This window comes from Mycobacterium sp. P4_H6 (assembly GCF_056400845.1).
This window is the reverse complement of the sequence record NZ_JBFUKN010000011.1, coordinates 57,672-103,509: the sequence shown is the minus strand read 5'-3', so window position 1 is coordinate 103,509 and position 45,838 is coordinate 57,672. Positions and strand designations below refer to the sequence as shown.

Genomic DNA, 45,838 nt, shown 5'->3' with positions numbered 1-45,838 from the left:
GGTGATCATGCACAACTCCGGGCACAAGGCCTTCTTCAACTCGGCGGCGGCCCGGGCGGTGGGAATCAGCCGCGACACCCCGGACCCCAAGGGCGCCCGGTACGGTCGTGATGACAACGGCGACCTGGACGGCTCCGCGGAGGAATCGGCGGCGGTGTTCCCGCTGATCGGTGGCGCCATCTCGGTGGGGGACTACCCGGCGATGCTGATGGCCGAATGCGACCGCCTCAACCGGGCCGGCCTGACCACCTGTTCGGAGATGGCGTTCGACCCGATGTTCCGGCCGATGCTGGAGGCTCTGCACGATCGGCTGACGGTGCGGCTGCGCACCTATGAGATGTCCACCGCCGAACTGCACACCGATGCCAGCCCGTTCGACGGTGACGATGTGGTGCGCCAGGTCGGTATCAAGATCTGGGTGGACGGTTCGCCGTGGATCGGCAACATCGACCTGAGTTTCCCGTACCTGGACACCGACGCCACCCGCAGCATCGGCGTGATCCCCGGTTCGTGCGGGCACGCCAACTACACCCGCGAGCAGCTGGCGGAGATCGTCGGGACCTTCTACCCGAAGGGCTGGCAGATGGCCTGCCACGTGCAGGGCGACGCCGGCGTCGACACCATCCTGGATGTCTACGAGGAGGCCTTGCGCGCCCACCCGCGCGATGACCACCGGCTGCGACTGGAGCACGTCGGCGCCATCACCGGCGCGCAGCTGGCCCGGGCCCATGCGCTCGGGGTGACCTGCAGCCTGTTCGTCGACCAGTTGCACTACTGGGGTGATGTCATCGTCGACGGGCTCTTCGGGCCGGAACACGGCGAGCGGTGGATGCCGTGCGGTTCGGCGGTGGCGACCGGGATGCGCATCTCGCTGCACAACGATCCGCCGGTGACACCCGAAGAGCCGCTGCGCAATATCAGCGTGGCCGCGACGCGGCGGGCGCCCAGCGGCCGGGTGCTCGCACCGCAGGAGCGGCTCACGGTGGAGCAGGCCATCCGGGCGCAGACCCTCGACGCCGCCTACCAGTTGTTCGCCGACGACCGCATCGGCTCGATCGAGGTCGGCAAATATGCCGATCTTGTTGTGCTGTCGGCAGATCCGCGCGCAGTGGACCCCGAGGAGATCGCCGATCTGGAGGTCCGGGCCACCTATATGGCGGGTCGGCAGGTTCATCCGAAACCCGCGTGAGGGCGTTGCCGGCGTGGCAGGCTGTCGGACATGTCTGACCTGGCAGTCCCACGGTTCCTCGACGAGCGCGTCGCCCACTGGGCGGCCACCAAACCCGATGACGAGGCAGTCACTTATCTGAGCCGGAGTTGGACCTGGGCGCAGTGGGATGACCGCGTCCGCCGGGCCGCCGGCGCGCTGGCCGACCGCGGTGTCGGGCGGGGTGATGTGGTCGCCTTCCTGGACAAGAATCACCCGGCGTGTGTGGAGGTGACCCTCGGTGCGGCCTCGCTGGGGGCGGCGACCGCGATCGTGAACTTCCGGCTGGCCGCCGACGAGATCGACTATGTGCTCAACGATTCCGGGGCCAAGGTGCTCTTCGTGGGGGAGGAACTGCTGGCGGCGGTGACCGCGATCAGGGACCGGTTGCCCGGGGTCGCCGATGTCATCGAGGTCAAGCCCGAGGGTGACGACGAGTACGAGGCGGTGCTGGCCGCGGCCACCCCGGTGCCACGGTGCGCCGATGTGGAGTCCGACGACACCGCCATCGTGATGTATTCGTCGGGCACCACCGGAAAGCCCAAGGGTGTCGCGCTCACCCACGCCAATGTCATCGCCCACACCGTCAACGCGTTCGACGAGTGGCCGTTCGCCGAGGGGGACAAGAACCTGGTTGCGATGCCGCTGTTCCATGTCGGCGGCACGTCCTACATGCAGATCGGGCTGTACAACGGCGTGCCGAGCTACATGACACGCGATGTCGACGGCGCCGCGCTGGCCACCGGGATCCTGGCCGGCGCGAACCGGACGTTCCTGGTGCCCGCGGTGCTGGCCAAGGTGCTGGAGGCCGGCCCGGATGCGGTCAAGCTGTTCGGGGCGCTGAAGACCTACGCCTACGGGGCGTCACCGATGCCACTGCCGTTGCTACGGGAGGCGCTCAAGGCCTGGCCGGACACCGATTTCATCCAGGTGTACGGGCTGACCGAGGTGTGCGGTGTGGTCACGCGGCTGGGCCCCGAGGACCACCGTTCCGGTGATGAAGAGCGGATCATCAGCGCAGGAAAACCGATTCCCGGTGTCGAGGTGCGCTTCGTCGATCCGGATACCCTGCAGGATGTCGAGGCCGGCAAGCAGGGCGAATTATGGTTCCGCACAACACAGTTGATGAAGGGATACCTGAACAGGCCGGAGGCCACCGCGGAGGCGGTCACCGAGGACGGCTGGTTCCGCACCGGTGACATCGGTCGGATGGATCCCGACGGCTATGTCTTCGTGGAGGACCGGATCAAGGACATGATCATCACCGGCGGTGAGAACGTGTACTCGATCGAGGTCGAGCGGATCCTGGCCGAGCATCCGGCGGTCATCGAGGTCGCGGTGTTCGGTGTGCCCGACGAGAAGTGGGGTGAGGCGGTCAAGGCCGTGGTGGCCCTGGAGGGTGACGGTGTCGCCGAAGCCGAGCTGATCGCCTGGGCACGTGAGCATCTGGCCGCCTACAAGTGCCCCAAGACCGTCGATATCATTGACGCGCTGCCGCGTAATCCCACCGGCAAGATCCTGAAGAAGGATCTGAGGCAACCGCACTGGGAGGGTCGCGATCGCGCCACCGTTTGAGTGCCCGCCGCTCGACGATCTGCTGGATCGTCTGCACGTCGTCGCGCTGCCCATGCGGGTGCGTTTCCGCGGTATCACCGTTCGCGAGGTGGCGCTGTTCGACGGCCCGGCCGGTTGGGGCGAGTTCGGCGCCTTCGGTGAGTACGGGCCGCCCGAGGCGGCGCACTGGCTGCTGTCGGCCATCGAGGCCGCCTACCGGAAGCCACCGGTGCCGCTGCGTGACCGCATCCCGGTCAACGCGACCGTTCCCGCCGTCGAACCGGAGCGGGTGCCCGAGGTGCTGGCCCGGTTCCCGGGGGCGCAGACCGCGAAGGTGAAGGTCGCCGAGCCCGGGCAGACGCTGGCCGATGACATCGCGCGGGTCGAGGCGGTGCGTGCGGCGGTGCCGAAGGTGCGCGTCGACGCCAACGGCGGCTGGAGCGTGGCCGAGGCGGTGGCCGCGGCCGGCGCGCTCGGTCCGCTGGAGTACCTCGAACAGCCGTGTGCCACGGTCGAAGAGCTCGCCACGCTGCGGCGGCAGATCGACGTCCCGATCGCGGCGGACGAATCGATTCGCAAGGCCGCCGACCCTTTTCGGGTGGTCGCGCTGGGGGCAGCCGATATCGCGGTGGTGAAGGTCGCGCCGCTGGGCGGGGTGGATCCGCTGCTGGTGATCGCGGCCCGGATCGGTATTCCGGTGGTGGTGTCGAGTGCGCTGGACAGTGCGGTCGGTATGTCGCGGGGGTTGCTGGCCGCGGCCTGCCTGCACGAGCTGCCCTACGCCTGCGGTCTGGGCACGGGTGGGCTGTTCGTTGAGGATGTCGTCGACCCGGTCGCCCCCGTCGACGGCCAGCTGTCCGTCGGGCCGGTCATCCCGGACCCGGCCCGGTTGGCTGGGCTGGCGGCGCCCGCGGACCGGCGGCAGTGGTGGATCGACCGGATCCGCGCCTGCTACCCGCTCTCATATAAGTAGGCGCCTACTCTGCTCGGCCCCGACCAACGGTTTCAGACTCGAGGTCATGAYCGATTTCAAAGTGGGTCTGATGGACCCGATCATTGCGTCCAGGCCCACCGTCGATACCTTCACCCGAGCCACCTACCTGTCGGCGGTGGCCAACAGGGTGGACTCGTTCTGGGTGCCCGACCACCTGAATGCGCTGTTCCCACGTGCTTTGTGGCAGCCGAAGTTCAGCGGCGCCGCCAGGATTCTGCCCTCCGCGGATGCCTATCTCGAGCCATGGACCATGCTCGGGCACATCGCGGCGCGAAACAGGGTGGGCCGACTGCGTCTCGGGGTCGGCGTCACGGACACCGGCCGGCGCAACCCGGCAGTCACCGCGCAGGCCGCCGCCACCCTGCATCTGCTCAGCAAGGGCCGCGCCATCCTCGGGATCGGAACAGGGGAGCGGGAGGGCAATGAACCCTATGGTGTCCCCTGGGACAAGCCGGTGGCGCGATTCGAGGAAGCCATGGCCACCATTCGCGCGCTGTGGAATTCCGGCGGTGAGTTGGTGAATCGGGATTCCCCGTATTTCCCGCTGCACAACGCAAGTTTCGATCTCCCGCCGTACCGCGGGAAGTGGCCGGAGATCTGGATTGCCGCACACGGGCCCCGCATGCTGCGTGCCGCCGGCCGCTACGCCGACGGGTATTTTCCGGCCTTTCCACACATGCCGCAGGAGTACGCCCAGCGGTTGGCGGCGGTGCGCACGGCCGCCTCCGATGCCGGACGCGATCCTTCCGCGATCGTTCCGGCGATGTGGTTCATGGTCGTGACCGGCCGCACCCACGACGATGTCGAGGAGGCGCTCGATTCAGAGGTGTTTCGCRCCGGGGCCTTGAACGCGCCAGATGCGTTCTACGCGAAACACGGTGCACAGCACCCGCTCGGTGAAGGTTTCGCCGGCGCGCAGGACATCCTGCCTCAGAGCTGGGATGAGCAGACCGCACTGTCACACATCAAGAAAGTTCCCAAAGAGGTGGTGCGCAGCATGCTGTTGTGCGGTACACCCGATGAGATCCTGGAGCGGGCGGCAGAGTGGCGTGCTCACGGGGTGCGCTATCTCGTCCTGTCCGATGTCACTGCCTTGCAGCGCAACACGCGAAAGGGCTTGGCCGCGATGCCGTCCTTCTTCAAGGTCGTGCGTGCCCTGAAGAAGTTCTGATCCCTTGGCCGGCAGCCGGACCGACATGACCTCGGGTAAATCGGTACTGCCGGTAGTACTACGTGTACCGCAGTACTACCGCTGGTACTACATTTCGCAAGGTCTTGTCGTCACCGGCGGCGGTTCGTCAGTTTCTGCAGTACCCACTGGTTGAGAGAAACTCCCTGTTCTGCCGATTCGACCGCCAGGTGCGCGTGCAACTCCGGCGACATGCGCACCACGAACTTTCCGCTGTACTCGCGGTCGGTGAGCGATTCCGGCGGCGTCCAGCCGGTGCCCTCGGCCAGCGCTACGTCGTCGTTCACCAATTTCTCGACCGCGGCGATGGACTCGCCCGCCGTCTGCCCGCGTCCCCGGAGCCCGGGAAATTCGAGGCAGGTACCGACGTAACACCGATCGCCGGGCGACCACATGGCGCGGTAGGTGTATTCAGTCATATCGCAGGATCGCGCGTACCTCCGACATGTCCTGATCTGTGGGGTGCCCGGCGTAGACGCCATCGGAAATCACGATCACCATGAGAGACGTGAAGCGATCAGTGGTGCTGCTCGGCTACCCGGGCGTGCAGGCACTCGATCTGGTCGGGCCGTTCGAGGTGTTCAGTACCGCCACGCTCATCCTGGCAAGCCAGGGCCGCTACGAGGATGGCTACGAGATCATCATCGCCTCGCCGGACGGCAGCCCGGCCAGTACCTGGAACGGCCTGCAGATCGTCGCGCAACCGCTGCCGCACCACCGGGTCGACACGGTGCTGGTCCCCGGCGGCGCCGGGATCGAGGATCTGCGCCGCAACCCCGATGTCCTCGACTGGCTCCGGCGCGCGGCCAAGACCGCCCGCCGGGTGGTCAGCGTGTGCACCGGGGCCTTCCTGGTGGCCGAGGCCGGCCTGCTCGACGGGTGCCGGGCCACCACCCACTGGGCCTTCGCCGACCGGTTGGCCGCCGAATTCCCCGATGTGTCGGTCGATCCCGATCCCATCTTCGTGCGCAGCTCGGACACGGTGTGGACGGCGGCCGGTGTCACCGCCGGCATCGACCTGGCGCTGTCCCTGGTCGAAGACGACCACGGCACCGAACTCGCGCAGACCGTGGCCCGCTGGCTGGTGCTCTATCTGCGCCGGCCCGGCGGCCAGACCCAGTTCGCGGCGCCGGTGTGGGCGCCGCGCGCCAAGCGTGCACCCATCCGCGACGTCCAGGAACACATCGAGACCGAACCCGGTGGCGTACACAGCATCAGCGAGCTGGCCCGCCGCGCGGCCATGAGCCCGCGGCACTTCACCCGGGTGTTCACCGACGAGGTCGGCGAGGCCCCCGGCAGCTACGTCGAGCGGGTCCGCACCGAAGCCGCCCGCCGGCAACTGGAGCAAACCGACGACACCGTCACCGTGATCGCCGCCCGGTGCGGCTTCGGCACCGCAGAAACCATGCGGCGCAACTTCGTTCGACGGGTCGGCATCTCGCCCGACCACTACCGCAAGACGTTTGCCTGAAGGAGAGATCATGCAGATCGCGATCGTGCTGTACCCCGGATTCACCGCACTGGATTTCATCGGCCCCTATGAGGTGCTGCACTACCTGCCCGATGCCGAGGTGCGCTTCCTCTGGCATGAGCCCGGACCGGTCACGGCCGACTCCGGTGTGCTGACCGTCGGTGCCACCCATACGTTCGACGAGACCCCGTCACCGGACATCATCCTGGTCCCCGGCGGCCCGACCACCTTCGAGCACGCCCGCGACGAGAAGGTGCTCGCCTGGCTGCGCACGGCGGATGCCACCTCCACCTGGACCACCTCGGTGTGCTCGGGATCGGTGTTACTGGCCGCGGCCGGGCTGCTCGAGGGCCGCAAGGCCACCTCGCACTGGATCGTCGTGCCGTTGCTCAAGACCTTCGGCGGGGTGACCGCGGTCGGTGACGAGCGGATCGTGCACCAGGGCAAGTATGTGACCGCGGCGGGGGTGTCCGCCGGGATCGACCTGGGATTGTGGCTGGCCGGGCAGATTTCCGGCGAGTCGCGGGCCAAAGCCATCCAGCTGGGTATCGAATACGACCCGCAGCCGCCGTTCGACTCCGGGCACCTCTCGAAGGCCTCGGTGGCCACCAAGGCCGCCGCCACCGCGTTGCTGTCCCGCGACGTGCTGAAGCCGGCCACCCTGAAGGCCAGCACACAGCTGCTGTGGGACCAGGCGATCCGCAAGGTCCGCGCCCGCAAGTAGGCTCGAGCGGGTGAATCTCGCTTACGTCGACAAGGGCGGCACCGGCGAACCGGTGCTCTTCATCGCGGGCCGCGGAGGCGCGGGCCGCACCTGGCACCTGCATCAGGTCCCGGTTTTCCAGCGGGCCGGCTACCGCGTGATCACGTTCGACAACCGTGGCGTCGGTGCCACCGAGAATGCCAGCGGTTTCACCACCGAGCAGGTGGTCGCCGATACCGCGTCCCTGATCGAGAAGGTGGTCGGCGGGCCGGTCCGGGTGGTCGGGGTGTCCATGGGCTCGTTCATCGCCCAGGAGCTGATGGTGTCCCGCCCCGAGCTGGTCAGCCAGGCGGTGCTGATGGCGACCCGGGGCCGGCACGACGGCGCGCGTGACTTCTTCAACAGGGCCGAACGCGAGTTCCACGACGCGAGCATCACGCTGCCGCCCAGCTATGACGCGAAAATTCGGCTGCTGGAGAACTTCTCGCCCAAGACGCTGAACGACGACCGCGCGGTGCGTGACTGGGCCGAGATGTTCACCATGTGGCCCACGAAATACACCCCGGGCCTGCGCAGCCAGCTCGCGGTCGCCCCGGAGGGCAACCGGTTGCCGGCCTACGCGCACATCAAGGCTCCGGTGCTGGTCATCGGGTTCGGCGACGACGTGCTGATGGCGCCGCACCTGAGCCGGGAGGTGGCCGAGTCCATACCGGCAGGCCGCTACCTGGAGATCCCGGACGCCGGTCACCTGGGCTTCATCGAGCACCCCGATGCGGTCAACGAGGCGATCCTGGAATTCTTTGCTGAAGCCAAGCAATAGGCTGTTCGTGTGAACCCCTCGACGACTCAGGCCCGCGTCGTCGTCGACGAACTGATCCGCGGCGGCGTCCGCGACGTGGTGCTGTGTCCCGGGTCGCGCAACGCCCCGCTGGCCTTCGCGCTGCACGACGCGGACCGGGCCGGGCGCATCCGTCTGCACGTGCGCATCGACGAACGCACCGCCGGCTTCCTGGCCATCGGGCTGGCGGTCTCGGGACAGGCACCGGTGCCCATCGCGATGACCTCGGGCACCGCGGTCGCCAATATCGGTCCGGCCGTGGTCGAGGCCAACTACGCACGGGTGCCGCTGATCGTGCTGAGCGCCAACCGGCCCTACGAGTTGCTGGGCACCGGCGCCAACCAGACCATGGAACAGCTCGGCTATTTCGGCAGCCAGGTGCGGGCGAGTATCAGCCTCGGACTCGCCGAAGACGGCGACATGGCCGCGGCCAATGCGCAGTGGCGCTCGGCGACCTGCCGGGTGTTGGTGGCGGCCAAGGGATCTCGTACCGCCAATGCGGGGCCGGTGCAGTTCGACATCCCGCTGCGCGAGCCGCTGGTCCCGGACGCCGACAGTGACCGCGCGACCCCGGACGGCCGGCCCGACGGGCGCTCCTGGACCTACACGCCGCCGGTCACCTTCGATCAGCCGCTGGACATCGACCTCACCCCCGACACCGTCGTCATCGCCGGTCACGGAGCGGGCCCGCACCCCAACCTGGCCGGGCTGCCCACCGTCTCCGAGCCGACCGCGCCGCCGGCGGCCAACCCCCTGCATCCGCTGGCGCTGCCGCTGCTGCGCCCGCAACAGGTCATCATGGCCGGCCGCCCCACCCTGCACCGCACGGTGTCCACGCTGCTGGCCGACTCCTCGGTGCCGGTCTTCGCGCTGACCACCGGACCGCGCTGGCCCGACGTATCGGGCAACTCGCAGGCCACCGGCACCCGCGCGGTGACCTCCGGCACGCCCGATCCGGCCTGGCTGAAGCGYTGCGCCGAGCTCAACGAGCGCACCTGCGCGGCCGTACACAGTCAGCTCGACGAGCATCCGCACACCACCGGCCTGCACGTGGCGGCCGCAGTGGTCGCCGGTCTGCGCGACGGGGACCAGTTGGTGCTCGGCGCCTCCAACCCGGTGCGCGACATCGCCCTGGTCGGATTGAGTGCGCCCGGGGTCAAGGTGCGGTCCAACCGCGGGGTCGCCGGTATCGACGGCACCGTGTCGACCGCGATCGGCGCCGCACTGGCCCACGAGCGGTCCGACGGTGGGGGCACCGTCGCACTGATCGGTGACCTGACCTTCGTGCACGACAGCTCGGGCCTGCTGATCGGGCCCACCGAGCCGAGACCGCGCAACCTGACCATCGTGGTGTCCAACGACAACGGCGGTGGCATCTTCGAACTGCTGGAGCAGGGCGACCCGCGGTTCTCCGATGTGTCCGCGCGCGTCTTCGGCACCCCGCACGACGTGGACATCGCGGCGCTGTGCCGGGCCTATCACGTGGACAGCAGGCAGGTCGAGGTGGACGGYCTTGCCGACGCACTGCGCGAACCGTTCGACGGGATGCGGGTGCTGGAGGTGAAGGCCGACCGGTCCTCGCTCCGTGCGCTGCACGCGTCCATCCGGGCGGCGCTCYAGTGCACCTGCTCACCACGCTGAAAGACCGGTGGTGGCACCGGGTTCCGCGGATGTTCGGGGACGGCACCGAGACCAGGCCCCAGCGGGTCATCCGGCGGGTGYGGGTCGGGATCATCCTGGCCGCGTGTCTGGTCACGTTGCAGTCGGTGCTGCTGGTGCTGGGCGCCTGGGAGAACGACCGCCGCATCGAGGCCGATATGGGTGTCGCGGCCGCCGAGGTGCTCGACGCCGGCCCGCGACGGTCGACCATCGAATTCGTCACCCCCGACCGGGTGACCTACCGGCCTGAACTCGGCGTGCTCTATCCCTCCGAACTGGACACCGGGATGCGGATCTACGTGGAGTACGACCGCTCGGACCCCGATCTGGTGCGGGTGCAGCACCGTAACGCGGCGCTGGCCATCATCCCGGCCGGGTCGATCGCGGTGCTGGGCTGGCTGATCGCCGGGACGGCGCTACTGGTGGTGGCGGTCATCGCCCGGCGGGTCGAGGAACAGGCCATCAACGATCAGGCCGCCCAGGATCAGGACGACGCCATCAACTTGTCGAGCCAGTCCTCCTCGTAGATGTCGACCTTCTCGTCGTTCACCAGGTCGTACACCGTCGGTGTCCCGGTGTTCTCCGAGTCGACCATGTACAGGAAGTCGTAGTTGGTCTCATCCATCTCGACGGCGTCCACCGCGGCCTCGCCGTCGGCGATCCGCTGTGCCAGTTCGCCGGGTATCCCGGCGGTGCGGGCCTTGTCGGCCAGCTCGTCATCGGTCGGTCCCTTGCCGGACGGATCCTGGTCGGCCCACAGTTCCTCGACGAACTTCTGGAACGCCACCGCGGGTGTGCTGCCGTCCTGGGCCGCGACGAACAGCGCATTGCTGACCCGCTCGGAGTAGTGCGAGCCCGACATCTCCAGGAAGGTCATGGGGCGGTAGGTGACGGCGAGTTGGCCGGCGGCGATATGGCGCTGGATCGATTCGCCGACTTCGCGCTGCAGGTCCGCGCAGTGCGTGCACTGCGGTTCGGCGAAGATCTCGATCTGCACCGGCGCCTCGTCGAATCCGGCGTGGATACCGAAACCGTCCTCACTCACCTGCGTCAACGGCTTGATCGGGTCGGAAAGGGCGCTACCTTCGATCTGGCGTGTGCAGCCCACGGCGGTCAGCAGCGTCAAACCGGTGAGCAAGGCCAACATTCGATGCACGTGGCCACCGTACCGCTGTCGTGGTGTTCGCACGCCATATGCCCGCTGGCAACCGTGCTGTCAACCTGCGGTGCGACAGTCGGCGATGTGCGCGTTGCAATCGTTGCCGAATCCTTCCTCCCGAACGTCAACGGCGTGACCAACTCGGTGCTTCGGGTGATTGAGCATCTCCGGCGCTCGGGACACGAAGTTCTGGTCATCGCACCGGACTCCCCGCGCGGCCTGCCGCCCGCCGATCGTGTGCACGACGGGGTCCGGGTTCACCGGGTGCCCTCGCACATGTTCCCGAAGGTGACCTCGCTGCCACTCGGGGTCCCGCTGCCCCGGATCGTCGGTGTACTACGCGGTTTCGATCCCGATGTGGTGCATCTGGCGTCACCTGCGCTGCTCGGCTGGGGCGGCGTGCACGCCGCCCGGTACCTCGATGTCCCCGCGGTGGCCGTCTTCCAGACCGATGTCGCCGGCTTCGCCGAGAGCTACGGCGTCGGCGTGCTGTCCCGGGTGTCCTGGGCGTGGACCCGCCGGTTGCACAGCAAGGCCGACCGCACCCTGGCACCGTCCACCTCGGCGATGGAAAATCTTGCTGCCCATGGTGTTCCGCGCCTGCACAAGTGGGGACGCGGGGTCGACATCACCGGCTTCGTGCCGTCGGCGCGCGATGAATCGTTGCGGGCCAAGTGGTCTCCGGCCGGAAAGCCGGTCATCGGTTTCGTCGGCAGGCTCGCCCCGGAGAAACATGTCGAGCGGCTGGCCACCCTTGCCGCCCGTGATGACCTGCAGGTCGTGGTCGTCGGCGACGGTGTCGACAAGGGAAAGCTCGAATCACTGATGCCCACAGCGGTTTTCACCGGCGAGCTGCGTGGCACGGATCTCGCCGCCGCCTACGCCAGCATGGATGTCTTCGTGCACCCCGGCGAACACGAGACGTTCTGCCAGGCCGTCCAGGAGGCGATGGCCTCCGGTCTTCCGGTGATCGCTCCCGATGCCGGAGGCCCGCGCGATCTGGTCGTTCCGATGCACACCGGCCTGCTGCTGGGCGTCGGCGAGTTCGAGACCCGCCTCTCGGGCGCCGTCGACCACCTGTTCGCCGAGCGGGCCCGCTACTCGGCGGCCGCGAGGCGCAGCGTGCTCGCCCGCACCTGGCCGGCCGTCTGCGACGAACTCCTGGAGCATTACGAGTCGGTCATCGGCCAGCGACGTCGTAAGGCCGCCTAGCGAATCTGCACGACGCAATGTGTTGACACTTCTTGGCAGCGGCCACCATGGTTAGCTGCGAAGGGGGTGCGTGCGTGTGAACCGAATTCTCAGGGGCGTGGACCCCGCCGTGCTGTGGGGCTCGGCGGTGGTCATCACCGGTTTCGTGGGCTGGGGTCTGATCGCCCCGGAAAGCCTCGGCTCGGTGATGACGTCCACGCTCAACTGGATCATCGGCAACTTCAGCTGGGCTTTCGTGCTGATCGCCACCGCCGTCCTGGTGGTGTGCATCGTGCTGGTGTTCAGCAGGTGGGGCAAGATCCGGCTGGGCCCTGACGATTCCCGCCCGCAGTTCAACACGTTCTCCTGGGTGTCGATGATGTTCGCGGCCGGCCTGGGTGCGGGTTTGCTGTTCTTCGGTGTGGCCGAACCCGTTACGCACTGGACCGCCCCGCCGCACGGGCTGGCCACTCCGGAGAGCGAAGAGGCCGCCCTGCTGGCCCTGCGCTACACCTACTTCCACTGGGGTTTCAACGGGTGGGCGATGTACGCCGTGATGGGCGGCGCGATGGCCTATTTCGCGTACCGCAAGAACATGCCGATCCTGGTCAGCTCCACCCTGTCGCCGTTCCTGGGCCGTGACGCGCCGTCGCGGCCGCTGGGCCGCCTCGTCGACGGACTGGCGATCGTGGCCACCCTGTTCGGCACGGCGACGGCGCTGGGGCTCAACGGCCTGCAGCTCAACAGCGGTCTGGAATACCTGTTCGGGGTGCAGAAGTCGAACGTGATCGCCGTGCTGATCATCGTGGTGGTGACCGCGCTGTTCATCCTCTCGGCCACCTCCGGGGTGGAGAAGGGCATCAACTACCTGGCCAACCTGGGTGCGGTGGCCACCATCGTGCTGTTCCTGTTCTTCCTGGTTCTGGGCGGCAGCACCGTTCTCGTGGTGTCCAACGGCATCGAGTCGATCGGCAACTACATCCTGCAGGTGCTGCCGATGTCGCTGCAGATGGGCGTGGGTGACGAGGCCTGGATGGCGAGCTGGACCATCTTCTATTGGGCGTGGTGGATCTCGTGGGGTCCCTTCGTGGGAATGTTCGTGGCCCGCATCTCGCGCGGCCGCACCATCCGCGAGTTCGTCCTGGGCGTGGCGGTCGCGCCGACCGGATTCGGGTTCGTCTGGTTCGCGATCGTCGGTGGCACCGGTATCGAGCTGCAACGCAGCGGTGCCGCCGACATCGTCGGCTCGCTGTCCACGCCGGAGCTGGTGCTGTTCACCGCGCTGGACGCGCTGCCGCTGGCCGGCATCGTGTCCTTCCTGTGCATCCTGCTGATCGCCCTGTTCTTCATCAGCGGCGCGGATGCCGCCGCGGTGGTGATGGCGACGATGGCGAGCAAGGGCTCCATCGCGCCGTCCAAGATCGTCACGGTGATCTTCGGCGTGCTGATGGGTGGCATCGCCTGCGCGATGCTGCTTGTCGGTGGCCTCAATGCGTTGCAACAGGCCGCCATCCTGGGTGCCGTCCCGTTCACCTTCGTCCTGATCGCGGTGACCTTCGCGTGGTTCAAGGCGCTACGGGAGGAGGACGGCACCGCGGTGCTGGAGGTCGATCTGGCCGAAAGGCCCGAGGCCACGCCGGTCGTCGTCAGCACAGACGGTTCGCCGAAGTGACCGCGGGAAGGGAAGATTCACAGGTGGCCCGCGACTTCCTGCGCAGCGTCGATCTCGCAACACCACTGCGGCACTGAATCCACCAGGAGAGGCATATGTCCGGTTCGCGACCCAATATCTTCGAAGGCGTCACCGACTACTTCACCGAGCTCACCCGGATGCGCAGCCTGGGCATCCACGGTGCGCCGGAGGCCGAGCGCACGCACGCCTCCGCATGGGTGCCGGTCACCGACATCTTCGCCCGCGGCGACGACCTGGTGGTCCGCGTCGAACTCTCCGGCGTGGACCCCGAAGACGTGGCGCTGAGCTTCAGCCGCGGCGTGCTCACCATCTCGGGCACCCGCGGCCGCGAGCTGCCCGACGACGTCGAATTCCTGGTGCACGAACGCTATTACGGTGAGTTCCGCAGGCTGATCACGTTGCCCAAGGACACCCGCACCGAGCAGATTTCCTCGGTGCTGGACCGCGGACTGCTGGTCATCACCGTGCAGGGCGCACTCGGCTCGTCGGTCGCTGCCGAACGCATCGAGGTCGTCGACCGCTCCCAGGAGGCGAGCACGCCCACCGTGCGGTCCGACGAGTAGGGCCGATCACTGCGGGGTGGTGCCGTGACCGTCGAGTTTGCGCAGGAGGTTGTCGGCCACCGTCGGGTCCACTCCCTGCTCGGTGCGCGCGGACAGAATGGCGTTGCGGGCGGCGGTCAGCACTTCGGCCTCCAGCTCGTCCGCTCGTTCCCGGCGGGCAGCGCTGCAGTCGTCGGCCCGCTCCTCGAAACCCAGTCGCAGCCAGACCCTCTCGATGTCGTCGCGGGCGGCCTGCGCGGTCGCCTGATCGATGTCACCGTCTCGGGTGAGCTCGTCCAGGCGTGCGGCGCCGGCCCGGCGAGCCCGCGTGGTGAGCTCACGCTGCAAATCAGCCGTCTGCTCCGGGGGCACCCGGACGTCGAGGCGGCGCACCACCCACGGCAAGGTGGTGCCCTGCAATGTCAACGTCACCACGATGACGACGAAGGCGATGAAGATCAGCCGGTCGCGTTCCGGGAAGTCGACCGGAAGCGCCAGCACGGCGGCCAGCGTGACCACACCCCGCATCCCGGCCCATGACGCGATGAGGCGTTCGCGCCATCCGGTGGGCTCGGCTTCCGGTTTCGACCGGGCGGCCAACCGTTGATCGATGGTGCCGACCACGAAGATCCATCCGAACCGGATCACGATCACGGCGGCCGTGACCACCAGCGCCTGGGTGATCAGCTCGCCGAGGTCGCCAGGAACGGCCTGGGCCACCACCCGCAGCTCGAGCCCCACGAAGGCGAAAGCGGCGCCCGTGACGAGCAGTTCGATGATGTCCCAGGCGGTTTCGGAGACCAGCCGGGTTTGTGCGGATTCGCTGTCGGGATGCCTGCTCAAGGCCAGCGCCAGGGTCACCACGGCGAGCACGCCACTGCCGTGGGCGACATCGGCGATCCCGTACGCCGCGAACGGCATCAGCAGGACGAAGGCGCTACCCACGGGGTGGGCGGGCAGCTTGCCGATCAGCCAGCGCGCCCCCACGGCAAGCACCAGGCCGATACCGACCCCGACGACGACCGACAGGGCCAGACTCGACGCGGCGCCCCACACGGAGAGCGTCCCGGCGACGACGCCGGCGACGGCAACCTCGTAGAGCACCAGTGCGGTCGCGTCGTTGGACAGTCCCTCGCCTTCCAGGGTGGTCCGCAACCGGCGTCGCAGACCCAGCTCACGCACCGCTGCGGTGGCCGCCACCGGGTCCGGCGGTGCCACCGCCGCCCCCAGCGCCAGCGCCGCGAGCAAGGGTGCGCCGGGCACCAGGGCGTGCACCAGCACACCGACGGCGAACGCCGTCACCAGCACCAGTGCGATGGCGAGAAGACCTATGGCCCTGCGGTTGTCGAGAAACTCGCGCCACGATGTGCGGCGGGCCGCAGCGAAGAGCAGTGGCGGTAACACCAGCGGAAGGATCAGCTCCGGGTTGATCGACGGTGTCGGCAAACCCGGGATGAACGCGACCGCCAGACCCGCGACGAGCAGCAGCACCGGGTACGGCAATTTGAGACGCGTCGCCACCGGCGCCAGAAAGACGGTAGCGACGAACAACGCCAGTAGCAGCGTCAGCTGTTCCATTCGCACCGATTCATCCAGCGGATATACCCGCTGCCGCATGCCACAAACGCGGCCCGCAGCCTCTAGCGTGGACGGATGACCTCGGTAGGCACATCGGCACCGTCCACGTCGACGTGGGCACCGCTGCGATCGCCGGTCTACCGCGCGCTGTGGATCGCGCAGCTGGTGTCCAATCTCGGTACCTGGATGCAGACCGTCGGGGCGCAGTGGATGCTCGTCGGCGACCCGCGCGCGGCGGTGCTGGTGCCACTGGTGCAGACCGCGACGACGCTGCCGGTGATGCTGCTCGCGTTGCCGTCGGGCGTGCTGGCCGACCTCATCGACCGGCGGCGTCTGCTCATCGCCACCCAGGGCGCGATGGCCGCCGGGGTGGGTCTGCTCGCCTCGTTGACCGGCGCCGGGCTGACGACTCCGGCGGTGCTGCTGATGTTGCTGTTCGTGATCGGCTGCGGGCAGGCGCTCGTCGCGCCGGCCTGGCAGGCGATCCAGCCGGATCTTGTTCCCGCCCAGCAGATCCCGGCCGCCGCCGCGCTGGGGAGCATGAGCATCAACTTGGCCCGCGCCATCGGGCCTGCCATCGCCGGTGTGCTGGTGTCGCTGTCGGGCCCGACCCTCGTCTTCGGGCTGAACGCGGTGTCGTTCGTAGGGATCGTGGTCGTGCTCGTCATGTGGCGACCCGCCTCGGTGGAACGCAGCGAACCGCCCGAGCGGGCGCTGGCGGCGCTCAGTGCGGGTGGACGCTTCATCCGCAGCTCACCGATCGTGCGACGGATCCTGCTGCGGGCGGCGCTGTTCATCGCTCCCGCCAGCGCACTGTGGGGGCTGCTTCCGGTGATCGCCAGCAGCCGCCTCGGCCTGTCGTCGTCGGGCTACGGTGTGCTGCTCGGCGCGCTGGGAGCCGGTGCGGTGCTCGGCGCCTTCCTGTTGTCGCGGTTGCGGTCCCGATTCGGCCAGAACGTGCTGCTGACCACCGCCGCGGCGGGTTTCGCGGTGGCCACCGTGGTGCTGGCTCTGGTGCCCAACTTCTCCATCGTGCTGGCAGCACTGTTGGTGGGCGGCGCCTCCTGGTTGCTGTCGCTGTCGACGCTGAACGCGTCCATGCAGCTGAGTCTGCCGGGCTGGGTACGGGCCCGCGGGCTGTCCGTCTATCAGCTGGTCTTCATGGGCGGGCAGGCGGTGGGGTCGCTGGTGTGGGGGCTGGTCGCGGCCGGCACCACCAGCGTGACGAGCTTGTTGATCAGCGCGGGTTTTCTGCTGGTGTGCGGACTGTCCTCACTGTGGTGGCCGCTGCACGCCAAGACCGGCGACCTCGACCTGACCCCGTCCTCGCACTGGCCCGAGCCCAACCTGGTCTTCGATCCCGCCCCGCTCGACGGACCCGTCCTGGTGATCACCGCATACCGCGTCACGCCGGAGGACGAGCAGCACTTCCTCGCCGCGATGGACGTCATGGGCCGCTCCCGGCAGCGCACCGGGGCCTCGCAGTGGCGGCTGTTCCGCAGCGTCGAACACGAAGCGACGTTTGTGGAGACGTTCATCGTGCGGTCCTGGGGTGAACACATGCACCAGCACCACACCCGGCTCACCGGCCAGGACCTGCTCATCGAACAGGCCGTGGAGCGCTACACCGACGGTGTCCCGGTGTCCGAGCACTATCTCGCGGTGCGCAACCCCTAGCCCTGAGCCTCCACGGACACCGGCTGCCATTCCCGCCACGTCGCCAGCCGCTGCGCGTAGTCGGCCTCGGCCAGCTGCAGCGGGATCTCCCCGAAGAACACCCGCAGCGGCGGCTTCTCGGCGTCCACGATCTTGAGCACTGCGGCGGCCGACGCCTGCGGGTCGCCCGACTTCGCGGTGCGCTTGGCACGGGCCTCCTGCGCCTCTTTGTGGGCTTCGGCATAGTCCGGCAGCGGCTCGGCCCGCTTGGCCGAGGACCCGGCCCAGTCGGTGTCGAAACCGCCCGGCTCGATCAGCGTGACGTGGACGTTGAAACCGGCGACCTCCTGGGCCAGCGACTGCGAGAAACCCTCCAGCGCCCACTTCGAGGCGTGGTAGATGCCGACGTTCTGGAACGCGGTGATGCCGCCGATCGAGGACACCTGGATGATGTGCCCGCTGCGCTGGGCCCGAAGGAACGGCAGCGCAGCCTGGGTCACCCACAGCGCGCCGAACACGTTCGTCTCGATCTGGTCGCGCGCCTCGGCCTCCGTGAGCTCCTCGATGAACCCGAATTGCCCGTACCCGGCGTTGTTGACCACGACATCGAGCCGGCCGAAGTGCTCGTGGGCGGCCTTGACCGCGGCGAAGTCGGCCTCCCGGTCGGTGACGTCGAGTTGTAGCGGCAGGATCGCCGCGCCGTATTTGGTGACCAGGTCGTCCAGCGACGCGGTATCGCGGGCGGTGGCGGCCACCTTGTCGCCGCGCTCCAGGGCCGCGATGGCCCATTCCCGGCCGAAGCCACGTGATGTGCCGGTGATGAACCAGACCTTCTCAGCCATATCGGTGCCTTTCGTTCGCGGAGCTCTCCAGCGGTACCAACGTCATCACGGAATCCCCATTCCCGGAACCCCGAGACTCACAGGTAGTTTTAAAGCGATGAGCAGGGCATCGCTGGAGAAGGACCCACATGAGGTCGCGTCGATGTTCGACGCCGTGGCCCGCCGTTACGACATCACCAACACGGTGATGTCGCTCGGGCAGGACCGGTACTGGCGCCGTCAGACGCGTGCGGCACTGGCCATCGGGCCGGGGGAGCGGGTGCTGGACCTGGCGGCCGGCACCGCCGTGTCGACGGTCGAGCTGGCGAGTTCGGGTGCCTGGTGTGTGGCGGCGGACTTCTCGGTCGGCATGCTGTCCGCCGGTGCGGCCCGCAGTGTGCCCAAGGTGGCCGGCGACGCCACCAAGCTGCCGTTCGCCGACGGCGTGTTCGACGCGGTGACCATCAGCTTCGGGCTGCGCAACGTGGTCGACCATGTGGCGGGTCTGCGGGAGATGGCGCGGGTGACGCGCCCCGGCGGCCGACTGGTGGTGTGCGAGTTCTCCACGCCGACCAACGGGCTGTTCGCCACCGCGTACAAGGAATACCTGATGCAGGCGCTGCCCATGATGGCGCGCACGGTATCGAGCAACCCGGACGCCTATGTGTATCTGGCCGAGTCGATCCGGGCCTGGCCCACGCAGTCCGAACTCGCCGACCGTATCCGCGACGCCGGCTGGGAAGCCGTGCGCTGGCGCAATCTGACCGGTGGGATCGTCGCGCTGCACGCAGCCGTCAAGCCGGTCTAGCCGCGGAGCCGAGCCATGAGCGTCCCCGTCCTGGCCCTTGCCGGCTTCCTCGGCGCCGGTAAGACGACGCTGCTCAACCACCTGCTGCGTAACACCCGCGGCGTGCGAATCGGGGCGCTGGTCAACGACTTCGGTGCGGTGAACATCGACGCCATGTTCGTGGCCGGGCAGGTCGACGCGATGGCCTCGCTGTCCAACGGGTGCATCTGTTGCGCGGTGGACGCCTCCGAGGCCGCCGAGATGCTGGGCCGGCTCGCCGCGGTGCGGCCCGCGCTGGACCTGATCGTGGTCGAGGCCAGCGGTATCGCCGAGCCGCCGGTGTTGGCGCGCACGATCGCCACCGCCGGGGACGACCGGTTCCATTACGCCGGACTGGTGTTGGTGGTCGACGCCGCCCAACCGGCCGAGCTGGGACACGGGGTGCGGGTGGCCGACCTGGTGGTGCTGAACAAGGCATCCGACGGTGATGCCGATGCGGTGGCGGCTGAGGTCCGCGCCGCGAACCCGCGAGTCCCGCTGGTGTACACCGACTTTGCGCGGGTGGATCCAGCCTTGCTGATCGACGCGCCGGTGAGGCGTCGGGAGCGCCCGACCCAGCTCTCCCTGGATGAACTGCTCCTCGAGGACGATCATCATCACGAGCACCCGGAATATCAGAGTGTGGAGTTCAGCGCCGATGCGCCGGTGAACCCACGCCGCTTTCTGGCTTTTCTGCAGGACCGGCCCGTCGGGCTCTATCGCGCAAAGGGTTTCGTGGATTTCGGCGACGGCGGCCGGTACTCTGTTCAGCTCGTCGGCACGTCGCTGCGCTTCGAGAAGCGCCGCGGGACGGGGCGGGGGACCACGCTGGTGCTCATCGGCACCGGCATCAACGAAGTGGCGGTGTCGTCCGCGCTCGAAGACTGCACCCGCGAACCGGCCGATGCGAACGCGATGCTCGGCGTGCACAAGTACCTGGTGTAGCCGGCCGGGTATTCTGGCCGCTCACCCCATCTCGGAGGAGCTGTGCGTGTTCAAGGTCAATGAGTACTTCGGCGGCGACGTCGCGTCGATCGCCTTCGCGACCGCGGAAGGACCGGCCACCGTCGGTGTCATGGCCGTCGGCGAGTTCGAGTTCGGGACATCGCGGCTGGAGATCATGAGCGTGGTGTCCGGCGCGCTGACCGTGCGGCTGCCAGGTCAGGACGCGTGGCAAACCTTTGCGGCGGGAACCCAATTCACGGTGCCCGCGGACAGCACGTTCACGGTGCGCGCGGAGGTTGAGACGGCCTATCTGTGCGAGTACCGCTGACGCGGCTCAGGCAGCCATGCGGGCCCCGGCGGAGGCGCACAGCGCGTTGACGTGCGCGACCGCATGCGCGATGTGGTTCACCCCGGGCACCGCGTCGGTCGTGTCATAGCTGACGTGCGGTCCGGTACCGGTGGCGACGAACTGAAGCGCCAGCACCGCCGCCTCGATGGCGTCGAACGGCGTGACGCCCTCGACCGAGTCCGACGGCAACTTCGCGATGGCGGGATTGTTCAGCAGTTGGCCCGCCAGACCGGCGGAGGGGCCCAGCGCGGCCAGCCCGCCGAGTCCGGCCAGCGGACCGAGCAGATCGACCAGCAGTTGCACCACGCCCCGGGCGATCGACTCGACCATGGGCAACGGGGTGGGCGCGAGGCCGATGTCCACGCCCATCGAATAGAAGTTCCGGATGATCTGGCCCGCCCCGTTGAGCGGGGTGGCGGAGTAGAGGTCGATGCCGACCGCCCGATTCTTCGGTCCGTTCGCCGCGTAGCGCCATCGCGGGTCGGGGGTGGCGATACGGACCGGACTGATGCCCGCACCGCCCGGGTCGGGTGCGCCGCCGCCGGTGACCTTCTCCGGACGCATCGGGTCGCCGAAGCTGAAACCGCCGATGAAATCCCCGAATCGGTGCTCCAGCACACCTCCGGGCAGCAGTTCCAGGTAGATCTCGCCGGCGCACTGGGCGCCCTGACTGTAGCCCCCGAGCCCGAACGTCTGGTTCGGATGGGCATTGATCCAGTCGATCGCCCAGCGCTTGCCGGTCGCCACGCTCTGCCGGTAACTCGGGGCGTTGGCATCGGGACCGCCGACCGGCCCGAACGACCATGGTGACTGGACGGGCACCTCGAACACCAGATCGGGGTCGGCGTTCTGCACGACCCACGAGCTGTAGCCCGTGCCGGGCGGCGCCCAGGTACCTGAACAGGTCAACCATGCGTGCCGGATCCGGCGCACGCCGCGGATATCGGCAAGCAGGTCCCCGAAATCGGTCATCGCGGTGCGCGTTTCGCCGGCGCTTTGGCCGGCGCTTTCTTCGCGGCCTTGGCGGCGGGCCGCTTGCGCGGCGGCCGGGGGGTGTGCCCGTTGGTGTGACCGTTGGTGGCGGCCGGCACCTCGGTGTCGGCGAAGGCGCTGGTGGACAGATCGTTGGAGGCCCGCCACTGAATGGCGAACTCCATCAGTTCCAGCAGGACATCACCGGAATCGCGTTCGATGCCGTCGGAAAACGTGTGGCGCCAGGCGATCTGTTCGTTGATCGGCACGATCTGCTCGAAGGCGTCGGTATGCCCGGCGTGATCGGTGCCATCGGGCTGCCGACGCATCCACGGGCCCCGATCGGCGTCGTTGACGATCTCGTTGAAATCGCGCGGATGCCGCGAGTAGGCGTACCGCCAGGCGAACGGCCATCCGTTCGCCGCGGTCCCCGTGGTGGCATTGCGGATCTCTTCTGCATCGGCCATGGTGATGTCTCCTGTCTGAGTTGTCAAAGCAGTTAGTGGGGAACCTATTTCGCGGCAGCGTTGCCACCGGAGCTTGCGGTCTTCCAGGCCGTTGAGCCCGCCGTTGATGGCTCGGGTGACACCTTCGAGATCGTTGGCGTCACACATGGCGTTGATCTGCGGACGTGCCACCGTCCAGTACCAGATCGCCCCCAGGAAGCTGAACTTGTCGGTCCCCAGCTGTTCGGGAGAGTCCACGAAGAATGTCGGGCTGGGCACCAGGCCGCGACTGTGGGCCCACTGCGACACCTTGGTGTAGTTGTGCCGGCCGGTGACCTGGATCGGGCCGCGGCCCTTGAAMCGGCGGCCGTCCCCGGGCTGGGTGTTCCCGAGATCGGCGCGGCCCTCGTAGGCGCTGCCATCGGCGATCTCTTCCATGAACTTCAGGCCGCCGGATTCGTGCCCGATCTGGGCCAGCCACATGGTGATTCGCTCCGGGGTGTTGCACCCACACTCCTGCAGTGCCTGTGTCACGGCGGGTAGCAGAGCGCGGTAGCGGTCGAACGAGATGCTGCCGCCCATCGCACGCATCAGGTTCTCCGCAACCTGATCGCTCGGCGCGTTCGGTGCGATCGGATTGACGTCGATATCGGCGTAGCAGTAGCCCTTGGGCGGGATCAGCGTGGCCGCCTGATCGAAGCTGATCCAGTAGTTGAAGGGTTTGAACCCGCTGTCGGCGATCCACAACGCACGTGCGCCGGGGGTGTCGTCGTAGCCCATGCACGCGACATAGTGGAAAACGGTGCCGCCGCGGTACGCAGGTGACGTCGTGCCCTTGACGGCGCGCGGGTAGTTCGATGGTGGTGCCACCCAGTTCATCACCACGCCGAATCCGCTGTTGATCGAGGCCACCACATCGGACCACAACCGGTCTTTCTGCTGTGGGGTCGGCGGGTCATCCGTCATGTTGACCGAGGTGTACCGGGCATCGCAGACCTTCTTGTCGAGCACCCGCTCGATCAGGCCGATGAAGTCGGTACCCGCTGTGGTGGTGCCGATCTCGCGTGCCAGATCGGCCTCGGCCAGCCGGACACCCCGGGAGTCGAGCACGACCTGAGTCGATGCCGGTCCACACCAGAACGGTGTCTCCTGCACGACGATCGTCCGGTCATACGGCAACAGTTTTTCGGTCATCACAACCCCGTTCATTCCGGTTCACCCGTGCGGTACTGCGATCGTCATCCACGCCGCAACGGGGGATATGCGTAGAGCCGTACTCGATTCTGCCGCCGGCGCGTACGTGCCGATCTGCGAAGTGAGTACCGCTCTACCCGGATCGGCGTCCCCACCGACTCCTACCGTGGGCCCATCGGCTCGTCGAAGGAGCAGGGATGAAGAACATCGTGATCTGTCTCGATGGCACGTCCAACGAGGTGAAGGCCAGGGCTGTCACCAACATCTTCAAGATCGTGGAAATGCTGCAGCTCGCCGACCCCGACCGCCAGCAGGTGTACTACGACCCCGGTGTCGGCACGCTCGCTGCGCCGGGGTCCTGGAGCGCGCTGGGCAGGAAGCTCTCGGTACTCGGAGGTCTGGCCCTCGGGCACGGCATCCGGGAGAACATGGCCGAGGCCTACACCTACCTCATGCGCACCTGGGAACCCGGGGATCAGATCTTCATCTTCGGGTTCAGCCGCGGTGCGTACACGGCGCGCGCGTTGTGCGGTCTGCTCCGGTCGGTGGGGCTGCTGCGGCCCGGTTCGGAGAACCTCGTGCCGTACGCCGTTCGCGTCTACGCCCGAAATCCCGGGGATTCCAACCTTTCCGGTCCTGAGGGGTGGGACCGGATCGACCGCTTCGCCACGACGCTGAGCCTGCCCACTCCCGGTGAAACCGTGTCCTGTCCGGTCCGCTATCTCGGTCTGTTCGACACCGTCAAGGCCACCAGCTTCGTCGGCCCGGACTTCAGGTGGCCGTGGACGCGCCAGCTGATCAACGTCGAGACGGTGCGACACGCGGTGTCCATCGACGAGCAACGCCGGCCTTACCAGCCCTATCTCCTGAAGTTCCCGCCCGAAGGCCAACGGTTCCCGCAGATGGAAGAGGTCTGGTTCGCCGGTATCCATTCCGATGTCGGTGGCGGATTTCCCGATAACCCGGCACTGGGCGACATTTCGATGCGCTGGGTACTGGACGGGGCGATCACCGCGGGACTGCGTGTCCGCAATGACGAGTACGCCGGGAGATACACCCTGTCCGGGGAGCATGCCTCGGCGCCGGTCAGCCGGATGGAATGGCGCGGGCGCCTCGCGGGCACCCCGCCGATCGGCAGCAGGCGCATCGTCCCCGCCGGTGCCGTCGTGCACGGAAGCGTCGCCGTCCGGCGCGACGGCGACCCTCGGTACGGTCCGAACCTGCCCGCGGATGCGCTGTTCCTCGACCGCGACGACTGGGTCGGTGAGCCCGGCACTCCCTTGGCCGGGGTGATGTCATGGTGAGCCCGGACTACTGCACCGTCACGATCGTGGTGCAGGACCCGACCGTCGAACGCGACGGCAAGGTTCTCACCGCCGAGGTGCAGATCCCCCGGGAGGAACTCATCGACGGCCCGATGGGGTCCGCACTCTACGTGGTGGATTACGACGCCACCTCCCGCCGGATGTACCGGGCGGCGCCGACGAAAGACGGTCCACCGCACTGGCAGAAGCGCGACGAGATTCTGGCCGATCCGGTGTTCCACGCGTGGAACGTGTACGCGATCGTCACCAGAACCTTGCGGCGGTTCGAGTCGGCGCTGGGACGGCGGGTGCGGTGGGGCATCCGCGGTCACCAACTCAAGGTGGTACCGCACGCTTTCGAGGACGCGAATGCGTTCTACTCACCCGAGGCCGAGGCGCTGTTGTTCGGCTACATCCGCCGCGGACCCAGTGCCTCGAACACCTACCTGTGTCTGTCGCACGACGTCGTCGCCCACGAGGCGACGCACGCGCTGCTCGACGGTCTGCGTGGCAGCTTCATCTCGCCGTCGTCACCGGATCAGGCGGCCTTTCACGAGGCCTTCGCCGACATCGTCGCGCTGCTGTCGGTGTTCTCGTTGAAGGAGGCCGTGGAGTATCTGGTGGACCCGCGCAACGAAAACGAGTTCGTCGACAAGTCCGTGTTCAACCCGGAGCGGCTTGCCGAGACGGACTTGTTCGGGCTCGGTGAGAGCCTGACCCACGTGAATGCACTGCGGCGTTCGGTGGGCATCGCGCCGACGCCCGGACTGCTCGACGAGCCCGGCTTTCACGAGGTCCATCGGCGGGGCGAGATCCTGGTCGGTGCCGTGATGCGCACCCTTCTGGTGGCGTGGGAAAGGCGCATGGAGGATCTTTTTCCCGGCGAGGACACCCTGATTCCGCGCAGAATTCTCGTCGAACAGGGCGCCGACATCGCCGATCTGCTGCTGACCATGAGTGTCCGCGCCATCGACTACACACCACCCATCCACATCACCTTTGCCCATTTCCTGAGGGCGATGCTGACCGCCGACCGCGAGGTCCGCGCGGATGACAGCCGCTACAACCTGCGGAGCACCCTGCGCGAGCAGATGGCCGGGTTCGGCATCGCCGGCACCACCCAGGATGGGGATGGTTGCTGGTGTCCGCCGAAACGCAAGGATGGCTTGCAGCGCAACGGGGTTCACTTCTCTGCGTTGCAGAGCGATGACACCGAGATGTTCCGGCACATCTGGGGCAACCGCGGCAACCTGCACCTCAATCCACACGCCTTCACCCGTATCTCCAGTGTGCGCCCGTGCGTCAGGAGCGCACCGGATGACGGCTTTCACGTCCGCGAAACTGTCGTCGAGTGCACGCAGTACCTCAAGATCGCGGCCGGCGAACTGCCCGCCTACGGGTTGGCCCCGCTGGAGAAGCTCGACCCCGACACCCAGATCGAGCTTCGCGGGGGATCCACGCTGATCCTCGACGAATACGGCGACCTGAAGTTCGAGATCTCCGACAAACTGCCCAGCCTGCAAGGGATCGAGCCGGACGCCGACGCGGACGCCGACGCCGACGCGGACGCCGAAGCCGATCGCGAGCGCATCCAGCGGTGGAACCGCCGGATCGCCTACCTCTATGAGTCCAGAAGCCTCACCGACGGGCCGCGCACTGCCCATGCACTGGCGCTGCGGCACCGTGACCGCAACGCGGCCGAGAATCCGGAGGCTGCCGCCGCAGAGATCGTGCGGCGGGCCCGGGGAGCGCGAGAGGAGTGGTGATGCGCAGTATCAAGAGGGCGGGGATCCGGGCCTACAACGTGGGATTCGGTGATTGCGTGCTGTTGTGGGTCGATTACGACGATGCGGTCCGCCGCGCGGTCCTCATCGATTTCGGATCCACCGAGTTGCCGGGCGACTTTCCCAAGGATCACATGGACCGCATCGCCGAGGACATCCGCGATGTGGTGCTCGGACGCACCGCGAACGCGGATGGCTCGATCACCCGGGGCCGTCTGCAGATGGTCGTCGCCACCCATCGCCACGCCGACCACATCAGCGGATTCGGCCGCGCAAAGGCGGGATCCATCATCAGGGATCTGAACCCGCGCAGGGTCGTGCAGCCGTGGACCGAGGATCCGTTGCTGCCCACCGATGCCAAGGCGCCGCTCATGGACCGGCAAATGGTCGGCACGATGGGCGATATGCAGCTGTTCGCCGCCGGTGTGACGGCTGCATCCGCGAAGATGAATGCGCTGCAACGATTCCCTGACGGTGTCGGCGACCGTCTGCAGTTCCTCGGTGAGAAGAACATCTCCAACCGGGAGGCCGTCGACTGTCTGCAGACGATGGCTGCCGACGGCCGGGGACGCTACGTCAAGTACGGCGACGACCTCACCGACCAGCGACTGCTGCCCGACGTGACCATCAAGGTCCTCGGGCCGCCCACGCTGGCCGCCGCGCCGTCCCTGGCACGGCAGGCGCAGATCAACAATGAATTCTGGCACCTCGCGTCGAACTGGTCCCGAGCCGCTCAGGATGGGGACGCGACGTGCGACGACCTGTCGCCGCTGTTCGAGACGGCGACCGAAGCCGTGCCGCAGGCCGCACGCTGGCTGACGCCGCGCATCGACCGCGCGCATGCCGACAACATGCTCTCGCTGCTGCGGACCTTGGACTCGTCGCTGAACAACACCAGCGTGATCCTGCAGATCCGGATCGGCGAATCACTGCTCGTGTTCCCCGGTGACGCCCAGATCGAGAACTGGAGTTGGGTGTTGTTCGACGCCGATGAGAACACCGGCAATGCCCGGTTGCTCCACGATCTCGCGAACACCAACATCTACAAGGTGGGCCACCACGGAAGTCTGAACGCCACACCGAAAAGTCTGTGGGAGAAGTTCATTCACCGCGGGGCGGAGGATTCCACCGCGAATCGGCGACTGATCACGCTGCTGTCGACCCTGGACGGCCGGCACGGCAGCCGCGAGGACAACACCGAGGTGCCCCGGCAGGCTCTGGTGCGGGCGCTCAAAGCGGAGTCGAATCTGTTCAGCACCGAGTTGCACAAGACACCGTGGTGGACCGATATCGAGGTGCCGATCTAGATCAGGGCCTTCTTGCGCCGGATCCGGCGCCGCACATCACCCATCAGTATCTGGCTGGCGCCCTGGCGGATGAAACGCGGCAGGAACCGGTTGACGAACGAGACGAACACGAACAGGTTCTCGAAGCGGCGCCGGTCGGCGTCCGACCAGTGCAGACCCATGGCGTCACGGAACACCGGCGCCAGCGACCCGATGGTCAGGAACTTCAGCAGCGGGCCGAAAGTTACCCGCAGCGGCCACCGGATCATCTTCAGATCCACCAGGGCCATCAGGTATTCGCGGATGTGATCGTCGATCACCACTCGCTCGCAGGCGGTGTTCCAGTACACGTCGAAATCGGCCCGGGTGGCCGGCCATTGGTCCGCGGTGACCTGCAAGGTGGTGCCGAGCGGCTGTGCGGTCCGGTAGAACTGTTCGGCCTGCTCGTCGGTCATCACACCGTGCAGCAACTCGAAGGTGTCCTCGAACCCGATGAACAGGCAGGCCGCCACCCACATCTGCAGTTCACGGTTGAAGGCGTTGTAGCGCACCGGGCTGGTGTCGGTGGAGAGCACCTGGCGATGCGCGCCGTTGACCGCCTCGCGGTAGGCGGCGCGTTCCTCCTCGGTGCCCAGAATGGCGACGGCGAGGTACTGGGTCGTGGTGCGCGCCCGTTTCCACGGATGCTCCATCAGGCTGCCGGATCTCACCCGGCTTTCGGCCACCCCGTAGCCGACCTCCGGCCAGGACAGCTGCATGACCACGTTGGCGGCGGCGCCGGCGAAGGACCAGAAGTCCAAGGCGTCCTCGATGGCGACATCGCCGTGGTACCAGCGCGGTGTTCGCTGCTCGATGGTGATGCGGGTGTCGGCGTTGGTCAGTCGTGGGGATGATCCGAAATCGAGGTAGCGCGCCGGCATCGCGACAATCTCCTCCCTGGGCGAGCGAAGCGACGCGAAAGCCTTGGGCTGATCAGCAACGTCGACCGCTACGCCGTATGGCAAGCCTGACACACGGATTGACGTTCGCGCAAGAGTTTATGTGAATGTCCATTCTCTGATGTGAGTGAGCGGTATCGACTGAAATGCGCAGCCGTATATGGCGAAATGTGATCGATCATGAAGTGGCATTCCCAGGATCTGTCGGTGACCGCAGAATGCGTTACCGTGAGGGTATGTCTTCGGCCGGCCGCCCCGCGCAACCTGCTGTGCGTCGCCGGCCGCGTGATCRCAAGGCACAGATCGTCAAGGCCTCGGCCGATGCCTTCAGTGCGCTCGGCTACCACGCGGTGAGCATGGAGGAGATCGCCACTCGGGTGGGCATTTCGGCTGCGGCGCTGTACCGGCATTCGTCGAGCAAGTACGGACTGTTCCGGGACGCCGTCTTCGGTCTGGGTCAGCAACTGGTGGACAGCACCGATATCGGCGATCCGGAACGTGATCCGGCCACCCTGCTGGCCGACCTCGTCGACGCCCTCGTGGAGACCGCTATCGCCAACCGCAGCTCCGGCGGGCTGTACCGGTGGGAGGGTCGCTACCTCAACGAGGATGATCAGCAGATCCTGAACGGGCAGATCGGGTTCGTCAACCGCAGGCTGCAGGAACCCCTGATCCGGCTGCGGCCGGAGCTCACCTCGCACGAACGCTGGACCCTGTCGTCGGCCGCGTTGAGCGTCATCGGCAGTGTCACCGATCACCGGGCCTCACTGCCCGTCAACGAGATGCGGGTATTGCTGGCAGGCCTGGCCACCGCCGTGCTCTCGGCCACCCTGCCGGCCCCGTTCGAGTCACCCGAATCGAACCCGTTGACGCCCAGCGGCTCCGGCGCCGGCGGCAAATACGAGATGCTGTTGCACGAATCCCTGCTGCTGTTTCACAAGAAGGGATTCCGGGAGACCAGCATGGAGGACATCGCCGCGGCGGTGGGCATCCAGGCATCCGGGATCTACCGGTACTTCCCGGGCAAGGCCGATCTGCTGGTCGCGTCCTACCGTCGCAGCGCCGACCGGGTGTCCGGAGATGTATCGAGTGTTCTTGCCGCGGAATCAGATCCGGAGCAGGCGTTGGCTCGTCTGATCGATCTGTATGTGGCCCGGTCGTTCCGGGAGCCCGAGATCGCCTACGTGTATTACGCCGAACGCGGCAATGTGCCCGAGGCCGACCGGGGGGCCATCCGCAACATCCAGCGCTCCACCGTCGATGAGTGGGCGCGGCTGCTCGCCGCGGCGCGTCCCGAGTTCAGCCACGCACAGGCGAAATTCGCCGTGCACGCCGCATTCGGTCTGGTGGTCGATCTCGGCCGGCTGGTGCAGTACCAGGACACCGAGCATTCCCGTGCCTGCGTGAAGCTGCTGATGGAGATGACGTTGTTGGGGCGCGAACCGCAACTGGTCTGACTGGTCAGCTGAACGGGGTGCGTTCGTCGAGCCTGCGCGACGCCAGGCCGGCCGTCCGCCAGACCCGGGCGATCCAGTCCTCGTCCTCCTCGGTGACCAGATTGCCCATCATCCGCACCGCCACCGTCATCAGGAAGTGCGAGCGCATCGCCACCGGGCCCGCCGCGGGCAGAAACCGCGGCAACGTGAGCAGCAGCGCCAGCCGTCGGGCCGCGGAGAACCCGCGCGCATAGTGCTCGGTCAGCATCGACGGCCACGCCGTGGTCAGATCGCCGGATCCCAGCAGTTGCGCGGCCAGTCGCCCGGTTTCCAGGCCGTAGTCGATGCCCTCGCCGTTGAGCGGATTGACGCACGCCGCGGCATCGCCGATCAGCATCCAGTTCGGCCCGGCCACCCCGGACACCGCGCCCCCCATCGGCAGCAGAGCCGACAGCCCGGCCCGTGGTTCGCCCTCGAAACCCCACTCCTCGCGCCGCAGGTCGCAGTAGTAGGACATCAACGGTCGCAGGGCGGCATCCGACGGCCGCTTCGCCGTGGCCAGCGCCCCGACGCCGACGTTCACCTCGCCGYTGCCCAACGGGAAGATCCAGCCGTAGCCGGGGAGCACTTTGCCCTTCGGGGAACGCAATTCGAGGTGTGAGGTGATCCAGGGCTCGTTGGCGCGTGGGGTCGCGATGTATCCGCGGACCGCCACGCCGTACACCGTCTCCTGATGCCAGGTGCGGCCGAGCGTGCGCCCCAGTGTGGAGCGGGCGCCGTCGGCCACGATCAGCTCACCCACGCCGATCTCCGAGCCGTCGTCGAGGATCAGCTCCGAGACCCGTCCGGTTGAATCATGGCGCACATCAACCACTTTGACGCCGAGCATCATCTTTGCGCCGTCGTCGGCGGCGACCATCCGGATCCGGTCGTCGAGCTCGGTGCGTGGGACCGCGCTGCTCGTCGGGGGGAATGAGGGGCCGGGCCAGCGGATCTCCACGTCGGCCCCGAACCCGGACATCCGCAGCCCGTGATGGCTGATCCGGCCGCCCAGCCAGTCACCGAGGCCGAGGCGCTGCAGCTCCGAGATCGCCCGCGGGGTCAGCCCGTCACCGCAGGCCTTGTCCCTGGGGAACTGCGCGGAGTCGATGACAAGCACGTCGCGGCCCGCCCGGGCCGCCCACGCGGCCGCTGAGGAACCGGCGGGCCCGGCCCCCACGACAACCACATCGGCCTTGATCATCCCCGCGTCGCTCCGCTCTGCCCGCCGTGTTCATCCACCGAGTACCTCCACAGTATGTTGGACGCATGAGGACACCGGCGAGCGTGGTGGCGGGGGTGGACTTCGGGAATCCCGAATTCGCCGCGCAGGTACGCGACGGAGTGGCGCGCGTCGAAGATCTGATGGCCACCGAGCTGGGTAAGGCGGATGAGCTGATGGCCGAGGCCGTCCAGCATCTGTTCCAGGCGGGCGGCAAGCGGTTCCGGCCGCTGTTCACCGTGCTGTCGGGGTCGCTGGGGCCACGCCCCGAGGACGACGACGTCACCATCGCCGGCGCCGTGATCGAGCTGGTCCACCTGGCCACGCTCTATCACGACGATGTGATGGACGAGGCCCAGGTGCGCCGCGGTGCCGACAGCGCCAACGCGCGCTGGGGCAACAACATCGCCATCCTGGCCGGCGACTACCTGTTCGCGACCGCCTCCCGGCTGGTGTCCCGGCTCGGACCGGACGCGGTGCGGGTGATTGCGGACACATTTGCCCAGCTGGTGACCGGTCAGATGCGCGAGACCCGGGGCGCTGCCGGCGGCACCGACGAGATCGAGCACTACCTCAAGGTGGTCTACGAGAAGACGGCCTGCCTGATCTCGGCATCGGGCCGTTTCGGTGCGACCTTCTCCGGTGCCGGCGAGGATCAGATCGAGCGGTTGTCCCGTCTCGGCGGCATCGTCGGCACGGCGTTCCAGATCTCCGACGACATCATCGACATCGACAGCGATCCCGACGAGTCCGGCAAGGTGCCGGGCACTGACCTGCGCGAAGGCGTGCACACCCTGCCGGTGCTGTACGCGCTGCGGGAGTCCGGCCCGGACGCCGAGCGGCTGCGGGTGCTGCTGGCCAAGCCGCTGGAGGACGACGACCTGGTCGCCGAGGCGCTGACGCTGCTGCGCCGGTCCCCGGGCATGGCGCGCGCCAAGGAAACCGTCCGCGAATACGCGGTGCGGGCGCGCGAGGAACTGGACAATCTGCCCGCGGGTCCCGGGCGCGATGCGCTGGCCACCCTGGTGGATTACACCGTCAACCGGCACGGGTAGCAGGAACCTACGGGGGTCGACCGGCGTTACATCAGCGAAGACTTTCGTAGGAGGAACTCTGATGACCTGGCATCCTCATGCCAACCGGATGAAGACCTTCGTGCTGCTCGTCGGCATGTCAGCGCTGATCGTGTTCATCGGTTCGCTGTTCGGGAACCCGTCCATCCTGTGGCTGTCGGTGCTGTTCGCCGTCGGCATGAACGCGTACGTCTACTTCAACAGCGACAAGATGGCGCTGCGCGCGATGCACGCCCAGCCCGTCAACGAGATGCAGGCGCCGGCGATGTACCGGATCGTCCGCGAACTCGCGACCACCGCCCGCCAGCCCATGCCGCGGCTGTACATCAGCGACACCGCCGCCCCCAACGCGTTCGCCACCGGCCGCAACCCGCGCAACGCCGCGGTGTGCTGCACCACCGGCATCCTGCAGATCCTCGACGAGCGGGAACTGCGTGCGGTGCTGGGCCACGAACTGTCCCATGTGTACAACCGCGACATCCTGATCTCGTGCGTGGCCGGCGCGCTCGCCTCGGTCATCACCGCGCTGGCCAACATCGCCGTGTTCGCCTCGATGTTCGGTGGTAACCGCGAGGGCGGCGCGAATCCCTTTGCCTTGCTGTTGGTTTCACTGCTGGGCCCGATCGCGGCCACCGTGGTCAAGCTGGCGGTGTCGCGGTCGCGGGAGTACCAGGCCGACCAGTCCGGTGCGGAACTGACCGGCGATCCGCTGGCCCTGGCCAACGCGCTGCGCAAGATCGCCTACGGGGTGCAGGCGGCGCCGCTGCCACCCGAGCCGCAACTGGCCGATCAGGCGCACCTGATGATCGCGAACCCGTTCCGGGCGGGGGAGAAGATCGGCAAGCTGTTCTCCACCCACCCGCCCATGGAGGACCGGATCGCGCGACTGGAGGCGATGGCGGGTCGCGGGCCGGGTCAGTACTGACCCAGCTCGCCGGCCGCGGCCCCGGCGGTCAGCAAACGTGGCCCGACGTGCACGGACAGGCTAGTGTGTCGCCATGCGTATGCGAGGTCTGATCTTCGTCATGGCGGCGGCCGCCGCCGTGAGCGCCCCGGCGATCGCGGGTGCCGAACCGGCTCCGCCGCCCCCACCGCCGCCCGGCCCGAACATCAACGCCTGGGAGCTGGTGAAGCCCTCCGCGTACGCGGTCAACGACGGCAGCCTGTACGCCTTCACCGTGCCCGGTGACATCACCTGTGTGCYGAGTCGCGGCACCGGCGGCTACGGCTGCAGCGGGCCGTTCCCGGCCGCCCCCAACGGCGCCAACGTGGTCACCGGTGGTCAGGTCGGCGCGCCCGGTTTCGCCAACGCGGCCAACCCCATCTACGTCGGCGACCAGCCGGCCCAGCCGTTGCCCGCGAACACCCGCATCGGCTTCCGGAATGTCAGCTGCGGCACCGACGGTGTGCTCACCTCATGCCAGAACTCGTTCGACCAGTCCGGTTTCGTGATCGGCCCGGCCGGCAGCTACGTCCTCAATCCGAGCAACCCGCTGCTGGACCGTCCCGAGGGCACCAACCCGTACTTCAACTGACGGAACGCTAGAAGCCCGAGCCGTGCACCTCATGGCCGGGCTTCTCCAGCATCAGTCCACGGTAGGCGTCCTCGACGGTGCAGCCGCGGTTGATCACCCCGTCGACCTCGCGGGCGATCGGCATCGAAATCCCGTACTGCTCGCCGAAATCCGCGATCACCGACGATGCCTTCACACCCTCGGCCACCTGGTTCATCGCCGCGATGATCTCCTCGACGGTCTTGCCCGACCCGAGTTGTTCGCCGACGTGCCGGTTCCGGCTGCGCTGTGAGGTACAGGTGACGATCAGGTCGCCGATCCCGGCCAGCCCGCCGAAGGTGTCGCGATGCCCGCCCATGGCCACGCCGAGCTTGGACATCTCGGCCACCGCGCGGGCCATCACCATGGCCCGGGTGTTCTCCCCGATGCCCAGCGAGTAACCCATCCCGACCGCGATCGCGTACACGTTCTTGAGCGCTCCGGCCATCTCGACGCCCACCACGTCGTCGGAGGTGTACGTGCGGAACCTCCTGGTGCGGAACAGATCCGCCAGATTGGCGGCCAGATGCTGGTCGGGCATCGCGAGCACGGCGGCGGCAGCGTAACCCTCGGCGACCTCGCGGGCGATGTTCGGTCCGGCCAGGATCCCGGCCGGATGCCCGGGCAGCACCTCGTCGACGATCTGGCTCATCCGCAGATTGGTGCCCTGCTCCAGACCTTTCACCAGCGAAACCACCGGAACCCACGGCCGCAGCTCTCGAGCGAGTTCCTCCAGCACACCGCGGAACCCGTGCGAGGGAACGCCCATCACGATGACATCGGCACTCTGGGCGGCCTCGGAGAAATCGGTGGTGGCGCGCAGGGCGTCCGGCAGTGCCACCTCCTCACCGAGATAGCGCGAGTTGCGGTGGTTGTCGTTGATGTCCTTGGCGGTGTCCTCCGATCGCACCCATTGCAGCGTCGGCGTGCGCCGCGCACAGATGGTGGCGACGGTGGTGCCCCAGGACCCCCCGCCCAGGACGACGACGTGGGGTTCGCGTTGTGCAGGTGCCATCCGGTCAGCGTATTGCCGCGACCGGGCCGGTGACCGCAAGTTGCTGAACTGGCTCGGATGCCGCAGGTGTGCCGCGCGATGTGCGCGGACCCGTAGGCCTGTTGACCGCCCCTCTCCGCGGAATGACCTGGTCCGAATAAGTTAATGGGACATACCGCCCGTTGCGGGCGGAACGAAATGCCCCTGTCGGCGCACTTCGTGCAGGTTGGGCTTCTCCAGGTTCGGGGTTCGCTGCGGGTGCTACGCTGCACCCGCCAAATATGTGAATGAGAATTCTCAAAACGTTGACGCCGATCGAACCGCGGCGATACCGTGCCAAGGATTGCGAGTGATCGGGCCCGGGGGCGGTCGGGGCTCGGTACCGGGAGGGAAGCGCTTTGCCCATTCAGCGCACGTCCGATGGGGCCGGACGGGGTGACGGGCTCCAGGCCATCGAGCACTGGGGCGCCGGCTACGTCCAGCGCCACCCGATCGCCTCGCTGCGCACCGTCGGTGATCAGTTCGTCCTCGGCGTCCGTACCCTCCAGCATCTGTTCATCGATCTGTTCACCGGGCAGTTCCAATGGCAGGAATTCATCAGGCAGGGCGCGTTCATGGCCGGCACGGCGGTGATCCCCACAGTGCTGGTGGCACTGCCGATCGGCGTCACGCTCTCCATCCAGTTCGCGCTGCTGGCCGGGCAGGTCGGCGCGACCTCGCTGGCCGGCGCGGCCAGCGGACTGGCCGTCATCCGTCAGGCGGCATCACTGACCGCCGCGGTGCTGATGGCGGCCGCGGTGGGTTCGGCGATCACCGCCGACCTCGGCTCGCGGACCATGCGCGAGGAAACCGATGCGATGGAAGTCATGGGAGTCTCGGTGATCCGGCGACTGGTGGTGCCGCGATTCGCCGCCGCCGTCATGATCGGCGTGGCGCTCACCGGCGTCGTGTGTTTCGTGGGCTTCCTGGCCAGCTTCCTGTTCAACGTGTACTTCCAGAACGGCGCTCCGGGGAGCTTCGTGGCGACCTTCGCCTCCTTCGCCACCACCGGTGACATGGTCATCGCCCTGGTGAAAGCGGTGATCTTCGGTGCCATCGTGGCCGTCGTCTCGTGTCAGAAGGGGCTGTCCACGGCGGGCGGGCCGACCGGGGTGGCCAACTCGGTGAACGCGGCGGTGGTCGAATCGATCCTGCTGCTCATGGTGGTCAACGTCGCGGTGAGCCAGCTCTACATCATGTTGTTCCCGAGGGTGGGGCTGTGACGGCCTCGACGTTCGCGGGCTCGTGGACCCGAGGTCTGCGGCGCAGCGCCGTGCCGGTGATCCGGATCGGGCACATGCTGGTGTTCTTCGTACGGGCAGTGGCCGGCGTCCCGGTGGCACTGCGGCACTACCGCGGTGAATTCGTCCGGCTGCTCTCCGATATCGCCTGGGGCAACGGGTCTCTGGTGGTCGGCGGCGGCACCGCCGGGGTGGCGGTGGTGCTGGGCATCACCGTCGGTGCGCTGGTCGGCATCGAGGGCTACAACTTCCTGGATCTGCTGGGACTGGGCCCGGCCACCGGCATCATTTCCTCACTGGTGAACACCCGCGAGCTGGCGCCGATCGCCGCCTCGCTGGCCTTCGCGACGCAGGCCGGCTGCCGATTCACCGCGCAACTGGGCTCGATGCGCATCGCCGAAGAGGTCGACGCGTTGGACGCCCTGGCGATCCGGCCGATCCCGTATCTGGTGACCACCCGCCTGATGGCCTCGGTCATCGCGGTGATCCCGCTCTATGTCGTGGTTCTGGCGGTCAGCTACCTGACCACGCAGGTGGTGGTCTATCTGATCAGCGGCGGATCGACCGGCTCCTATCTGCATTACTTCAGCCTGATGTTGTCGGGTCAGGACATCCTGTACTCGGTGCTCAAGACCGTCATCTTCGTGTGGATCGCCTCAACCGTGCAGTGCTACTACGGCTTCTACGCCTCGGGCGGTCCGGTCGGTGTGGGTGTCGCCGCGGGCCACGCCATGCGGGCCAGCATCACGGTGGTGATCATCGTCAACATGCTGCTCACCATGGCGCTGTGGACGGTCGACTCCGGTGCCAGGTTCGGCGGGTAGATGCCGAACTCGATCGAAACCGACGGACGCGGGCTCTCGGACCGTCAGCTATTGGCCACCGGGATTGCGATTCTGGTTGTCGCGGCTCTGGTTTCGGGACTGCTGTTGATCAAGGCCACCGGGCGCCTGGATGCCCGGGTTCCGGTGGTGGCCGCCCTGATCAATGTCGGTGACGGCCTGCCGCAACGCTCCGACGTGAAGTACCACGGGGTCCTGGTCGGCATGGTCGACGATGTCACCCCGGCGGCCAACGGTGATCCGAACTTCGTGCGCATCGACCTCAAACCCGAGTATGCGGCCTCGATCCCCGACACGGTGACTGCCCGGGTGGTGCCCAGCAACGTCTTCGCGGTGTCCTCGGTGCAGCTCGTCGACCGTGGCCCCGGACCGGCGATCAACGCGGGTGCGACGATCCCCGAAGACACCGAGCTGCCGACGGTGTTGTTCCAGACCACGATCAGCAAGCTGCGCGATATCCTCGCCGCCACCGGCCGCGGCCGTGAGGACAAGACCATCGGCGTGCTGGCCGCCATCAACGCGGCCACCGAGAATCGGCGCTCCGAATTACTGCGCAGCGGAGCCCAATTGAATCGTCTGGTCGACCAGCTGGATGCGATCGTGGCCACCGAGCCGGGACCCTCGACGGTGTCGGCGTTGATCGACGCGACGAAGGGTCTGCAGAGCACGGCACCCGAACTGCTCGACGCGCTGCACGTCGCGGTGGCGCCGATGCAGACGCTGGTGGAGCAACGGGCACAGCTCACCTCGTTGATCAACGGGGGCGTCAACACCATGGGCACCACGCACACCGCGCTGAACAACCACGCCGACCGTCTGGTGCAGATCACCTCCGATCTCACCCCGGTGCTGGGTCAGCTCGCTGATACCGACCAGCACTGGGTGCCTGCCTTCGTGAAGCTGAACCAACTGTCGGACAAGTTCTTCGACCATGCGTGGATCCCCGAGCTGGACACCGGCAACATGCGGGTGAACCTCTCGTTCACGCCTACCTACACCTACACCCGGGCGGATTGCCCGCAGTACGCCGGGCTCAAGGGGCCGAGCTGTTTCACCGCCCCGCTGGTGCCGACCCGTCCCGAGCTGCCGGATGTCCTGCTGCCGCAGAACTATCAGCCGCCCGCGGATCTGCAGCCACCGGCCGGGACCGTGCTGGGAGCCAACGGCAACCTCACCGCGGTCGGGCCACCGCTGGTCGTGCCCAACCCCAGCCTGGCCGATCCGAACCCGCCGCTGCCGCCGTGGATGGCGCCCTCGGCGCCGGTGCCCGGCACCGCCAACCCGGCGCTGGTGCCGACCCCACCGCCGCCGGTCCCGCTGTCGCCGCTGGCCCCGGTGGCACCCCGACCGGGGGACCCGCCGCCGCTTGCGGCCGAGGCTGCGCCCGCGTCGTTCGGCGGAAACGTGGGTCCGGTCGGCAGCCCGCAGGAGCGTGAGGTGCTCAGTGCCGCAACCGGTCAACCCGCCACCACCGCAACCCAGCTGCTGCTGGGTCCGGTCGCGCGCGGCACCACCGTGTCAGTAGGGGGAGCCCGGTGAAGTATCGCGGTGCGATGATCGGACTGTCACTGTTCATGGTGGTGGCTGTGACGTTGACCTGGCTGGTCTATGTCACGCTGCGCCGCGATGTCGCCGGTGACACCGTCGGCTACACCGCGGTGATCTCCGACGTGTTCGGGTTGCGCGAAGGCGATGACGTCCGGATGGCGGGTGTGCGGGTCGGCCGCGTCGAGAAGATCGAACTGCAGGGCGATGCCGCGAAGGTGTCCTTCGTGGTGCAGAGCGATCAACAACTGCTCGGCAACACCGTCGCCTCGGTCACCTACCAGAACATCGTCGGCCAGCGGTATCTCGGCCTGTCCCTGGGCAACACGGGCGAGTCGGAGCCGCTGCCGCCGGGCAGTGAGATCCCGTTGGAGCGCACCGACCCGTCGTTCGACGTCGGCGCGCTGCTCAACGGGTACGAGCCACTGTTCAGTGTGCTCAACCCGACCGACGCCGACAACCTCACCAAGGGCGTCATCGAGTCGTTGCAGGGTGACCGCGCCTCGGTCGTCACCCTCGTCGATGAGACTGCGCGACTGACCGATTCATTCGCCGGGCAGGATCAGCAACTCGGCGAGGTGATCACCGACCTCAACGTCGTGGTGGACAACCTCGCCCAGCACAACGACAGCCTCGACGAGGTCATCACCCAGACCCAGGGGGTGGTGTCCACCTTCGATGCGCGCCGCCCCGAACTCGTCGACTCGATGGGATCCATCACCAGCGTGGTACGCCAGCTGTCCACCATCGCCGACGAGGTCTACCCGTCGCTGAACGAACTGGTGGTCCGCGAGCCGGGCTTCGCTCAGCATCTGGTGGGCATCGAACCGCAGCTCGCCTTCACCGGCGCCAACCTGCCGTTGCTGCTCAAGGGCTTTGCGCGGATCACCAACGAGGGCGCCTACGCCAACTCCTACGCGTGCGACCTGAACGCCACCGGATTCTTCCCGGGTCTCAACGACGTGACGCCGATCATCGTGGACGCGGCGACCCCCGGCGAAGGGGCCCACTACACACCGAGGTGCAGGAACATGGCCAATGGCTGACGGACAGCGATGGTGGCGACGGCCGTTGCTCAGCTGGGACCGCACCTGGCTGGGCGTGACCGCCATCGCCGTGGTGACGGTACTGATCGGCGCCATGCTGCTGGTGAAGGTCGCCGATATCGGCTACCGCAACTACACGGCGCGGTTCCTGCAGGCCGCCGCCCTCAAGACCGGCAACCCGGTGACGGTGGCGGGCATCCCGGTCGGCGAGGTGACCGACATGAAGCTCGCCGGCGATCATGTCGAGGCAAAGTTGAAGGTGCGCAATGATGTCGCGCTCGGGCAGGACTCCCGGGCGGTCATCAAGGTCACCACCATCCTCGGGTCCAGGTACCTGGCGCTGCAGCCCGCGGGGTCGGGACCGTTGCCGGACAACACCTTCGACCTCAGCCAGACCGAGGTGCCCTACGACCTGCAGGAGGCGCTGGCCGATGTCACCACCACCTACGAACAGGTGGACACCGACCAGTTCGCCCAGACGCTGGGCATTCTCGGCGAGCAGATGCAGGGGCTGCCCGAGGTGGTGCCCCAGGCCCTGACCAACACCCACACCCTGTCGACGATCATCGCCGACCGCCGCGACCAGCTGGGTTCGCTGCTCAAGACCACCGAACTGGTCAGCACCACGTTGCGGCGCCAGCAGTCGGCGATCGGACAACTGGTCACCCAAGGCAACGATCTGGTCGGTGAGTTCGTGGCCCGGCGGGCGTCCTTCCGCGCGCTGATGGCCTCGCTGACGAATCTGGTGGAAACCTTGAGCGGCATCGTCATCGACGACCGTCCGGAACTGGAGAACCTGCTCGTCAATCTCCGTGAACTCTCCGACATGCTGGGCAAGCACGACGATCTGCTACGCAGCACCCTGCAGGCCGGGCCGGTGGCGCTTCGGGGGCTGACCAATGCCACGGGTACCGGCAATGCGGTGGACCTCAATGTGTCCAATGGGCTGCTGATCGACTCGTGGATGTGTGCGATCAGCGGCCGCGCCGAGCAGTTCGGGATGATCGAGTACTTCCAGGACTGCAAATGAGGCGGCCGTCGGTCAGGCTGCTCGCCATCGGTGCCGGTGCGGTTGTCGCGGCGTTGGCGGTGATCGGCGTCGGCTGGTCCTACGTCCGCGACCAGGTCAACACCATCAGCGTCACGGCCCAGTTCGACAGTGCGGCCGGACTGTACGTGGGCAATGTCGTTGCTGTACTGGGCATGCCGGTCGGCCAGGTCACCGAGATCAACGCCAAGGGCGGCTACGTCGAGGTCGAGTTCAGCGTGGATAAGGACGTCGCGGTGCCCGCCGATGTACAGGCCGTCACCATCTCCAACTCCATCCTCACCGACCGGCAGATCGAGCTGACCCCGCCCTACCGGGGTGGCCCGACACTGCAGAACCACGACACCATCGGACTGAACCGCACCAAGACGCCGGTCGAATTCGCCCGTGTGCTCGATGTTCTGGACAAGCTGTCGGCATCGCTGCACGGAGACGGCGCGGGTGACGGCCCGGTCGCCGATCTGGTCAACGCGTCCGCAGCGATCGCCGACGGTAACGGTCAGCAGATGAAAGACGCGCTCGGTGAACTGTCGAACGCCCTGCGGCTCAGCGCCGATCGCGGCAGCCTGACCCGCGATCAACTCACCACCAGCATCCGCAACCTGAGCTCGCTGGTCGAGGCCACCGCCCGCAACGACGCGACTCTGCGGGAATTCGGCACGTCGGTGAACCAGCTCAGCCAGGTCCTGGCCGATGAGCAGTTCGGTACCGGCACCACCGGCAAGAAGATCAACGATGTGATCACCCAGGTCGGTGAGGTGTTGTCCACTCACCGCGATGCGGTCAAACAGATCATCCTCAACGGCAACACCGCGGTGACCACGACCGTGGACCACCAGCGTGACCTCGCCGAATTCCTCGACCTGACCCCGATGACATTGGACAACCTCTACAACATCGTCGATCAGAAGAACGGCTCGGCGCGGGTGCACGTCCTGGTGGACAAGGTGCTGTTCGACAGCCAGACGGTCAAAGAGATGTGCAACATGATGGGTCTGCGCCAATTGGGTTGCAGCACCGGAACGATGCAGGATTTCGGTCCGGATTTCGGGCTGTCCTACATGCTCGACGGCATGGCTGCGATGGGGCAGAAGTGAGGGCGCGGCTGCGCAGGTCCGCCCTCCCACTGGCCGTCGCGGCCTGCCTGGGCGTCTCCGGCTGCGCGACGGAGGGGCTGGCCAGCCTGCCGCTTCCGGCGCCGGGGGTGGGCTCGGGCGGATACGAGCTGACCGCCGTGTTCGGCAATGCGCTCAACCTGCCCGCCAACGCGAAGGTGAAGCTTGCCGGCGCCGACATCGGTCAGGTCGAGACGATGGTGGCGCGCAACTACACCGCCGTCACCACGCTACGGATCCTCGACGGGGTGCAGTTGCCGCAGGGCAGTACCGCCGAATTGCGTTCCGCGACACCGCTGGGCGATGTGTTCGTCGCGATCAAACCGCCGACGCCCATCGCGGCGGACGCGGTGCTGCTGCGTGACGGTGACACCATCGATCTGGATTCCACCACCGCGGCCGCGACGGTGGAGTCGCTGCTGAGCTCGGCCGCCGTCATGGTCAACGGCGGCGCGGTGCGCAACCTCACCAACATCATCAACGGCGCGGGCAAGGCGACCGGCGATCAAGGCAAGGCCTTCGGGGATCTGATCGCCAAGACCAACCACACGCTGGGCACGCTGAACGCCCGCTCGGACCAGATCTCCACGGCACTGACCGAGACATCGGGGTTGCTGGGTGAGATCGAGGCCAAGAACGACACCATCGGCGAACTGATGGACGCGGCGGGCCCGGCCACCGAGACACTGGCCGCGCACACCACCCAGATCACCGATCTCGTCCAACTGATCGGCGACACGTCCGTGCAGCTGCAGAAGTTCCCGTCGATCGCGGGCACCGATACCAGCGGCCGCAGCGCCATCGCCGATATCAACAGCGTGGCCGGCGCCTGGAACGATGTCGCGCTGGCGCCCGATGCCAGCCTGTACTCGCTGAACCGGCTGATGCCGGCCCTGGTCAAAGCGACTGCCAGTAACGCGATCTCGACCAGGGCGAGCATCGACCGGCTGGTACTGGGTTCGATACCGGACATCGGGTTCGCCGGTGACGCCGGTCTGCACGGTCCCAAGCGCTACAACTGGCATCAACTGGTCGGCTCGTTGCAGTACACCCTGCTGCGGTTGCAGGAACGCGTCGTCGGGCGCGGACCCGGGGTACCGCAGGTCCCGGTGATACCGAGTCCGACCGAACCGGGGCAGATCATCCCGGCACCCGCACCGGAGGCCCCCCGATGATCGCCGGTCTGGCCGACGCCCTGGTCGGCGTGGTACGCGCCGGGCACCGCAAGCGGGCGTGGCTGTCCGCGGGGGCGCTGGCGATGACGTTCGTCATCGCCACCGGGTACCTGCTGATCGGCGCACTGCAGGTCAATCCGTTCGACTCGGACTACCGGGTCACCGTGCAACTACCCGAATCGGCGGGCCTGCTGCCCAACCAGGACGTGACGCTGCGCGGGGTGCCGGTGGGCAAGGTCGAGCGGCTCGACATCACCCCGGCCGGGGTCGACGCGGTCATCGCGGTGAAATCCTCGGCGCCCATCCCGATGTCGAGCGATGTCCGGGTGTCCGGGCTGTCGCCGGCCGGTGAGCAGTACATCGACTTCGTGGCATCCTCCAACGACGGACCGTTTCTGGGGGACGGGAGCATCGTCGAGCAGGGGCGTGCGACGGTGCCGGTGAGCCTGGCCGATCTGCTGGCCCATGCCGACGGCGCACTGGCCCAGGTGGACACCGCAAAGCTGGACATCATCCGGCGCGAGTTGAGCCTCAGCGAGGAGGGCCCGCAGAAGCTCGCCGACATCATCGACGGCGGGACGTTCCTGCTGTCCACCCTGGACTCGGTGCTCCCGGAGACCACCAGCCTGCTGCGGACAAGTCAGTCGGTGTTCACCCTGGTCGCCGACAAGAACGCCGGAATCGACGTGGCGGCAGACAATTTGGGGTCCACCCTGGACGGTGTCAGCCGGATGCGGGAAGGCTACCGTCGGCTCACCGATCAGGCGCCGGGCGCGCTCACCGATATCGACAACCTGTTCGCCGACAACTCCGACACCATGGTGCAACTGCTCGGCAACCTCACCACCACATCGAGGCTGCTGTACCTGCGGGTGCCGGCGCTCAACGCGTTGTTCCCGGACTACCGCACCTCGGTGCTGGACGCGCTGGGCAGCATCATGCACGACAACGGGCTGTGGGCCACCGGCGAGATCTACCCGCGGTATGCCTGCGATTACGGAACACCGCGCCGCCCACCGTCATCGGCGGACTATCCCGAGCCCTACATGTACACCTACTGCCGCGACGACCATCCCGGGGTGCTGGTCCGGGGAGCCAAGAATGCACCCCGCCCAGCCGGGGACGACACCGCAGGCCCGCCGCCCGGCGCGGACCTCGGCCGCATGACGGATCCGACGCCCAAGGGCCGGTTCACCATTCCCACGCCATACGGGGGCCCGGTGCTGCCCATCGAGCCGCCCCGCTGAGATAGGAGTAGATGTGACAGTGACGACCGACAAGAAGACCGAAGACGATCAGCTCACGGCGCAGGACACCATCGACGATACCGGGACCACCGAACCCGAGGCCGGCGAACCCGAGTCCCCGGAACAGCCCGCGCCGACCCGGCGCCGACGCGTTCTCGTCGCGGCCGTGATCGCGGTATTCGTTGCCCTGGTGGCGGTCTCGGGTGTGCTGGGGTGGCTGCTCTGGCAGAGCCATCAGGTGACCCAGGCCGAACAGCAGGCGCGCGATGCGGCGGTGTCCTATGCGCAGGTGCTCACGAGCATCGACTCCAACAAGGTCGACGAGAACTTCGATCAGGTGCTGGCGGGCGCCACCGGTGAATTCAAGGACATGTACTCGGAGTCCAGCGTGCAGTTGCGGCAGTTGCTGATCGACAACAAGGCCACCGCGCACGGTGTCGTGGTGGAGTCGGCCGTGCAGTCGGCGACCAAGGACAACGTGGTGGTGCTGCTGTTCGTCGACCAGTCGGTGGCGAACGCGAGTGTGCCGGACCCGCGGCTGGATCGCAGCCGTATCAAGATGACGATGGAGAAGGTCGACGGTCAGTGGCGCGCAGCTAAAGTCGAGCTGCCCTAGACATGCACCTGGGCAAGGTTTGCGGAGCATTCATGGTGTCCGCCGGGATGCTGACGGCGCCTCCCGCGGCGGCATCCCCGGTGACATTCTGCGATGAGCTCGCCGGCAGCTGGAACGGTCAGTACTGCCAGACCTCGGTGGCCTCGGAGCGTAATGCGGTGCGCGATATCAAGATCGCCGTGCCGGGAGAGCTCATCGATGATCCGGTCGCCGGGCCGGTGCTGCGCAACTACCTGAGCACCCTGGTCGACAACTGGACCCGGGTGGGTCGTGGCATGGCGGCAAACAGCTTCGGCGAGGCCAACTATCAGGTGTTCCGGCACGGTGACACCACGTCTGCGGTGTTCCGGGAGACCTATCACGCCGACGGACCGGATTTCAACAATGCCTACCGCACCTTCACTTTCGGCGGTGGCAGGCAACTACAGCTGGCGGATCTCACCAGGCCCGGAGTGGAACCGCTCACGGCCATCGAACCGTTGGCGCGGCCCTTCGTCGAGCAGGCGCTGAATCAGGCACCGCCGCAACATCAGCCGGGCAGCTACCCGTTCCAGCCCGAGCGCTGGACACCGGACAAGGTGTACTCCGGCGGCTATAAGGCGTGGGCGCTGACACCCGATGAGCTCATCCTCTACATGCCGGATTACCCGGTCGCGCGGGACACTCCGACCGATTTCACACCCGGTGTCATGCAGTGGTCGATGGACGGCGGCACCGTGCAGGCGCGTATCCCGCTGTCGGTGCTGAGCCCGATCCTGCGGCCCGAATACGGCGGGAGCTGACTCGGGGGAGCGCTCCTGGCCCTAGGAGCGAGATCGACCTCAGGGTCGTGATTCGGCGTCCATGACGTCATTCCACAGCGCTGAGGTCGATCTCGTCCCTAGTAGGACCACACGGGTCCCCTGCCGGAGTCCGCTACCGGTAGTTGACGAACTGCAGCGCGACCTCGAGGTCGGCGCCGCGCAACAGGGCCTGCACCGCCTGCAGGTCGTCCCGCTTCTTCGAACTCACCCGGATCTCCTCGCCCTGGATCTGCGCCTTGACGCCCTTCGGGCCCTCATCGCGGATCAGCTTGGTGATCTTCTTGGCGTTCTCGCTGTCGATGCCCTGCTTGATGCTGCCGATCACCTTGTAGGTCTTGCCCGAGGGCTGCGGCTCGCCGGCGTCGAACGCCTTCATCGAGATGTCGCGGCGGATCAACTTCTCCTTGAACACGTCGACGGCGGCCTTGACGCGCTCCTCGGTGGAGGAGACGAGAATGATGCCTTCCTCACCCTGCCACTCGATGGTGGTGTCGGTGCCGCGGAA

General features: G+C 67.4%; 43 protein-coding genes (1 of these 43 running past the window's edge). 33 read left to right on the top strand and 10 right to left on the bottom strand.

Features of this window, described 5'->3' with window-relative positions; all coding sequences use genetic code 11:
* The 4 genes from AC1DTF_RS07070 to AC1DTF_RS07055 form a co-directional block, all read left to right on the top strand.
* The coding region (locus AC1DTF_RS07070) for an amidohydrolase (protein WP_477473556.1) at window positions 1–1,189 on the top strand (1,189 nt) is incomplete at its 5' end.
* A 30-nt stretch (window positions 1,190–1,219) separates the two neighbouring features.
* Window positions 1,220–2,782: a long-chain-fatty-acid--CoA ligase gene (locus AC1DTF_RS07065; protein WP_477473555.1), complete on the top strand. Its 1,563-nt coding sequence runs from the start codon at window positions 1,220–1,222 to the stop codon at window positions 2,780–2,782.
* Window positions 2,766–3,734, top strand: coding sequence for an o-succinylbenzoate synthase (locus AC1DTF_RS07060; protein ID WP_477473564.1), 969 nt, complete (start codon window positions 2,766–2,768; stop codon window positions 3,732–3,734). The genes AC1DTF_RS07065 and AC1DTF_RS07060 overlap by 17 nt, the downstream gene beginning before the upstream one ends.
* A 46-nt stretch (window positions 3,735–3,780) precedes the next feature.
* Window positions 3,781–4,926 carry an LLM class flavin-dependent oxidoreductase gene (locus tag AC1DTF_RS07055; RefSeq protein WP_477473554.1) on the top strand — a complete coding sequence of 382 codons (1,146 nt, stop codon included), beginning with the start codon at window positions 3,781–3,783 and terminating at the stop codon, window positions 4,924–4,926.
* A gap of 110 nt (window positions 4,927–5,036) precedes the next feature.
* Here AC1DTF_RS07055 and AC1DTF_RS07050 read toward each other — a convergent pair whose 3' ends face one another.
* Complete coding sequence (locus AC1DTF_RS07050; RefSeq protein ID WP_477473553.1) at window positions 5,037–5,363, bottom strand: type II toxin-antitoxin system HicB family antitoxin; 327 nt, start codon at window positions 5,361–5,363, stop codon at window positions 5,037–5,039.
* An 80-nt stretch (window positions 5,364–5,443) separates the two neighbouring features.
* Here AC1DTF_RS07050 and AC1DTF_RS07045 point away from each other — a divergent pair, with 80 nt between their 5' ends.
* The 5 genes from AC1DTF_RS07045 to AC1DTF_RS07025 are packed head-to-tail and all read left to right on the top strand — an operon-like array spanning window position 5,444 to window position 10,142.
* Window positions 5,444–6,415 carry a GlxA family transcriptional regulator gene (locus tag AC1DTF_RS07045; protein WP_477473552.1) on the top strand — a complete coding sequence of 324 codons (972 nt, stop codon included), beginning with the start codon at window positions 5,444–5,446 and terminating at the stop codon, window positions 6,413–6,415.
* 10 nt (window positions 6,416–6,425) lie between these two features.
* Window positions 6,426–7,139: a DJ-1/PfpI family protein gene (locus AC1DTF_RS07040; RefSeq protein WP_082614045.1), complete on the top strand. Its 714-nt coding sequence runs from the start codon at window positions 6,426–6,428 to the stop codon at window positions 7,137–7,139.
* 10 nt (window positions 7,140–7,149) lie between these two features.
* Window positions 7,150–7,938 (top strand): alpha/beta fold hydrolase, encoded by a 789-nt coding sequence (locus AC1DTF_RS07035; protein WP_057166447.1) that lies wholly within the window; start codon window positions 7,150–7,152, stop codon window positions 7,936–7,938.
* A 9-nt stretch (window positions 7,939–7,947) separates the two neighbouring features.
* Window positions 7,948–9,597, top strand: a complete 1,650-nt coding sequence (gene menD / locus AC1DTF_RS07030) for a 2-succinyl-5-enolpyruvyl-6-hydroxy-3-cyclohexene-1-carboxylic-acid synthase (RefSeq protein ID WP_477473551.1) — start codon at window positions 7,948–7,950, stop codon at window positions 9,595–9,597.
* Window positions 9,598–9,626: 29 nt separating this feature from the next.
* Window positions 9,627–10,142 (top strand): DUF3592 domain-containing protein, encoded by a 516-nt coding sequence (locus tag AC1DTF_RS07025; RefSeq protein ID WP_477473563.1) that lies wholly within the window; start codon window positions 9,627–9,629, stop codon window positions 10,140–10,142.
* Here AC1DTF_RS07025 and AC1DTF_RS07020 read toward each other — a convergent pair.
* On the bottom strand, window positions 10,100–10,762 hold the full coding sequence (locus AC1DTF_RS07020; protein ID WP_477473562.1) for a DsbA family protein: 663 nt from the start codon (window positions 10,760–10,762) through the stop codon (window positions 10,100–10,102). The two genes, AC1DTF_RS07025 and AC1DTF_RS07020, sit on opposite strands and share 43 nt — an antisense overlap.
* 96 nt (window positions 10,763–10,858) lie before the next feature.
* On the opposite strand from AC1DTF_RS07020, the gene AC1DTF_RS07015 reads away from it, so the two are divergent.
* From AC1DTF_RS07015 to AC1DTF_RS07005, 3 genes are all read left to right on the top strand, one after another.
* Window positions 10,859–11,986: a glycosyltransferase family 4 protein gene (locus tag AC1DTF_RS07015; protein WP_477473550.1), complete on the top strand. Its 1,128-nt coding sequence runs from the start codon at window positions 10,859–10,861 to the stop codon at window positions 11,984–11,986.
* A gap of 97 nt (window positions 11,987–12,083) precedes the next feature.
* Window positions 12,084–13,637, top strand: a complete 1,554-nt coding sequence (locus tag AC1DTF_RS07010; protein WP_057166450.1) for a BCCT family transporter — start codon at window positions 12,084–12,086, stop codon at window positions 13,635–13,637.
* Window positions 13,638–13,732: 95 nt separating this feature from the next.
* Window positions 13,733–14,221, top strand: a complete 489-nt coding sequence (locus AC1DTF_RS07005; protein ID WP_477473549.1) for an Hsp20/alpha crystallin family protein — start codon at window positions 13,733–13,735, stop codon at window positions 14,219–14,221.
* 6 nt (window positions 14,222–14,227) lie between these two features.
* On the opposite strand, the gene AC1DTF_RS07000 is transcribed toward AC1DTF_RS07005, so the two are convergent.
* Window positions 14,228–15,817: a Na+/H+ antiporter gene (locus tag AC1DTF_RS07000; protein WP_057166452.1), complete on the bottom strand. Its 1,590-nt coding sequence runs from the start codon at window positions 15,815–15,817 to the stop codon at window positions 14,228–14,230.
* A 36-nt stretch (window positions 15,818–15,853) separates the two neighbouring features.
* Between AC1DTF_RS07000 and AC1DTF_RS06995 the strand changes: the two genes are divergently transcribed.
* Window positions 15,854–17,455, top strand: a complete 1,602-nt coding sequence (locus AC1DTF_RS06995; protein ID WP_057166453.1) for an MFS transporter — start codon at window positions 15,854–15,856, stop codon at window positions 17,453–17,455.
* On the opposite strand, the gene AC1DTF_RS06990 is transcribed toward AC1DTF_RS06995, so the two are convergent.
* Window positions 17,452–18,276: an SDR family oxidoreductase gene (locus AC1DTF_RS06990; protein ID WP_057166454.1), complete on the bottom strand. Its 825-nt coding sequence runs from the start codon at window positions 18,274–18,276 to the stop codon at window positions 17,452–17,454. The two genes, AC1DTF_RS06995 and AC1DTF_RS06990, sit on opposite strands and share 4 nt — an antisense overlap.
* Window positions 18,277–18,373: 97 nt before the next feature.
* On the opposite strand from AC1DTF_RS06990, the gene AC1DTF_RS06985 reads away from it, so the two are divergent.
* The 3 genes from AC1DTF_RS06985 to ppnP are packed head-to-tail and all read left to right on the top strand — an operon-like array spanning window position 18,374 to window position 20,354.
* Window positions 18,374–19,063, top strand: coding sequence for a demethylmenaquinone methyltransferase (locus AC1DTF_RS06985; protein WP_057166455.1), 690 nt, complete (start codon window positions 18,374–18,376; stop codon window positions 19,061–19,063).
* 15 nt (window positions 19,064–19,078) lie between these two features.
* Window positions 19,079–20,026 (top strand): CobW family GTP-binding protein, encoded by a 948-nt coding sequence (locus AC1DTF_RS06980; protein WP_477473548.1) that lies wholly within the window; start codon window positions 19,079–19,081, stop codon window positions 20,024–20,026.
* 46 nt (window positions 20,027–20,072) lie between these two features.
* A complete protein-coding gene (gene ppnP / locus AC1DTF_RS06975) occupies window positions 20,073–20,354 on the top strand; it encodes a pyrimidine/purine nucleoside phosphorylase (RefSeq protein WP_477473547.1) in 282 nt (93 codons plus the stop codon).
* A 6-nt stretch (window positions 20,355–20,360) separates the two neighbouring features.
* On the opposite strand, the gene AC1DTF_RS06970 is transcribed toward ppnP, so the two are convergent.
* Together AC1DTF_RS06970 and AC1DTF_RS06965 are read right to left on the bottom strand one after the other, a co-directional pair.
* On the bottom strand, window positions 20,361–21,347 hold the full coding sequence (locus AC1DTF_RS06970) for a hypothetical protein (protein ID WP_477473546.1): 987 nt from the start codon (window positions 21,345–21,347) through the stop codon (window positions 20,361–20,363).
* On the bottom strand, window positions 21,344–22,987 hold the full coding sequence (locus tag AC1DTF_RS06965; protein ID WP_477473545.1) for a C39 family peptidase: 1,644 nt from the start codon (window positions 22,985–22,987) through the stop codon (window positions 21,344–21,346). The genes AC1DTF_RS06970 and AC1DTF_RS06965 overlap by 4 nt, the downstream gene beginning before the upstream one ends.
* A gap of 197 nt (window positions 22,988–23,184) precedes the next feature.
* On the opposite strand from AC1DTF_RS06965, the gene AC1DTF_RS06960 reads away from it, so the two are divergent.
* Genes AC1DTF_RS06960 through AC1DTF_RS06950 form a run of 3 tightly spaced genes read left to right on the top strand, consistent with a single transcriptional unit; the run spans window position 23,185 to window position 27,382 of the window.
* Window positions 23,185–24,291 (top strand): DUF2235 domain-containing protein, encoded by a 1,107-nt coding sequence (locus tag AC1DTF_RS06960; protein ID WP_057166460.1) that lies wholly within the window; start codon window positions 23,185–23,187, stop codon window positions 24,289–24,291.
* Complete coding sequence (locus tag AC1DTF_RS06955) at window positions 24,285–26,057, top strand: hypothetical protein (RefSeq protein ID WP_477473544.1); 1,773 nt, start codon at window positions 24,285–24,287, stop codon at window positions 26,055–26,057. The genes AC1DTF_RS06960 and AC1DTF_RS06955 overlap by 7 nt, the downstream gene beginning before the upstream one ends.
* Window positions 26,057–27,382: an MBL fold metallo-hydrolase gene (locus AC1DTF_RS06950; protein ID WP_477473543.1), complete on the top strand. Its 1,326-nt coding sequence runs from the start codon at window positions 26,057–26,059 to the stop codon at window positions 27,380–27,382. Before AC1DTF_RS06955 ends, AC1DTF_RS06950 begins: the two co-directional genes overlap by 1 nt.
* Here AC1DTF_RS06950 and AC1DTF_RS06945 read toward each other — a convergent pair.
* Window positions 27,379–28,281, bottom strand: coding sequence for an oxygenase MpaB family protein (locus tag AC1DTF_RS06945; RefSeq protein WP_477473542.1), 903 nt, complete (start codon window positions 28,279–28,281; stop codon window positions 27,379–27,381). The genes AC1DTF_RS06950 and AC1DTF_RS06945 overlap by 4 nt on opposite strands.
* Window positions 28,282–28,535: 254 nt before the next feature.
* Here AC1DTF_RS06945 and AC1DTF_RS06940 point away from each other — a divergent pair, with 254 nt between their 5' ends.
* A complete protein-coding gene (locus AC1DTF_RS06940) occupies window positions 28,536–29,756 on the top strand; it encodes a TetR/AcrR family transcriptional regulator (protein ID WP_477473541.1) in 1,221 nt (406 codons plus the stop codon).
* Between the two features lie 4 nt (window positions 29,757–29,760).
* Here AC1DTF_RS06940 and menJ read toward each other — a convergent pair whose 3' ends face one another.
* Entirely contained in the window at window positions 29,761–30,978 is a 1,218-nt protein-coding gene (gene menJ / locus AC1DTF_RS06935) for a menaquinone reductase (RefSeq protein WP_477473540.1), read from the bottom strand.
* Window positions 30,979–31,043: 65 nt separating this feature from the next.
* On the opposite strand from menJ, the gene grcC1 reads away from it, so the two are divergent.
* From grcC1 to AC1DTF_RS06920, 3 genes are all read left to right on the top strand, one after another.
* The gene (gene grcC1, locus AC1DTF_RS06930; protein ID WP_057166466.1) at window positions 31,044–32,051 is read left to right on the top strand and encodes a nonaprenyl/(2E,6E)-farnesyl/geranylgeranyl diphosphat synthase; all 1,008 of its coding nucleotides are present in this window, start codon (window positions 31,044–31,046) and stop codon (window positions 32,049–32,051) included.
* Window positions 32,052–32,112: 61 nt separating this feature from the next.
* On the top strand, window positions 32,113–32,994 hold the full coding sequence (htpX, locus tag AC1DTF_RS06925) for a zinc metalloprotease HtpX (RefSeq protein WP_057166467.1): 882 nt from the start codon (window positions 32,113–32,115) through the stop codon (window positions 32,992–32,994).
* 73 nt (window positions 32,995–33,067) lie between these two features.
* Window positions 33,068–33,604, top strand: coding sequence for a hypothetical protein (locus AC1DTF_RS06920; RefSeq protein ID WP_477473539.1), 537 nt, complete (start codon window positions 33,068–33,070; stop codon window positions 33,602–33,604).
* A 7-nt stretch (window positions 33,605–33,611) separates the two neighbouring features.
* Here the strand turns inward: AC1DTF_RS06920 and AC1DTF_RS06915 are convergent, their stop codons facing one another.
* Window positions 33,612–34,637: an NAD(P)H-dependent glycerol-3-phosphate dehydrogenase gene (locus AC1DTF_RS06915; protein WP_057166469.1), complete on the bottom strand. Its 1,026-nt coding sequence runs from the start codon at window positions 34,635–34,637 to the stop codon at window positions 33,612–33,614.
* Window positions 34,638–35,020: 383 nt separating this feature from the next.
* Here AC1DTF_RS06915 and AC1DTF_RS06910 point away from each other — a divergent pair, with 383 nt between their 5' ends.
* The 10 genes from AC1DTF_RS06910 (at window position 35,021) to AC1DTF_RS06865 (ending at window position 45,312) form a co-directional block, all read left to right on the top strand.
* A complete protein-coding gene (locus AC1DTF_RS06910) occupies window positions 35,021–35,878 on the top strand; it encodes an MlaE family ABC transporter permease (protein ID WP_477473561.1) in 858 nt (285 codons plus the stop codon).
* 74 nt (window positions 35,879–35,952) lie between these two features.
* Window positions 35,953–36,720 (top strand): ABC transporter permease, encoded by a 768-nt coding sequence (locus tag AC1DTF_RS06905; protein ID WP_235570919.1) that lies wholly within the window; start codon window positions 35,953–35,955, stop codon window positions 36,718–36,720.
* Window positions 36,721–38,277, top strand: coding sequence for an MlaD family protein (locus AC1DTF_RS06900; protein ID WP_477473538.1), 1,557 nt, complete (start codon window positions 36,721–36,723; stop codon window positions 38,275–38,277).
* The gene (locus tag AC1DTF_RS06895; protein ID WP_477473537.1) at window positions 38,274–39,329 is read left to right on the top strand and encodes an MCE family protein; all 1,056 of its coding nucleotides are present in this window, start codon (window positions 38,274–38,276) and stop codon (window positions 39,327–39,329) included. The genes AC1DTF_RS06900 and AC1DTF_RS06895 overlap by 4 nt, the downstream gene beginning before the upstream one ends.
* A complete protein-coding gene (locus AC1DTF_RS06890) occupies window positions 39,322–40,359 on the top strand; it encodes an MCE family protein (protein ID WP_477473536.1) in 1,038 nt (345 codons plus the stop codon). The genes AC1DTF_RS06895 and AC1DTF_RS06890 overlap by 8 nt, the downstream gene beginning before the upstream one ends.
* Window positions 40,356–41,474, top strand: coding sequence for an MCE family protein (locus AC1DTF_RS06885; RefSeq protein WP_477473535.1), 1,119 nt, complete (start codon window positions 40,356–40,358; stop codon window positions 41,472–41,474). Before AC1DTF_RS06890 ends, AC1DTF_RS06885 begins: the two co-directional genes overlap by 4 nt.
* Window positions 41,471–42,667 (top strand): MlaD family protein, encoded by a 1,197-nt coding sequence (locus AC1DTF_RS06880; RefSeq protein ID WP_477473534.1) that lies wholly within the window; start codon window positions 41,471–41,473, stop codon window positions 42,665–42,667. The genes AC1DTF_RS06885 and AC1DTF_RS06880 overlap by 4 nt, the downstream gene beginning before the upstream one ends.
* The gene (locus AC1DTF_RS06875; protein WP_477473533.1) at window positions 42,664–43,914 is read left to right on the top strand and encodes an MlaD family protein; all 1,251 of its coding nucleotides are present in this window, start codon (window positions 42,664–42,666) and stop codon (window positions 43,912–43,914) included. Before AC1DTF_RS06880 ends, AC1DTF_RS06875 begins: the two co-directional genes overlap by 4 nt.
* 13 nt (window positions 43,915–43,927) lie before the next feature.
* Window positions 43,928–44,530 carry a hypothetical protein gene (locus AC1DTF_RS06870; protein WP_477473532.1) on the top strand — a complete coding sequence of 201 codons (603 nt, stop codon included), beginning with the start codon at window positions 43,928–43,930 and terminating at the stop codon, window positions 44,528–44,530.
* Window positions 44,531–44,532: 2 nt separating this feature from the next.
* Window positions 44,533–45,312, top strand: coding sequence for a mannan-binding family protein (locus tag AC1DTF_RS06865; RefSeq protein ID WP_057166478.1), 780 nt, complete (start codon window positions 44,533–44,535; stop codon window positions 45,310–45,312).
* 133 nt (window positions 45,313–45,445) lie between these two features.
* On the opposite strand, the gene AC1DTF_RS06860 is transcribed toward AC1DTF_RS06865, so the two are convergent.
* Window positions 45,446–45,838 carry the 3' portion of a YajQ family cyclic di-GMP-binding protein gene (locus AC1DTF_RS06860; RefSeq protein WP_057166479.1) on the bottom strand. 99 nt of this gene lie beyond the right edge of the window, so 393 of the gene's 492 nt are visible here — the last part of the coding sequence; the start codon falls outside the window, past its right edge; it ends in the stop codon at window positions 45,446–45,448.

What these genes read in the sequence shown, in the direction of transcription:
- AC1DTF_RS07065 (WP_477473555.1), top strand. Translation starts at nt 1,220, where the DNA reads ATGTCTGACCTGGCAGTCCCACGGTTCCTCGACGAGCGCGTCGCCCAC.
- AC1DTF_RS07050 (WP_477473553.1), bottom strand. Translation starts at nt 5,363, where the DNA reads ATGACTGAATACACCTACCGCGCCATGTGGTCGCCCGGCGATCGGTGT.
- AC1DTF_RS07045 (WP_477473552.1), top strand. Translation starts at nt 5,444, where the DNA reads ATGAGAGACGTGAAGCGATCAGTGGTGCTGCTCGGCTACCCGGGCGTG.
- AC1DTF_RS07040 (WP_082614045.1), top strand. Translation starts at nt 6,426, where the DNA reads ATGCAGATCGCGATCGTGCTGTACCCCGGATTCACCGCACTGGATTTC.
- AC1DTF_RS07020 (WP_477473562.1), bottom strand. Translation starts at nt 10,762, where the DNA reads ATGTTGGCCTTGCTCACCGGTTTGACGCTGCTGACCGCCGTGGGCTGC.
- AC1DTF_RS07005 (WP_477473549.1), top strand. Translation starts at nt 13,733, where the DNA reads ATGTCCGGTTCGCGACCCAATATCTTCGAAGGCGTCACCGACTACTTC.
- AC1DTF_RS07000 (WP_057166452.1), bottom strand. Translation starts at nt 15,817, where the DNA reads ATGCGGCAGCGGGTATATCCGCTGGATGAATCGGTGCGAATGGAACAG.
- AC1DTF_RS06995 (WP_057166453.1), top strand. Translation starts at nt 15,854, where the DNA reads ATGACCTCGGTAGGCACATCGGCACCGTCCACGTCGACGTGGGCACCG.
- AC1DTF_RS06990 (WP_057166454.1), bottom strand. Translation starts at nt 18,276, where the DNA reads ATGGCTGAGAAGGTCTGGTTCATCACCGGCACATCACGTGGCTTCGGC.
- AC1DTF_RS06985 (WP_057166455.1), top strand. Translation starts at nt 18,374, where the DNA reads ATGAGCAGGGCATCGCTGGAGAAGGACCCACATGAGGTCGCGTCGATG.
- AC1DTF_RS06980 (WP_477473548.1), top strand. Translation starts at nt 19,079, where the DNA reads ATGAGCGTCCCCGTCCTGGCCCTTGCCGGCTTCCTCGGCGCCGGTAAG.
- AC1DTF_RS06970 (WP_477473546.1), bottom strand. Translation starts at nt 21,347, where the DNA reads ATGACCGATTTCGGGGACCTGCTTGCCGATATCCGCGGCGTGCGCCGG.
- AC1DTF_RS06960 (WP_057166460.1), top strand. Translation starts at nt 23,185, where the DNA reads ATGAAGAACATCGTGATCTGTCTCGATGGCACGTCCAACGAGGTGAAG.
- AC1DTF_RS06955 (WP_477473544.1), top strand. Translation starts at nt 24,285, where the DNA reads ATGGTGAGCCCGGACTACTGCACCGTCACGATCGTGGTGCAGGACCCG.
- AC1DTF_RS06950 (WP_477473543.1), top strand. Translation starts at nt 26,057, where the DNA reads ATGCGCAGTATCAAGAGGGCGGGGATCCGGGCCTACAACGTGGGATTC.
- AC1DTF_RS06945 (WP_477473542.1), bottom strand. Translation starts at nt 28,281, where the DNA reads ATGCCGGCGCGCTACCTCGATTTCGGATCATCCCCACGACTGACCAAC.
- grcC1 (WP_057166466.1), top strand. Translation starts at nt 31,044, where the DNA reads ATGAGGACACCGGCGAGCGTGGTGGCGGGGGTGGACTTCGGGAATCCC.
- htpX (WP_057166467.1), top strand. Translation starts at nt 32,113, where the DNA reads ATGACCTGGCATCCTCATGCCAACCGGATGAAGACCTTCGTGCTGCTC.
- AC1DTF_RS06915 (WP_057166469.1), bottom strand. Translation starts at nt 34,637, where the DNA reads ATGGCACCTGCACAACGCGAACCCCACGTCGTCGTCCTGGGCGGGGGG.
- AC1DTF_RS06905 (WP_235570919.1), top strand. Translation starts at nt 35,953, where the DNA reads ATGCTGGTGTTCTTCGTACGGGCAGTGGCCGGCGTCCCGGTGGCACTG.
- AC1DTF_RS06900 (WP_477473538.1), top strand. Translation starts at nt 36,721, where the DNA reads ATGCCGAACTCGATCGAAACCGACGGACGCGGGCTCTCGGACCGTCAG.
- AC1DTF_RS06890 (WP_477473536.1), top strand. Translation starts at nt 39,322, where the DNA reads ATGGCTGACGGACAGCGATGGTGGCGACGGCCGTTGCTCAGCTGGGAC.
- AC1DTF_RS06885 (WP_477473535.1), top strand. Translation starts at nt 40,356, where the DNA reads ATGAGGCGGCCGTCGGTCAGGCTGCTCGCCATCGGTGCCGGTGCGGTT.
- AC1DTF_RS06875 (WP_477473533.1), top strand. Translation starts at nt 42,664, where the DNA reads ATGATCGCCGGTCTGGCCGACGCCCTGGTCGGCGTGGTACGCGCCGGG.
- AC1DTF_RS06865 (WP_057166478.1), top strand. Translation starts at nt 44,533, where the DNA reads ATGCACCTGGGCAAGGTTTGCGGAGCATTCATGGTGTCCGCCGGGATG.